This window comes from Ningiella algicola (genome assembly GCF_028401415.2).
Lineage (GTDB): Bacteria > Pseudomonadota > Gammaproteobacteria > Enterobacterales > Alteromonadaceae > Glaciecola.
Window position 1 is genome coordinate 4,420,001 of sequence record NZ_CP171821.2, and the last position, 57,671, is coordinate 4,477,671.

General features: G+C 44.8%; 52 protein-coding genes, 1 tRNA gene, 2 rRNA genes and 1 other annotated feature (1 of these 56 cut by a window edge). Of the genes, 26 read left to right on the forward strand and 29 right to left on the reverse strand.

What is annotated here, in order from left to right:
* The first annotated feature begins 3 nt into the window (after positions 1-3).
* The 4 genes from PN836_RS19290 (at position 4) to PN836_RS19305 (ending at position 5,016) form a co-directional block, all read left to right on the forward strand.
* Positions 4-80: transfer RNA gene (locus PN836_RS19290), tRNA-Ile, on the forward strand.
* A 495-nt stretch (positions 81-575) separates the two neighbouring features.
* Positions 576-3,669, forward strand: a 23S ribosomal RNA gene (locus PN836_RS19295).
* A 165-nt stretch (positions 3,670-3,834) separates the two neighbouring features.
* Positions 3,835-3,964 (forward strand): 5S ribosomal RNA (rrf, locus tag PN836_RS19300).
* Between the two features lie 359 nt (positions 3,965-4,323).
* A complete protein-coding gene (locus tag PN836_RS19305) occupies positions 4,324-5,016 on the forward strand; it encodes an alpha/beta fold hydrolase (protein WP_395341515.1) in 693 nt (230 codons plus the stop codon).
* 33 nt (positions 5,017-5,049) lie between these two features.
* On the opposite strand, the gene yfcC is transcribed toward PN836_RS19305, so the two are convergent.
* Entirely contained in the window at positions 5,050-6,552 is a 1,503-nt protein-coding gene (gene yfcC, locus PN836_RS19310; protein WP_395341517.1) for a putative basic amino acid antiporter YfcC, read from the reverse strand.
* 42 nt (positions 6,553-6,594) lie between these two features.
* Positions 6,595-9,546: a TonB-dependent receptor domain-containing protein gene (locus PN836_RS19315; RefSeq protein ID WP_395341519.1), complete on the reverse strand. Its 2,952-nt coding sequence runs from the start codon at positions 9,544-9,546 to the stop codon at positions 6,595-6,597.
* Positions 9,547-10,108: 562 nt separating this feature from the next.
* On the opposite strand from PN836_RS19315, the gene PN836_RS19320 reads away from it, so the two are divergent.
* The 8 genes from PN836_RS19320 (at position 10,109) to adk (ending at position 19,076) form a co-directional block, all read left to right on the forward strand.
* Positions 10,109-11,908, forward strand: a complete 1,800-nt coding sequence (locus tag PN836_RS19320) for a cyanophycinase (RefSeq protein ID WP_395341521.1) — start codon at positions 10,109-10,111, stop codon at positions 11,906-11,908.
* Positions 11,909-12,038: 130 nt separating this feature from the next.
* A complete protein-coding gene (locus tag PN836_RS19325; RefSeq protein WP_395341523.1) occupies positions 12,039-12,167 on the forward strand; it encodes a hypothetical protein in 129 nt (42 codons plus the stop codon).
* Between the two features lie 68 nt (positions 12,168-12,235).
* Positions 12,236-12,772 (forward strand): adenine phosphoribosyltransferase, encoded by a 537-nt coding sequence (gene apt, locus PN836_RS19330; protein ID WP_395341525.1) that lies wholly within the window; start codon positions 12,236-12,238, stop codon positions 12,770-12,772.
* 2 nt (positions 12,773-12,774) lie between these two features.
* Positions 12,775-15,039 (forward strand): DNA polymerase III subunit gamma/tau, encoded by a 2,265-nt coding sequence (gene dnaX / locus PN836_RS19335; RefSeq protein ID WP_395341528.1) that lies wholly within the window; start codon positions 12,775-12,777, stop codon positions 15,037-15,039.
* A gap of 66 nt (positions 15,040-15,105) precedes the next feature.
* Positions 15,106-15,432 (forward strand): YbaB/EbfC family nucleoid-associated protein, encoded by a 327-nt coding sequence (locus PN836_RS19340; RefSeq protein ID WP_395341530.1) that lies wholly within the window; start codon positions 15,106-15,108, stop codon positions 15,430-15,432.
* Positions 15,433-15,510: 78 nt separating this feature from the next.
* Entirely contained in the window at positions 15,511-16,110 is a 600-nt protein-coding gene (gene recR / locus PN836_RS19345) for a recombination mediator RecR (RefSeq protein WP_395341532.1), read from the forward strand.
* Positions 16,111-16,279: 169 nt separating this feature from the next.
* Positions 16,280-18,202 (forward strand): molecular chaperone HtpG, encoded by a 1,923-nt coding sequence (gene htpG, locus PN836_RS19350; protein WP_395341534.1) that lies wholly within the window; start codon positions 16,280-16,282, stop codon positions 18,200-18,202.
* A gap of 226 nt (positions 18,203-18,428) precedes the next feature.
* Positions 18,429-19,076: an adenylate kinase gene (gene adk / locus PN836_RS19355; RefSeq protein ID WP_395341536.1), complete on the forward strand. Its 648-nt coding sequence runs from the start codon at positions 18,429-18,431 to the stop codon at positions 19,074-19,076.
* An 80-nt stretch (positions 19,077-19,156) separates the two neighbouring features.
* Here the strand turns inward: adk and PN836_RS19360 are convergent, their stop codons facing one another.
* The 4 genes from PN836_RS19360 to PN836_RS19375 form a co-directional block, all read right to left on the reverse strand.
* Positions 19,157-20,434 (reverse strand): glycoside hydrolase family 88 protein, encoded by a 1,278-nt coding sequence (locus PN836_RS19360; protein WP_395341539.1) that lies wholly within the window; start codon positions 20,432-20,434, stop codon positions 19,157-19,159.
* 131 nt (positions 20,435-20,565) lie between these two features.
* Positions 20,566-22,182 carry a GMC family oxidoreductase gene (locus PN836_RS19365; protein ID WP_395341542.1) on the reverse strand — a complete coding sequence of 539 codons (1,617 nt, stop codon included), beginning with the start codon at positions 22,180-22,182 and terminating at the stop codon, positions 20,566-20,568.
* A gap of 108 nt (positions 22,183-22,290) precedes the next feature.
* Positions 22,291-22,539: a DUF6482 family protein gene (locus PN836_RS19370; protein ID WP_395341544.1), complete on the reverse strand. Its 249-nt coding sequence runs from the start codon at positions 22,537-22,539 to the stop codon at positions 22,291-22,293.
* Positions 22,540-22,680: 141 nt separating this feature from the next.
* Complete coding sequence (locus PN836_RS19375; RefSeq protein ID WP_395341546.1) at positions 22,681-23,178, reverse strand: DUF2244 domain-containing protein; 498 nt, start codon at positions 23,176-23,178, stop codon at positions 22,681-22,683.
* 74 nt (positions 23,179-23,252) lie between these two features.
* Between PN836_RS19375 and PN836_RS19380 the strand changes: the two genes are divergently transcribed.
* From PN836_RS19380 to PN836_RS19410, 7 genes are all read left to right on the forward strand, one after another.
* Complete coding sequence (locus tag PN836_RS19380; RefSeq protein WP_395341548.1) at positions 23,253-24,140, forward strand: sulfite exporter TauE/SafE family protein; 888 nt, start codon at positions 23,253-23,255, stop codon at positions 24,138-24,140.
* An 83-nt stretch (positions 24,141-24,223) separates the two neighbouring features.
* Positions 24,224-24,448 carry a hypothetical protein gene (locus PN836_RS19385; protein WP_395341551.1) on the forward strand — a complete coding sequence of 75 codons (225 nt, stop codon included), beginning with the start codon at positions 24,224-24,226 and terminating at the stop codon, positions 24,446-24,448.
* Between the two features lie 42 nt (positions 24,449-24,490).
* On the forward strand, positions 24,491-25,834 hold the full coding sequence (locus tag PN836_RS19390) for an alpha-amylase family glycosyl hydrolase (RefSeq protein WP_395341554.1): 1,344 nt from the start codon (positions 24,491-24,493) through the stop codon (positions 25,832-25,834).
* 12 nt (positions 25,835-25,846) lie between these two features.
* Positions 25,847-27,052: a glycosyltransferase family 2 protein gene (locus PN836_RS19395; protein ID WP_395341557.1), complete on the forward strand. Its 1,206-nt coding sequence runs from the start codon at positions 25,847-25,849 to the stop codon at positions 27,050-27,052.
* Positions 27,027-27,953 carry a glycosyltransferase family protein gene (locus PN836_RS19400; RefSeq protein ID WP_395341558.1) on the forward strand — a complete coding sequence of 309 codons (927 nt, stop codon included), beginning with the start codon at positions 27,027-27,029 and terminating at the stop codon, positions 27,951-27,953. Before PN836_RS19395 ends, PN836_RS19400 begins: the two co-directional genes overlap by 26 nt.
* 201 nt (positions 27,954-28,154) lie before the next feature.
* Positions 28,155-30,122, forward strand: a complete 1,968-nt coding sequence (locus PN836_RS19405; protein ID WP_395341560.1) for an alpha-L-rhamnosidase C-terminal domain-containing protein — start codon at positions 28,155-28,157, stop codon at positions 30,120-30,122.
* Positions 30,123-30,141: 19 nt separating this feature from the next.
* A complete protein-coding gene (locus PN836_RS19410; RefSeq protein WP_395341561.1) occupies positions 30,142-30,735 on the forward strand; it encodes a hypothetical protein in 594 nt (197 codons plus the stop codon).
* Positions 30,736-30,775: 40 nt separating this feature from the next.
* Here PN836_RS19410 and PN836_RS19415 read toward each other — a convergent pair whose 3' ends face one another.
* The 11 genes from PN836_RS19415 to PN836_RS19465 form a co-directional block, all read right to left on the reverse strand.
* The gene (locus tag PN836_RS19415; protein WP_395341562.1) at positions 30,776-32,464 is read right to left on the reverse strand and encodes a Na(+)/H(+) antiporter subunit D; all 1,689 of its coding nucleotides are present in this window, start codon (positions 32,462-32,464) and stop codon (positions 30,776-30,778) included.
* Positions 32,464-32,763, reverse strand: a complete 300-nt coding sequence (locus PN836_RS19420) for a hypothetical protein (protein WP_395341564.1) — start codon at positions 32,761-32,763, stop codon at positions 32,464-32,466. Before PN836_RS19420 ends, PN836_RS19415 begins: the two co-directional genes overlap by 1 nt.
* Entirely contained in the window at positions 32,760-34,247 is a 1,488-nt protein-coding gene (locus tag PN836_RS19425; RefSeq protein WP_395341565.1) for a monovalent cation/H+ antiporter subunit D family protein, read from the reverse strand. The genes PN836_RS19420 and PN836_RS19425 overlap by 4 nt, the downstream gene beginning before the upstream one ends.
* Before the next feature lie 2 nt (positions 34,248-34,249).
* A complete protein-coding gene (locus PN836_RS19430) occupies positions 34,250-35,761 on the reverse strand; it encodes a monovalent cation/H+ antiporter subunit D family protein (RefSeq protein WP_395341567.1) in 1,512 nt (503 codons plus the stop codon).
* Entirely contained in the window at positions 35,758-36,129 is a 372-nt protein-coding gene (locus PN836_RS19435; RefSeq protein ID WP_395341570.1) for a cation:proton antiporter subunit C, read from the reverse strand. The genes PN836_RS19430 and PN836_RS19435 overlap by 4 nt, the downstream gene beginning before the upstream one ends.
* Positions 36,126-36,548: a Na(+)/H(+) antiporter subunit B gene (locus PN836_RS19440; protein ID WP_395341572.1), complete on the reverse strand. Its 423-nt coding sequence runs from the start codon at positions 36,546-36,548 to the stop codon at positions 36,126-36,128. Before PN836_RS19440 ends, PN836_RS19435 begins: the two co-directional genes overlap by 4 nt.
* Complete coding sequence (locus PN836_RS19445; protein WP_395341574.1) at positions 36,538-37,137, reverse strand: DUF4040 domain-containing protein; 600 nt, start codon at positions 37,135-37,137, stop codon at positions 36,538-36,540. The genes PN836_RS19440 and PN836_RS19445 overlap by 11 nt, the downstream gene beginning before the upstream one ends.
* A complete protein-coding gene (gene mnhG / locus PN836_RS19450; RefSeq protein ID WP_395341576.1) occupies positions 37,134-37,460 on the reverse strand; it encodes a monovalent cation/H(+) antiporter subunit G in 327 nt (108 codons plus the stop codon). The genes PN836_RS19445 and mnhG overlap by 4 nt, the downstream gene beginning before the upstream one ends.
* On the reverse strand, positions 37,453-37,836 hold the full coding sequence (locus PN836_RS19455; RefSeq protein ID WP_395341577.1) for a monovalent cation/H+ antiporter complex subunit F: 384 nt from the start codon (positions 37,834-37,836) through the stop codon (positions 37,453-37,455). The genes mnhG and PN836_RS19455 overlap by 8 nt, the downstream gene beginning before the upstream one ends.
* Complete coding sequence (locus PN836_RS19460; protein WP_395341579.1) at positions 37,833-38,327, reverse strand: Na+/H+ antiporter subunit E; 495 nt, start codon at positions 38,325-38,327, stop codon at positions 37,833-37,835. The genes PN836_RS19455 and PN836_RS19460 overlap by 4 nt, the downstream gene beginning before the upstream one ends.
* Before the next feature lie 279 nt (positions 38,328-38,606).
* Positions 38,607-40,286, reverse strand: a complete 1,680-nt coding sequence (locus tag PN836_RS19465; protein WP_395341580.1) for a S8 family serine peptidase — start codon at positions 40,284-40,286, stop codon at positions 38,607-38,609.
* A gap of 385 nt (positions 40,287-40,671) precedes the next feature.
* On the opposite strand from PN836_RS19465, the gene PN836_RS19470 reads away from it, so the two are divergent.
* The gene (locus tag PN836_RS19470; protein ID WP_395341582.1) at positions 40,672-41,085 is read left to right on the forward strand and encodes a helix-turn-helix domain-containing protein; all 414 of its coding nucleotides are present in this window, start codon (positions 40,672-40,674) and stop codon (positions 41,083-41,085) included.
* Positions 41,086-41,150: 65 nt separating this feature from the next.
* Here the strand turns inward: PN836_RS19470 and PN836_RS19475 are convergent, their stop codons facing one another.
* The 11 genes from PN836_RS19475 to PN836_RS19525 all read right to left on the reverse strand — a co-directional run bounded on the left by PN836_RS19475 (position 41,151) and on the right by PN836_RS19525 (position 52,598).
* Entirely contained in the window at positions 41,151-42,173 is a 1,023-nt protein-coding gene (locus tag PN836_RS19475) for an aldose epimerase family protein (protein WP_395341584.1), read from the reverse strand.
* A gap of 207 nt (positions 42,174-42,380) precedes the next feature.
* Positions 42,381-42,827: an Hsp20 family protein gene (locus PN836_RS19480; RefSeq protein WP_395345754.1), complete on the reverse strand. Its 447-nt coding sequence runs from the start codon at positions 42,825-42,827 to the stop codon at positions 42,381-42,383.
* Positions 42,828-43,317: 490 nt separating this feature from the next.
* Entirely contained in the window at positions 43,318-43,938 is a 621-nt protein-coding gene (gene hisIE / locus PN836_RS19485) for a bifunctional phosphoribosyl-AMP cyclohydrolase/phosphoribosyl-ATP diphosphatase HisIE (protein WP_395341586.1), read from the reverse strand.
* A gap of 169 nt (positions 43,939-44,107) precedes the next feature.
* Positions 44,108-44,881, reverse strand: coding sequence for an imidazole glycerol phosphate synthase subunit HisF (gene hisF / locus PN836_RS19490; protein WP_395341589.1), 774 nt, complete (start codon positions 44,879-44,881; stop codon positions 44,108-44,110).
* Positions 44,863-45,600: a 1-(5-phosphoribosyl)-5-[(5-phosphoribosylamino)methylideneamino]imidazole-4-carboxamide isomerase gene (gene hisA, locus PN836_RS19495; RefSeq protein ID WP_395341592.1), complete on the reverse strand. Its 738-nt coding sequence runs from the start codon at positions 45,598-45,600 to the stop codon at positions 44,863-44,865. The genes hisF and hisA overlap by 19 nt, the downstream gene beginning before the upstream one ends.
* An 11-nt stretch (positions 45,601-45,611) precedes the next feature.
* Positions 45,612-46,229 (reverse strand): imidazole glycerol phosphate synthase subunit HisH, encoded by a 618-nt coding sequence (gene hisH, locus PN836_RS19500; RefSeq protein WP_395345756.1) that lies wholly within the window; start codon positions 46,227-46,229, stop codon positions 45,612-45,614.
* A 53-nt stretch (positions 46,230-46,282) separates the two neighbouring features.
* Positions 46,283-47,353: a bifunctional histidinol-phosphatase/imidazoleglycerol-phosphate dehydratase HisB gene (hisB, locus tag PN836_RS19505; RefSeq protein WP_395341594.1), complete on the reverse strand. Its 1,071-nt coding sequence runs from the start codon at positions 47,351-47,353 to the stop codon at positions 46,283-46,285.
* The gene (gene hisC / locus PN836_RS19510) at positions 47,350-48,474 is read right to left on the reverse strand and encodes a histidinol-phosphate transaminase (protein ID WP_395341596.1); all 1,125 of its coding nucleotides are present in this window, start codon (positions 48,472-48,474) and stop codon (positions 47,350-47,352) included. The genes hisB and hisC overlap by 4 nt, the downstream gene beginning before the upstream one ends.
* Positions 48,464-49,798 (reverse strand): histidinol dehydrogenase, encoded by a 1,335-nt coding sequence (hisD, locus tag PN836_RS19515; protein WP_395345758.1) that lies wholly within the window; start codon positions 49,796-49,798, stop codon positions 48,464-48,466. Before hisD ends, hisC begins: the two co-directional genes overlap by 11 nt.
* Before the next feature lie 45 nt (positions 49,799-49,843).
* On the reverse strand, positions 49,844-50,743 hold the full coding sequence (gene hisG, locus PN836_RS19520; RefSeq protein WP_395341599.1) for an ATP phosphoribosyltransferase: 900 nt from the start codon (positions 50,741-50,743) through the stop codon (positions 49,844-49,846).
* A 62-nt stretch (positions 50,744-50,805) separates the two neighbouring features.
* Positions 50,806-50,925 (reverse strand) — a sequence feature (His leader region).
* A 221-nt stretch (positions 50,926-51,146) separates the two neighbouring features.
* Complete coding sequence (locus PN836_RS19525; protein ID WP_395341602.1) at positions 51,147-52,598, reverse strand: endonuclease/exonuclease/phosphatase family protein; 1,452 nt, start codon at positions 52,596-52,598, stop codon at positions 51,147-51,149.
* 110 nt (positions 52,599-52,708) lie between these two features.
* On the opposite strand from PN836_RS19525, the gene PN836_RS19530 reads away from it, so the two are divergent.
* Positions 52,709-53,023, forward strand: coding sequence for an ArsR/SmtB family transcription factor (locus PN836_RS19530; protein WP_395341604.1), 315 nt, complete (start codon positions 52,709-52,711; stop codon positions 53,021-53,023).
* A gap of 140 nt (positions 53,024-53,163) precedes the next feature.
* On the opposite strand, the gene PN836_RS19535 is transcribed toward PN836_RS19530, so the two are convergent.
* Complete coding sequence (locus PN836_RS19535) at positions 53,164-53,700, reverse strand: GNAT family N-acetyltransferase (RefSeq protein WP_395341607.1); 537 nt, start codon at positions 53,698-53,700, stop codon at positions 53,164-53,166.
* Between the two features lie 288 nt (positions 53,701-53,988).
* Between PN836_RS19535 and PN836_RS19540 the strand changes: the two genes are divergently transcribed.
* The 5 genes from PN836_RS19540 to PN836_RS19560 form a co-directional block, all read left to right on the forward strand.
* Entirely contained in the window at positions 53,989-54,660 is a 672-nt protein-coding gene (locus tag PN836_RS19540) for an acyloxyacyl hydrolase (protein WP_395341610.1), read from the forward strand.
* A gap of 95 nt (positions 54,661-54,755) precedes the next feature.
* Positions 54,756-54,986 (forward strand): hypothetical protein, encoded by a 231-nt coding sequence (locus PN836_RS19545; protein WP_395341612.1) that lies wholly within the window; start codon positions 54,756-54,758, stop codon positions 54,984-54,986.
* 69 nt (positions 54,987-55,055) lie between these two features.
* The gene (locus PN836_RS19550; RefSeq protein WP_395341614.1) at positions 55,056-55,541 is read left to right on the forward strand and encodes a hypothetical protein; all 486 of its coding nucleotides are present in this window, start codon (positions 55,056-55,058) and stop codon (positions 55,539-55,541) included.
* A gap of 31 nt (positions 55,542-55,572) precedes the next feature.
* The gene (locus PN836_RS19555) at positions 55,573-56,895 is read left to right on the forward strand and encodes a sugar porter family MFS transporter (RefSeq protein ID WP_395341617.1); all 1,323 of its coding nucleotides are present in this window, start codon (positions 55,573-55,575) and stop codon (positions 56,893-56,895) included.
* A 121-nt stretch (positions 56,896-57,016) separates the two neighbouring features.
* On the forward strand, positions 57,017-57,671 hold the start of the coding sequence (locus tag PN836_RS19560) for a GGDEF domain-containing protein (RefSeq protein WP_395341620.1). The gene runs 1,106 nt beyond the window's last position; only the first 655 of its 1,761 coding nucleotides appear in the window; the start codon lies at positions 57,017-57,019; its stop codon lies beyond the right edge, outside the window.

Here is a 57,671-nt window from a genome sequence, read left to right on the forward strand (position 1 = left end):
CATAGGCTTGTAGCTCAGCTGGTTAGAGCGCACCCCTGATAAGGGTGAGGTCGGCAGTTCAAGTCTGCCCAAGCCTACCATTATGTTGGCATGTGATGTGGTAAGAAGTGAAAGGGACAATAAAGCCTTAATGAATGGGCTCGGATGAGAATATTCATTAGGGTTTTTTTAAGCCTTAAATTAAGTGGTGACACTTAATGCTCTTTAACAATTTGGAAAAGCTGATAATTAGTAATCAATATTTAACGAAAGAGTAACTGATAGAACAGATTCGAAGCAATTCGAAAGACGTTCTTTCAAGAGAGCTACTCTATCTGACAAATAAAGCGTGTGCTTAGGCACATGTTGATTAGCAAACGTCATGCATATAGCTCAACGCAAGGTGAATTCAAAAGGCACCTTGCTAAAGTAAGCGAACCTACCTGCAAGCAACGGGAGTAGATGTGAAAACATGCGCATCTGAATCCTTTAGCGAGCATGTGATGGGTCAGGAGGGTTTCCCTCCGGTTACGCCCAGCGCAGCGCCCATTTGCGTCAGCAAATGTGTGTGGTAAAAAGTCTATTTAGGGTTGTATGGTTAAGTGACAAAGCGTATACGGTGGATGCCTTGGCAGTTAGAGGCGATGAAGGACGTGTAAGTCTGCGAAAAGCTGTGGTGAGCTGACAAAATGCATTTGAGCCACAGATGTCCGAATGGGGAAACCCAGTCCTTAGGGACTATCTGCATCTGAATACATAGGGTGTAGAGGCAAACGAGGGGAACTGAAACATCTAAGTACCCTTAGGAAAAGAAATCAACCGAGATTCTCCTAGTAGCGGCGAGCGAACGGGGAGCAGCCGAATTGATATGAGTTAGTGGAACATGTTGGGAAGCATGGCGATACAGGGTGATAGCCCCGTACACGAAGGCTCATATTGGTCATATTAAGTAGGTCGGGACACGTGTTATCTTGACTGAAGATGGGGGGACCATCCTCCAAGGCTAAATACTCCTAACTGACCGATAGTGAAGTAGTACCGTGAGGGAAAGGCGAAAAGAACCCCTGTGAGGGGAGTGAAATAGAACCTGAAACCGTATACGTACAAGCAGTGGGAGCCCCTCACTTAAGTGGTCTTATAAAATGAGATTGCCTTAAGTGAGGGCATCGAAGAAAAATCTTTGATGTCTATAACTGAAGTAGCGCAGGACTGGCTAAGAAGGTTGTGAGTTAGTTTTGACCCGTCTCGCAGTGTACGTTTAAGTACATGAGAAACGGAAGCAAAAGTAACTCGCAAGATTCGACGGCAGGACAAGCGGGAGACTACTTAAGGAGGGGTGACTGCGTACCTTTTGTATAATGGGTCAGCGACTTATATTTTGTAGCGAGGTTAACCGATTAGGGGAGCCGTAGCGAAAGCGAGTGTTAACTGCGCGTCTAGTTGCAAGGTATAGACCCGAAACCCGGTGATCTAGCCATGGGCAGGTTGAAGGTTGAGTAACATCAACTGGAGGACCGAACTCACTGATGTTGAAAAATCAGGAGATGACTTGTGGCTGGGGGTGAAAGGCCAATCAAACCGGGAGATAGCTGGTTCTCCCCGAAATCTATTTAGGTAGAGCCTCGGACGAACACCATTGGGGGTAGAGCACTGTTAAGGCTAGGGGGTCATCCCGACTTACCAACCCTTTGCAAACTCCGAATACCGATGAGTGCTATCCGGGAGACACACGGCGGGTGCTAACGTCCGTCGTGGAGAGGGAAACAACCCAGACCGCCAGCTAAGGTCCCCAAATATTGCTAAGTGGGAAACGATGTGGGAAGGCTAAGACAGCTAGGAGGTTGGCTTAGAAGCAGCCACCCTTTAAAGAAAGCGTAATAGCTCACTAGTCGAGTCGGCCTGCGCGGAAGATGTAACGGGGCTAAGCAATATACCGAAGCTGCGGCAAAGTCTTATGACTTTGGGTAGGGGAGCGTTGTGTAAGTGGATGAAGGTGGATTGAGAGGTCTGCTGGACATATCACAAGTGCGAATGCTGACATGAGTAACGATAATGGGGGTGAAAAACCCCCACGCCGGAAGACCAAGGTTTCCTGTCCCATGCTAATCAGGGCAGGGTAAGTCGGCCCCTAAGGCGAGGCCGAAAGGCGTAGTCGATGGGAAACGGGTTAATATTCCCGTACTTGTATAATCAGTGAAGGAGGGACGGAGAAGGTTATGCTAGCTTGGCGTTGGTAGTCCAAGTGAAAGTGCGTAGGGTGTTGGTTTAGGTAAATCCGGACCGACCATTTAAGAGATGAGCCTGAGACACGAGACGAGACTCTACGGAGTTGAAGTAGCAAATACCCGGCTTCCAGGAAAAGCTTCTAAACTTATGATTATACGAACCGTACCCCAAACCGACACAGGTGGTCAGGTAGAGAATACTAAGGCGCTTGAGAGAACTCGGGTGAAGGAACTCGGCAAAATAGTACCGTAACTTCGGGAGAAGGTACGCCCTTGGGTGTGATTGGACTTGCTCCATGAGCGCTTGAGGGTCGCAGTGACCAGGTGGCTGGGACTGTTTATTAAAAACACAGCACTGTGCTAAATCGAAAGATGACGTATACGGTGTGACACCTGCCCGGTGCCGGAAGGTTAATTGATGGGGTTAGCGTAAGCGAAGCTCTTGATCGAAGCCCCGGTAAACGGCGGCCGTAACTATAACGGTCCTAAGGTAGCGAAATTCCTTGTCGGGTAAGTTCCGACCTGCACGAATGGTGTAACCATGGCCACGCTGTCTCCACCCGAGACTCAGTGAAATTGAACTTGCTGTGAAGATGCAGTGTACCCGCACCTAGACGGAAAGACCCCGTGAACCTTTACTACAGCTTGGCACTGAACATTGACCCTACATGTGTAGGATAGGTGGGAGGCTATGAAACATTGTCGCTAGATGATGTGGAGCTGCCCTTGAAATACCACCCTTGTATGTTTGATGTTCTAACGTTGTCCCCTAATCGGGGATGCGGACAGTGTCTGGTGGGTAGTTTGACTGGGGCGGTCTCCTCCCAAAGTGTAACGGAGGAGCACGAAGGTTGGCTAATCCTGGTCGGACATCAGGAGGTTAGTGCAATGGCATAAGCCAGCTTAACTGCGAGACAGACACGTCGAGCAGGTACGAAAGTAGGTCATAGTGATCCGGTGGTTCTGAATGGAAGGGCCATCGCTCAACGGATAAAAGGTACTCCGGGGATAACAGGCTGATACCGCCCAAGAGTTCATATCGACGGCGGTGTTTGGCACCTCGATGTCGGCTCATCACATCCTGGGGCTGAAGTCGGTCCCAAGGGTATGGCTGTTCGCCATTTAAAGTGGTACGCGAGCTGGGTTTAGAACGTCGTGAGACAGTTCGGTCCCTATCTGGTGTGGGCGTTGGATGATTGATGGGAGCTGCTCCTAGTACGAGAGGACCGGAGTGGACGAACCGCTGGTGTTTGGGTTGTGATGCCAATTGCATTGCCCAGTAGCTACGTTCGGAACGGATAACCGCTGAAAGCATCTAAGCGGGAAGCCGGCCCAAAGATGAGTCATCCCTAGCGATTTAATCGCTTTGAAGGGTTGTTGAAGACGACGACGTTGATAGGCAGGGTGTGGAAGCGTTGTAAGGCGTTAAGCTAACCTGTACTAATTGCCCGTAAGGCTTAACCATACAACACCTAAGTAGGCTGAGGCTGAAGCGGGTAGTGTGTGAGGACGATTGTTAATCGTCGATAGAGTAGCCTCTTGCGTTAATGATGATAATTAGCAGTTTTTTCAGATGTTAAAGACACATATTTAGGTGTATCTGCACAAGCGGATATACCGACAGTTTATGTCTGGCGACAATAGCGATACGGTACCACCTGACCTGTAACAGGGCTAGCCATTTCGAACTCAGAAGTGAAACGTATTAGCGGCGATGGTAGTGTGGGGTTTCCTCATGTGAGAGTAGCACATCGCCAGACTCCGAATTAAAGAAAGCCCTGGCGTGATGCTGGGGCTTTTTTTTACATCAGAAGTGAAACGTATTATGCCCTGCCGGTTACCGGGCGCCCAGTAACTGGCATCACGTGAGTGCGCAGGAGATAGTGTGGGGTTTGCGGTGACCGCCCCAGCTACATGTGAGAGTAGCACATCGCCAGACTCCCAATTAAAGAAAGCCCTGGCGTGATGCTGGGGCTTTTTTTATGTTCGTTGAAACTCAGACCTAAGCGGTGTTCATATGCCTCTTTCATAAGGTTTATTAGGACAGCACTAAAGTACTATTCATAAGTAAAAAATTTGTGACTATTGTTTTACAAAATATTTACACGTGAACATGCCAATGTATTTACTCAGTCGATTTGTTTTGCTTTCACTTCTTATCCTTGTCTCTTACTTCTCAATGGCCTGCAAAGACGCTGTAGTATTGGTTCACGGCAATGGTGCTTATCCAAGTAGCTGGAATAATACATACAATTTGCTTCGTGCCAGTGGATATGAAGAAAATGAGATTGTCCGGCCTAGCTGGGGCAGTAAAACATGTGTTGCGTGCAACAATCACAGTGGCTCCGAAGAAAGCCCTGTTCGGCAAGCAATTTCAAATGCTATCGCGTTATCATGTACCGGAAAAATTGACGTAGTCGGGCACTCAATGGGAGTGACGCTTGCCATTCAACAAATCGCCAAACTGAATGCGTCGGCTAGTGTCGATAGCTTTGTTGGAATAGCTGGCGCCGTCAGGGGTTTGAGAAGCTGTGGCTGGTATCCATTTAACGTTCCAAGCAGTACTTGCGGTAGAAATGGCCTCTCAATTAATAGTCCATTTTTGCGAAGCATATCAAATGTTTCAATTGCCTCTCGCGTATACAGTATCAAAAGTAACTTCGACCAAGTTGTCTGCGCTGGCGGGTCGTGTCGCACCAGTGGCGTCCACAGTTCACAAATATTAGGAGAAACATCCAGTTTTACGCTAGCTTTGGGCCATTTTGGACTTCAGACCGATACAGCAGCGATACAGCTTCAGCTTATCCTTTAGGACAGAGAAGCTACGGCTTATCCCGAGCTGAGGTTAACTAAAGCTTATTGCAACCGCTAAGCACATTGTGGCTAAGGCCAAGCCAATCAAAGTGAAAAAGAACTTCCACACAAACTTAAACCAGACACTCCAATCAATTCTCGCCACCCCCAGGCAACCAATCAGCGAGGCTGACGTTGGGATAATGATGTTGCTGAGGCCATCTCCAAGTTGAAATGCCAATACGGCAATCTGTCGACTTAAGCCAACTAGATCCGACAACGGCGCCATTAGCGGCATGGTGATAGCTGCTTGACCAGAGCCTGAAGCCACAAAAAAGTTGAATGAGGCTTGGAATATGAGCATTGCAGAAGCATTTAAGTAAGCGCCTGTATCATCAATTGCACTGCTTGCGTAAAATAAAATAGTGTTGAGCACCGATGCCTGAGTGACGTCATCTCCTCCAAGCACAAGAACAATGCCTTTAGCCATGCCAACGATTAGGGCAGCGGGCAGTAAATCTTTGGCGCCTTGTTGAAAGGCATCGGAAATATCGTTCGCGCGCATGCGTTGACCGACAAGCGCGATTACACCGCATAGCACGCCGATACAAAAAAACTGCGTTGCGATTTCTGGAATATAGTAAGCGTGTTCGACGACTCCCCATATGACCCAAGCAATACCGATAAAAAAGGTAATAAGAATCGCACTGTCTATTCTATTGAAGCTGGAAACAATCTGAGTTTGCTGCTGTTTAAAAAAAGCATTGCTTTTGATTGAAGGTGAAAGCTCAGGTCGGCGTTTCACGCGTTTGGCGTGCCATAAGGTAAATGCCAAACCCACAGCGGTAAACACTAGCCATATTGCCATCCTAAACTCTTGACCCGAAAGCAAAGGCACGTCGGCGATACCTTGGGCAATAGCGACGGAAAACGGATTCATCCAACTAGTTGCGAAGCCAATTTGGGTTGCTACATAAGTCACAAGCACGCCAGTAACGGCATCATACCCAAGCGCAATCATCAGCGGAACTAGAATGATACAAAATGCGATAGCTTCTTCACCCATCCCAAAGATTGCCCCACCCAGTGAAAACAAGATAAAAAGCAATGGAATGATGAGGCCTTGCGCCTTTTGGGTTCTATCAATGAGTGCCAAGATGCCATTATTGATAGCACCTGTCTGCATGATAATGCCAAAAGCACCGCCAACTACTAAAATGAAGGCAACCACGCCTACAGCAGAGCCGTACTTATTGCCTGAGACTAAGCCTTCAAAGGCATAGTTCATAGCGCCCATGGCATCGCCAGTTGCAAATAGGCTGATGCCTTCACTTGCCTCCACAAACTCAAAGCTATCGCTTTTAATCAGGGTGCGCTGCTCGAGCTTACCGTCGATCATTTTTTCGACAAGATGGGTCTCAAATTTTCCTTGCGGTAAAATGTAAGTTAGGGCACTTGCGCACACAATCACAAAAAATAAGATCACGAAAGCATCAGGCATCCGAGAAGATAGTTGAGTGGCTTGCGACTTTAATGAGCGTTGTGCTTGTGACATCGTGATTTATTGCGCCTGTTTTAGAGCAATCGACACCTATCGCTAGAAGCGATAGGTAGCAGAGAGCGTATAACGTCTTCCAAATGGATCGTGATTAAAACTATCATAGCCTCTGGACGTTCCATACGCGACTGGCGCATCTTTATCCAATAGATTTTCAATTCGAAGCCGGATGTCAAGGTTGTCAAAATAATAACCCGCACTAAAATCGAGTGTGGTAAACGACTCAATAGTTCTGCGATCCTCATCGTCTATCTCACCAAGAGCTTGAAGCTCTTCAAGTTCTCGAGAGCGAAGTCGGATCGTATCATCTTCATATTCGCCCGTGATAAATAGCGTAAAACCGGCAAACCAATCGTCGGTAACGACGAAAACTTCTGCATTGGCAACGGTCTTGGGATATTGAAAGCTACCTGCCAACTGCTCTATTTGGTCTGATCCGGGAATATTTCGCTCAAAGCTGATATAACGAGTTCCGTCAAAGGATAACTCTAAATCATATGAGCTGAACTCGAAGCGCTGGAAGAAGGAAATGTCTATTCCGCTTAGCTCTTGTGTTCCCGTATTATCGAGCAGAAGTACATGATCGCGAAACAGCGGAAGTTCTTCGAATCTAGGGTTTTCAAAGAAGATCCATTCATCAAGAATTTCAGATAGATTTGCGCCATCTTCTTCAATGGTTCTGCCATTAGTATCAGTATAGTCGCACAAGAAGGGGTCGTAGCTTATGCCGATTTCGCCCTCTTGCAACACGCCGCAATGGCGTAAGCTAGCATCTGTGATTGCGGCGGCAAGCACGCCAGTCATATTGGTATCGACTAGATCTTCATGTTCAAAGGCCCAATAATCAATCGTGATATCGGTATTTTCAGTAGGACTATATGCGATACCCAAACTATACGACTCCGACTCCTCTGGCTGCAGATTTGGATTACCAAGCTCCAGCACATTGTTGCCGCGTATAATGTTGTCGCCTTCACAATATAAATCGGCCACCTGCTGATTAGCGCCACAATCAAAGCTGGCGCGAGTGGTCCTTAATTGCACACCTGCCTGAGTCAGTGAAGGCGCCCTAAAGGCCGTTGACCATGAGCCTCGCACGATTAGGTTTTCCGCAGGGCGCAAACTAAAGCTCACTTTCGGATTAAAGCTACTGCCAAAATCGTTGTAATCGTCAAATCGACCTGCCATATTTACATCTAAATAATCAGCGAGGGGGATCTGAAACTCTGCAAATGCGCCCCATTGGGTTCTTGAGGCTTCTGAAAAGCTTGAACCGAAGCCGAAAACATCGACTAAATAGTCGTTTTCAGCGCGTGCCCTAGAATTTTCAGAGGGCACATCAGAAATTTCTTCTCGCCGAATTTCTGCGCCAAATGCGGCTGAAACCATGCGGCCATTAAATTCAAATAGCTCACCATTTATCGTTGCATCCCAACCGTATAATTCGCTAGTGCCATCTCTTGTCGGAAACGCTTGAGAAGCCGCCAAAATGGCAAGATTGTCGGGCGAGCGATTATCGAAAGGATTATAAATACCGAGCAAGGTGGAGCCCGCGCAATTAAGTGTGTCGCTGCTACGGTCATAACTTGCAATATCACCATTGGCGCATAGCTCACCTGCCAAACCAGCATGATATTGATAGCGATTATAAATACCGGCCGTTGCCACTTGCTCAGATTCTGAGCGAGAAAGCGTGATACCGCTTCGCCAGTCCCAATCGTCGAATGAGCCACTCAGTTGAGATACCAAGCGCATGGCTTGAGTATCGATTTCAACTGTGCGAGGGTCAGAGAAGCGTGCATCGAACATGAAGCCGAATAGTTCACGACCTGCAGGCGTGTCAAAAGGGTCTATGAAAAGGTCGTCTATTGTTGCAAAATTTGCGGGCAGTGTGTCTAGGATTGACTCATCAACAAAAGGCCCCTCTCGATCGTCAACCCTATTAATGGGGGAGGGACGCGAGACGGATGTGGATGAGCTGCTTGAAAATAAAAAGTCAGTTGAAAAATCAATGTCACCAAAAGCCGTATTGTAGATAAAACCGGCGGATACACTCTCAAGCGGCGTTTCGAGCCAATCATCTTCGTTATTGTAATATGCGCAGATGGTTTCTCCGAATTCAGTTGTCACTAATGGGCTAGAGCACGCAGGATTACCAATTTCGTCACCAGAACGGGTTGAACCAAAGTAAATATTAGGCGTGTTTTTTGGTAGATAAGAGTAGCTGCTTTGAAGAACAGGCGTGGCGGTAATTTCACGATTCGTGGCTTCAATTTCCTGTCGATTAAAGTAATCAGCGAACACTGATAAGTTGCCATCACCCAATTTCATTCCGTAAAAGGCTTGCAGGCTAATCTCATCTTCGTTAGCGGATATGTCCGATTGGCCATACTGCGCGCTTAGTTCAAAACCTTCAAAATCGTCTTTGAGAATATAGTTAATTACGCCAGCTACTGCATCGGCGCCGTAGATAGCGGACGCACCCGTTGCCAATATTTCAATGCGTTCAATGGCAGATAGTGGAATGCTGTTGATGTCCACAAAGTTTTCGGTACCTGATGCAAATGAGCTAGCGGCGATGCGCCTGCCATTGACTAGTGTAAGTGTTGATGAGGGGCCCATTCCGCGCAAGGCTGCCGTTGCCTGCCCTGGTGGAGTACTAGTAGAGGTTGCGCCGCTTTGTGCGGTGGTAAAAGAGCTCGTTCCACCACGGGTTTGGTTGACGGTGCGCATCAATTCCGTCAGCGTATTAAAACCAGAACGTTGAATATCTTCGGCGCTGATGACGGTGAGAGGTTGAGAACCTTCTAAATCGACGCCGCGAATGTTTGAGCCAGTGACACTAATCACTTCGATTTCGCTAGCTTCTTCGGTAGCCTGATTGACTTCGTTGATTTGGCTGTCGTTTTGAGTTTGAGCAAGCACTGACGCATGCGGGTATAAGCTTAGACCTGCGACGGAAAGCGCAAGCGCGATTGAATGCAGTTTCATAAGATGTTCTTCCATTTGAAATATGAGCTGATTGAAAAATGCGCCTGCAAAATTTTTATAAATTTATGAATTGTATTGAGTACAGCGCAGATGTTCCTGAGCGACAGGAATGATTAGCAAATAGAAATTGGCCTACTCGTCAAACCATTCTGACAAATAGTAATTTTGATAGCGATACATGCTTAAGTTGGCTGCTTTTTTGATCATGTTTTTCGATTGACGTTTGCTTTATGCTATCAGTGCGATACTGATAACAAAGCACAACGCAACGTTCCTCTTATTAGCGCCAAATGCCCTTGTTAAACAGTGACTCTGAAAACAAAAGCTTTGCACGCAAAGCAGAAAATCGAGCGAAATTTGTCGATTGACTTCCTATAAGAATACCCATTAGTGTAAAAGAAAGTCAAATTCAGTGCGCAAAACTTTGCCTTTGTTAGCGTATTTGTTCAACTCTTCTGTCGCCGTAATATGGTTAAAAAACATTATGATGTGTGAAATTCTCAGGTATAAACACGCTGTTAAAAATGTGAACGCCCAACGAAAAAAGTATATTAATATCTTAATGTTACCACTGTATTTGTGGTTGGCGGGGCACGCTCAAGCCGCACAACAAAAAGAGTATCAGCTTTTGCTGGCAGGCGGGGCACTAAACACTTGTTCAAGTCTGTCGCAGCATAATTGCACTCATTCTCGTTTAAACAGTGACTCGACGTCGCCGCTTCGCCAGCAAATGCTTTATGAGATTAGCGATAAGCGCATAGAGGCTTTAGAGGTATTAGTTGAAAAGCAATGGATAGACGAGGGCTCAGCCGAGCTTAATCATGTTTCTTCGGTATTAAGAAATGGCTTACAAACTAGCCTGAGCAAAGCGGCCCTGACTCGTTCTGAATTATTTGATTACTTTGACCATATGAATATTCTAGACGCGGTAAAGGCGCTTCCTGATCCTGCATACTTTGCATTGTTGGATCATTTGGAGCATCAGCAATTAGACTCACAAGGCAATCGACTTCGTGAACTGGCCGATGTGAATCAAAACACAAATCACTTTTCGGCAAGAATTTATCAGCGCTTCGCTGAGCAAGTGCGTTTAAAAGCAACGCGTTTAGGTCAAAATCCACACATTTTAGTGGCCACGTCATCGTCAAGAGATGCGTTTGAAGTTGCAGATTTTTATGAGAGTGCATTTGAATCGCTAGGCATCGAAGCGACATGGTTTCCAGTCGATCAAGCCCTTGCCTATGCGCTTTCAAACAAAGATTTACAGCCAGATACCTGTGAGAATTTACCCTCGATACGAGCGCGCTTTCATCTTTATGATCGAGAGCGTATTTACCCTCAACGAACGCAATTTCAAGAAAAGGTATGCAAGCAAAGCGAAATCTTACTTAAGCTTATTGAACGCAGCCAAGGAATGTTTTTCAATGGAGGTGATCAGAGCAAAACCCTAAACAGTTTGTTAAACAATAGGAGTTTGCCCTTAACTTTCTGGAAGCTAGTGCAGCAGCAGGTTCAAAACAATAACATGATTGTTGGCGGCACAAGCGCCGGAACGGCGGTTCAGGCTGGAAACGTTTTTGCTAACAGACCGATTCCAATGATCACCAACGGCACAAGCGCGAGCGCAGTTAAACGAGGTCCGTTTCCAGCGCTAGCACCAAGTCAGCGATGTAGCTCAGATGCGTGTGATAATGGTCTGAACGCTGACGATTTAACCTACATGCCAAGAGGGGGCTCTGGATTATTTCACGTAGGGTTTTTGGATACGCATTTTTCTGAACGTGACCGAGAGGGGCGAATGATTGCGTTGGCGCTGACCAGCAAAAGTGCCCTTGCAGCGGGCGTTGATGAGACGACTGCCTTACTTTATGCCAACGACAATACGACTATTCATTTGGAAGTGTTGGGTAAAAACGGCGTATTTTTGGTAGATGGCGACAATCACGTTCAGCAAATCGTTAACAGTCCGGCACTCTCACAACGTCAGATGGCAGGTTTTGCTCACTTTCTAGTGGACGGAATGCGCGCAACGATACCCATCAACTCATTAGAGCGTGAGGCGAAAAACCAAGCGCCGATTCCCAAACTGGGTATGCTTGAATTAAATGAAAGCGGCGAACAGCAAGGATTTGAGATAGTCAGTGAACGCAAAGTGCTCTCTAAATTAGAACAGGGCGTTTGGCGTGATGTAACTCGGCAATATTGCGGCGGCACAGACGCGATTTCATTTAGTCTGTTTAATGCTTCATTTGTACTTGCACCAGATGATACCACACGGTTTTTTGTTGATAGAGATCGTAAACATTGCGGATACACCTACTTACCATTTGTAATTGATTACAGTTCTTCTACATCCCTTTAATGGAAATGTGCTCGTCCGTCTGTTTTTAATGCGAAGCTTTTCGTGCTTTATCAGACATTAATCGCTATTATTTAAAGCACAAATCAAGTAAAATCCCGCGCTCTTTTTTTGGTGTACTCGAGGGCAAATAATGTCAGAAGATAAAGAATTTAAAGAAGTATTTAATTGGTGGTACTTTTTCGGTATTGTTGGCGCATTAGCAATATTCCCCCTCATGCATATCTTGGCAGGATGGTACGTTTTCTTTTTCAGCAACTAGCGGCTATGTTTGTCAAGTATGCACACAGGCCGTAATTGCCTTTTTATGAATACTCACAAGGATTCACTGTGACACAAGAGATCATTAAATCAGCTGTAACAACCATTTCGGACTATCCAAAGCCTGGAATTTTGTTTAGAGATGTAACCAGCGTGCTAGCTAAGCACGATGCGTTTCAAGCGTGTATTGATATGCTAAAGCAAAATTATAATGGACAGCTCTTTGACAAAATTGTAGGCACAGAAGCCAGGGGTTTTTTATTTGGTGCGCCACTTGCCTTAGCGCTTGGCATTGGGTTTGTTCCTGTGAGAAAACCCAAAAAGTTGCCGCGAGAGACGATATCCGAATCGTATGAGCTTGAGTATGGCACTGATGAGCTCGAAATTCATAAAGATGCCATCAGCGCAGGTGACAATGTATTAATGATTGATGATTTGCTAGCAACAGGCGGCACGATGGTGGCAACGGCTAATCTTATTCGTCGCTTAGGCGGTAATGCGGATCACGCCGGTTTTGTCATTTCATTGCCCGACATTGGCGGTCACAAACGACTCGAGGCTGCTGGTATCAAGCCTTATTGTATATGCGAGTTTGAAGGCGACTGAGCATGAGCTATCAAGTATTAGCGCGTAAATGGCGTCCACAAACCTTTGCTGAATTAGTTGGACAGCAGCATGTGGTTGACGCTATTACGAATGCACTTGAGAACAATAAGCTTCATCATGCCTACTTGTTTACCGGCACGCGCGGGGTTGGAAAAACGACGATTGCGCGTATCTTTTCAAAATCGCTAAACTGTGAGCAAGGTCAAAGCGCAACGCCCTGTGGTAAGTGCGATACCTGTTTGGATATTAGTGAAGGCAGATTCGTCGATTTACTTGAAATTGACGCCGCCTCGCGAACAAAAGTTGAAGACACCCGAGATTTACTAGATAACGTTCAGTACAAGCCAACGCGAGGGCGTTTTAAGGTTTACTTAATTGACGAAGTGCATATGCTGTCGAAGCACAGTTTTAATGCGCTGCTAAAAACCTTAGAAGAGCCACCTCCGCATGTTAAATTTTTGCTTGCCACGACCGATCCTCAAAAGCTGCCGGTGACCATTTTATCTCGATGTTTGCAGTTCAGTTTAAAGGCGCTCAGTCGAGAGCAAATTCAAGGACAGCTTTCTTATATACTCAGTGAAGAATCTTTGGCACATGAGCCTGAAGCACTTATACACATAGCGCGCGCTGCCGCTGGCAGTATGCGAGATGCGCTGAGTCTTACCGATCAAGCTATTGCCCAAGGAAACAATCAGGTCACGGTGAATACCGTTGTTTCAATGCTGGGCTTGCTCGACAAAAACCAAGTGATTAAATTGGCGAAGTATGTCTTTGAGCGCGATGGTGAAAGCGCGATGAAACAGCTTGAAGAAATTTGCGCAGATGCACCAGACTATGCTCAAGTACTGTCCCAATTATTGGCTTTAATTCATCAAGTGGCATTGACTCAAATAGTGCCAGATGTGTGTAAGCTTGATACGAACTCGGCAAAGCCCGTTTATATGCTAGCAAAAGCGGTAAATCCTGAGCACGTGCAGCTATTGTATCAAATTGCACTTAATGGCAAGCGCGACCTGCCTTATGCGCCGGATGCACTGACTGGTTTGCAAATGACGATTATGCGAATGCTTGTATTTACACCGGCTCAAAATATCGCGCTTGATGTTGAAGCGCTCAAAAAAAACGAAGATGCGCCACAACCTTTGTCCGCCGAATCTGATGAAAATAAACAGAATGACAAGTTCGAACAAGCTAAAGCGTCGGCTAAGCCCATTGACTCCCCTAATAATGAACTGCCTCAACAAGAAGATAAGCGACAAGCGCTAGACGCGAATGAAACTGCCCTTAAGGACACAGGTGACGATGCTGAAGAAGCGGCGGTGCAAACGATGGACGTTTCAAATTTTGAGCAAAATCAAAGTAACCTTGAACCAGAGCAGCCTCCGTTTTTCGATGATGATTCGAGTCCTGCTCCTCATGCAGAGCTTGAACAGCAGCTAGGCACACAGCCAGAGTCAGAGGCAAGTTCTCAGTCTCAGGATGACACTGATTCGGTAGCACATCTACAAGATCTGTTCGCGATGGAAGATGACCTCGCGTCTTACGAAAAGCAAATTATTGATGACAGCCAGCAGCAGCCAGACACGTCTGGTTCAGCACAACCGACCGACTCAGATGGAATAACTGGCGTAAAAAAGTCTGAATCGTCAGTAGACGAATCCTCAGTAGACATTCCCCTAGCTGACGCCCTGAATAATGAAAGTGTTGACGATAGCCAACAAGGCTTATCAGGCGCGCTTGAATCTGATCCTGCCTTTGAACAAAACCTTGAAAACACGGCTGAAACTGACGTGGCGAAAGTTGAATCAAAAGACGGTGTCGGCAGCATAGGTGAAATCAAAGCATATCTGGATAATGGTGAAAAGTTAGTCAAAGCTAGCCAAATTGATAAGTGGAGTCGCTTTGTTGATTCATTAGATGTGCGCGGTCTTGCGCGACAGTTACTCATACATGGGCGATCACAAGGCATAAACAGCAGTGCGATGGTGCTTGAAATTAATCAAGACCATCACCACCTTAATGAGCAAAGCAGTGTTGTTTCAATTACTCAAGCGCTCAAGAAGCAATACGGTAAAGATATTGCTGTTACTGTAAAAATGGCGCCGCCTGAGAAACCGGTTGAAAATACGCCATACGAAATTCAGCAACAAATTGATGCAATGCGCTTAGCATATGCAAATGAGATCATTGAAACGGATTCAGCCGTACAAGAATTGGTTGAGGCTTTTGATGGTAAGGTAATTCCCGGGTCGGTCGAATCACGATAAGCGCATTATATTTAAAGACGAGCCAACGAAACATCGCATGGTAACAAGACAGAATACGAGGTAATTATGTTTAAAGGTGGCATGGGCAATATGATGAAACAAGCCCAGCAAATGCAAGAGAAAATGAAGCAGGCTCAAGACGAGTTAGCACAATTAGAAGTGACGGGTGAGTCTGGCGCTGGCATGGTAAAAGTTGCTATGACTTGCAATCACAATGTACGCCGAGTGGAGGTCGATCCGTCATTGTTAGACGATGACAAAGACATGTTAGAAGACTTGGTTGCCGCTGCGATAAATGATGCGGTTCGCCGCGTACAGGAAGCCTCGCAAGAGAAAATGTCTTCGGTCACAGGTGGCATGAATCTGCCCGCTGGCTTTAAGATGCCATTTTAATGTGCGCTATTTTGTTTTATGCACAACAACGTTATGCACAACAACGTTACGCACGACAACTGGCAACTCTAGCATCACATGTCATTTAGCCCCCTTATAAGCGAGCTTATCGGCGCATTAAAGTGTTTGCCTGGTGTTGGCGCGAAAAGTGCTCAGCGAATGGCCTTTAACTTGCTAGAGAGAAACCGCGATGGGGCGATGAAGCTAAGTGAAGCTTTACATGATGCTATGCAACACGTCAAAAATTGCGAGCAATGCCGCACCTTCACTGAAACATCTATCTGCGGCATATGTTCAAATCCCTCCCGGGCCGACACAGCTCAAATTTGTGTAGTTGAATCGCCTCAAGATATCCTGGCAATAGAACAAACCGCTCAGTACAAAGGCTTATATTTTGTGCTTATGGGACATTTATCTCCCATTGACGGTATCGGGCCCGCTGAAATTGGTTTGGATATCTTCCAAAAAAGACTGGCTGAAGAGTCAGTAGAGGAAGTTATTTTAGCCACTAATCCTACTGTTGAAGGTGAAGCGACAGCGCATTATATTGGCCAAATTTGTCAAAAGCATCACATTCAGGCTACGCGGATAGCTCACGGTGTCCCAGTCGGCGGCGAGTTAGAGTACATTGACGGAAATACACTAATTCATGCGTTTAGCGGGCGCAGAAAGTTCTGAGCTTTCACGTCATTTAACCGTATCGACCAGAAATTAGCTCAGCAGCTTGCAATCATCCCAAAATTATTATCATCAAGTGTATTTTTATGCTTGAAAATATGTATCGCGTCCACACATTGTACTCGTTGATATTAAAACCTATTGAACACATTAGAGGAGAACCTTGGCAATGGCTGAGACTGTCCAACACGAAAAGCATGGATTTCAAACGGAAGTAAAACAACTGCTTCAATTGATGATCCACTCGTTGTACTCAAACAAAGAAATATTTTTACGTGAGCTTGTGTCTAACGCTGCAGATGCGGCGGATAAACTTAGATTTAAAGCACTTTCAGACAATAGCCTATTTGAAGGTGATGGCGATTTGCACGTTAAAGTCAGTGTCGACAAAGACGCAGGCACTTTGAGCATCAAAGATAATGGCATTGGTATGAGCAAAGAAGATGTCATTGCCAATCTAGGTACGATTGCTAAGTCGGGAACCAAAGACTTCTTCGCCAATTTATCGGGTGATCAAGCAAAAGACTCTCAGCTTATCGGGCAATTCGGTGTTGGTTTCTATTCTGCATTTATCGTTGCTGATAAAGTCACAGTCAATACGCGCGCCGCAGGCGCAGCTTCTAGCGAAGGTGTACAATGGGTTAGCGAAGGCGAGGGTGATTTTGCAGTCGGTGATATTGAAAAAGAAGACCGTGGAACTGAAATTATTTTACATCTTAAAGAAGATGAAAAAGAGTTTTTAGACGGCTGGCGCCTGCGTTCGATTATCACTAAATACTCAGACCATATCAGCATTCCTGTGCAGCTTTGGAAAGATGAAGTGCCTGAACGAGATGGCCCTGACGGAGAGAAAATCCCTGCCGAACCTGGTCAGTGGGAATCAATCAATAAAGCAACTGCACTGTGGACGCGAGATAAGTCTGATATTTCTGATGACGAATACAATGAGTTTTATAAGCATGTTTCTCATGACTATTCCGATCCCTTAACGTGGTCACACAACAAAGTAGAAGGCAAAACCGAATATACATCTTTGCTATATATTCCATCAAAAGCGCCTTTCGATTTGTGGAATCGCGAGCAAAAAAACGGTTTGAAACTGTACGTTCAACGCGTATTTATTATGGATGACGCAGAACAGTTTATGCCGACTTATTTGCGTTTTGTGAAAGGCTTACTTGATTCAAACGACTTGCCATTGAATGTGTCTCGCGAAATATTGCAAGATAATAAAATTACGCAGTCGATTCGCCAAGGTTGCACCAAGCGTGTGCTCGGCATGCTAGAGAAAATGGCGAAAAACGACGCTGAAACCTATCAGAAGTTCTACACTGAATTTGGTAATGTGCTTAAAGAAGGACCCGCTGAAGATTTTGCTAACAAAGATAAAATTGCTAGTTTACTTCGATTTGCTACTACGCATGATGAAAGTAACGAGCAGACGGTATCTCTTGCTGATTACATTTCGAGAATGAAAGAAGGTCAAGATAAAATTTACTATGTTACGGCCGATTCATACCAAGCAGCGCGCACTAGTCCTCATTTAGAAATATTCCGCAAAAAAGGAATAGAAGTGTTGATAATGGGTGAGCGTATTGACGAGTGGTTAATGTCGCACTTAACTGAGTTTGAAGAGAAGTCTTTCCAGTCGGTTGCAAGCGCTAACGTTGACTTAAGCGAGCTGGACGATGAGGAAGCTAAACAAGCTCAAGAAAAAGCAGAAAAAGCAGTAGAGGGCGTGCTTGAGCGAGTGAAAACCGCCTTGGGTGACAAAGTAGAAGAGGTGAAGTTTACTAACCGCCTCACCGACTCTCCTGCTTGCATAGTAGCCAGTGAAAATGGCATGACTACGCAAATGGCTAAGCTGATGCAAGCGGCTGGACAGGAGGTACCAGAGCCAACGTATAACTTCGAGCTAAATCCAGAACATCAACTTGTAAAACTAGTAGCTGACGTTCAAGATGAGTCCTTATTCACGCAGTGGGCTGAGGTTTTGTTTGACCAAGCTAAACTTAGTGAGCAAGGTTCTTTAAAAGAGCCCGCGTCGTTTGTAAATAACTTAAACAGCCTGTTGTCTACGTTGGTTAAATAAGCAACTAATATAAGTTAAAAATGTGGTGTGTGATGCAAGTTGCCTTTTACCGCATGACAAAATATCAAAAGCCAAACATCTGATATGTTTGGCTTTTTTTTACTCTATTGAAAGCTGGTGTAGACATGATGCTAAAGTCTGACCAATTTCTCAGTTTTTAGCTTGTGAAGCGCATATCTACCCTGTAGAGTTTTGATATTACTCATAAATTATCGGAGGACGCGCAATGCGTATTATTCTTCTAGGCGCACCGGGTGCAGGAAAAGGCACGCAAGCACAGTTTTTAATGAATAAATTTGGGATCCCTCAAATTTCCACTGGCGACATGTTGCGCAGTGCCATTAAAGCTGGAACTGAAATGGGACTAGCCGCGAAAAAAGTCATGGATGCAGGTCAGTTAGTATCCGATGATATTATTATTGGTTTAGTAAAAGAGCGCATCGCTCAAGATGACTGCACTAAAGGCTTTTTGCTAGACGGTTTTCCACGCACAATTCCTCAAGCAGACGCTATGAAAGAGGCCAATATAGCTATCGATTATTGCATTGAGTTTGATGTACCAGATGACGTTATCGTGGATAGAATGGGTGGCCGCAGAGTGCATCCCGCATCTGGTCGAGTTTATCATGTAGATTACAACCCCCCGAAAATAGAGGGTAAAGATGATGTGAGCGGAGATGACTTAATTATTCGTGATGACGATAAAGAAGACACAGTCCGCAGTCGCCTTGGTGTTTATCATGAACAAACGAAACCGCTTGTTGATTACTATGAAGCGGCGGCAAAAAATGGAGATTGTCAGTATTTTAAATTAGATGGTACTAAGGCGGTTGATACGGTAAGTTCAGAGTTAGAAGTGCTGCTGACAAAATAAGTTTGTTTATCAACAGATCCAAAATGTAAAAACGAAAAAAGCCGCAGTGATGCGGCTTTTTCGCATAGCAAAAAAGCGCTTTACATCATTTTTTTACAACGCGTAAGTGCTTCCAAATAATAGTAATCTGCGTAGTTCAAGGCGCCCGCTAGCTCGTATCCTCCCGGAAAATTGCCTGTAGCCTGTTTCAGCAAGAATTGTCCGTTTTCACCTTTTTGAGCGAGGTAATCTGAGCCAGCCAAACTGCGAAGCATTTTCATTGCAGCATCTTCATAACGTTTTGCCTCGTCTTGTTCCACATAAGTGGCTAGTTCAAATAGTGCGCTGGCAACTAAGGCTGCAGTAGAGGAGTCACGATAATTAATTACTTCAGGATCATCTGGCGCGTCAAAGTCAAAATATGGCACCAAATCGTCCGGCATATTTTCATGACTTAAGTAGTGCTCTGTAATGTTCTTTGCAAAGTCTAAGAAGCTTTGGTCTTGAGTGTAGCGATACATCATTACATAACCATAAAGTCCCCAACCTTGACCGCGCGCCCAGTCTGAGTCATCAGCAATGCCTTGCCATGTTTGTTTATGAATGGCTTCACCGGTGGTGGTACTATAGTCTACAACGTGAAAAGAGCTGTAGTCATCTCTAAAATGATTGTTCATGGTTACTGTTGCGTGAGAGACTGCTGCGTCTGCGAAACTTTGTTCATCGGCTAGCTTGGCTGCCTCAAATAATAACTCTAAATTCATCATGTTATCGACGATAACTGGAAATTCCCATGTGCCAAAATCCCAGGAACGCGTTGCGCCAACGACTGGATTATAGCGTTGCATTAGGCTTCGCGCGGTTTGCACGATGATTGGAATATAGTCCTGATTGTCGGTGAGACGCAAGCCATTTCCGTAGCTGTTAAATATCATAAAACCCGTATCATGGGTTTTTACATTGAACTGCTGACTTTCAAGTGCATGCGTCCATTCTTGAGCTGACGCTAACCATGATGGGTCATTAGTGTGCTCATACAAATACCAAAACGAGCCTGCCACAAATCCACTCGTCCAGTCTCTTGTTTCCACCAGTTTCACTTCTTTTTCAAATGAACGAGGGATTTGTGTGGGATCAGTATAGGTCTTTCTGAAATGGTCTAAGTGCGAAGCGGAGTAATCAAGGGTAGCTGCGCAAAAGGCTTTGTTATCCGATATGGATGCCAGAGAGCTAGACGCTTCAGACGAAGCTTTGTCTACAGCCTGCCCGTAAGGACTTGATTGAGATGCATCTGGACTGTCTGAGCAAGCAGAAATAGACATTGCACAAGCAACAGCAAATGCTAGTGCAGCGGGTTTGAATGGGCGTTTAATTGACATGTTTTTTCCTAAGCAAACGCGATATTGCGAATTGTTAATGAAATTTTAATAAGCTTAACAAGCTAGCCTTTTTCCCGATATTAACTTTAGTTGAAAAATATGGTAATTGATTAATGATATTTCCTTACTTCTTAAGATTCAGGGCTAATCATTGCGTCTAAAATTGCATCCGACGCCTTTTCGGCAATCATGATGGTTGGTGCGTTGGTATTACCGCCAATTAAGCGAGGCATAACAGATGCGTCCACTACAGATAAGTTTTTAATGCCATGCACCGAGCAATTTTCATCCACTACCGTCATCTGGTCGTCACGCGCGCCCATTTTGCAGGTGCCGGCGGGGTGGTAAACGGTCTCGGCGTTTTGTCTTATAAACGCTTCTATTTCATCGTCAGTCTGTACACTGTCTCCGGGGATAAATTCCCAGCTCTTTGCGCTCAGTGGTTTGGTTTGTGCAACTGATCGCGCCCATTTGAAGCCCGCGATCATTGGGGCCATGTCGCGATCGTCACTGAGGTAATTACCGCGAATATCTAAGCTGAGTTTTCTGTCATCACCGCGCTTGAGTTTGATTTCACCACGGCTATAAGGATACAAATTGCAAAAATGAATGGTGAAGCCGTGACCCCAGGGTTTGGTGCGGCCATGGTCTACTAGTAAGGCCGGTAGAAAGTGAACTTGAATATCAGCATGACGCTTGTCGGCACAAGATTTAATAAACGCGCCGCCCTCGGCGATATTGGAGCTCAACATTCCGCTACGACTGCGCCAGTACTTGATGGGCTCGAGCGCATTTTTGAGCATTCCGCGTATAGATAATCCATATGAGTCTCTGCGGTCTTGTTTGTACAGGATAGTCGCATCAAGATGGTCTTGAAGATTTTTACCTACGCCGGCTAAATGATGCTGAACATGTATGCCAAGCTCTTCTAGTTCGTCTTTTGGACCGATGCCTGAACCAAGCAACAGAGCCGGAGAGTGAACCGCTCCGCTGCACAAGCACACTCTCTTATTTGCGAAGATTTGTTCAGTTTTTCCATTGATACGTAACATCACGCCCAAGCAACGCTTATCTTCGACAATAAGTGTGCTCACTTCGGCATTGGTTAGTACGGTAAGATTTGGACGGGATTTGACCTCGTCGCTTAGAAAACCTTTGGCAGTCGAGCAGCGCGAACCGTCTCTATGCGTGACTTGATAAATCCCCACGCCTTCTTGACGTATGCCGTTAAAATCGGGGTTTTCCGCATACCCAAGGGACTTCGCCGATTCTACGAATTCACGCGTTAATGGATTGATATGTTTTAGGTCGCTGACACTTTGCAGGCCTGCACTGCCGTGGAGTTTTGATATCCCCCGCGTGTTATTTTCGCTTTTTCGAAAATAGGGCAGTACATCATCCCAAGACCATCCATTTGCGCCAAGTGCATCCCACTCATTGTAATTTTCCGGAATGCCGCGAATATAGCACATGGCATTAACCGAGCTTGAACCACCCAAAGTTTTGCCACGGGGCCAATATAAAGAGCGGTTGTTGAGGTGTTTCTCTGCTGCGGTATCAAGGTGCCAATTAATGGATTTGAGCTCGCTCATCAGCGCTAAACCAAATGGAATATGGATGGCTGGATGCTTATCTTTAGGTCCCGCTTCAATCAGGCAAACGCTGACGTCGGGGTGTTCTGAGAGTCGGTTTGCTAACACACAACCGGCGCTTCCTGCGCCGACGATTACTATGTCATATCTTGCCATTGTCCTTTTCCAAATAGGAGTGTTCAATCGTGTATTGGCGCTTGTAACGCCAATATAAGACTGTCAACTAATGCACCATCACACTTATATGATATGCCAGCTATTGTCCTATCGCCACTCTAATTCAATCTCCAGTTTGTCGCATGGAGACTGAGAGCCACACATTTCGTCATAGGGCGTATTTTGCCGGAGCAAGACTCTATCGAATGCTCTGCCAGAAAGCTGCTCCTTAATGTCTGACAAGGATTGGAACTGTTTGCCACCACGGTATTCGTCCACTAAATATTCCGTAGCATGCTGATCGCCGATACCGGCCAAATAAGTGCCGCCTTCAATTGATTCTATAAATAAATTCATATTGCGTTACCTTATGCATTGGAAGCGCAACTGAAAATGCAGTGTCGCTGTCTATTGAAACGCTCACTGATAATTTGTAGATCAAAATTTGAGCATTTTCTTAGGCACCAGCTCGATGATAATCTGGTTATTGATAAGCGTTTAGCTCTGCCACCACTTGTTTCGGCATACCATTAAACCGGCATGCTCAAGATCAGCTTTTAACTGCTGGCGGTCTTCGAGATTCAAAAAATTGCCTATCTCAAGCTTATGCTTGGCCTGGCTAAGTGATATGCGCGGTAAGTGCCAACCCTCATCGGCTTCGTAGTAATATACGTACAAATCGTGCCGATTAAATTCATCTCGCTTTTCAACTGTCTTTCTTCCCCACTCAATGACGACTTTCTGAGGATATATCGAAATCACTTGTTTGCTGTGAGTAAACTTGGATACCTTGTACATGAGCAGTGCAAATAGTCCAACTTCCAGGCCCGCGAACGGCAATACCACCCATGCCCCGACAAAACTCCAGGCAATGGCAATAATCATTACCACCGCCACCATAACGCAGATGACGATTTTGGTATGTTGCCATGTTGCTGAACGGTTTGGTGACAAAGTGATCACTGTTTCATCAGATTTGCTATCTGTGACTACCATCGCTTTCAACCTTATGTATAATCCGATGGTTTTTCATTGCCATCGACTGCAAGAACGGAATACTGATAACGCGTATGAGCGAATTTTTCAATGCACACAAGTACAAATGCATGCTATTGCTGGCGTGGCTTGTATTGCTAAGTGTCCAGCCCGAGATGCCGGCGTTATTAGTCGAGTACGTAAGTTTTGTGTTTTTAGGTGTATTGGGCGCTATTTTTGCTAATGCGACGGGTGCCGGTGGTGGTGTCGTCTTTGTGCCTGTTTTTAATCAGCTGGCATTGTCAAATGAGACGATTGTCGCGACTAGTTTTGGGATCCAGTGCTGCGGGATGACTGCAGGAGCAATCACTTGGTATAAACATTATAAGTTGCATCATCAAAACGATGCGCAGTGGTCAATGCTGTCAAAAGGACTCGCCTGTGCCTTACCCTTTTCTATTGCTGGCATTCTGATTGCGCAGTTTTTACTAGGCCAGTACACCGATGCGGTGCAAAGCTCGCTTCATTTGTATTTTGGCCTATTTTCCATCGTTTTAGCATTGTGCATCTATGGTTCAGTTCCGTTAATGAAGCGCACGAAATTCAAAGAAAAATTACTTATCATTGATGCTTTCGCTTTGTCTGTAATTGGGCTTGCCGGTGGTGTTGTCACTGCTTGGCTATCGGTTGGAGTGGGCGAGTTGGTGGCGGTATATCTCATTTTGCGCGGTTTTAACATTACCTTTGCTATCGCGCTTGCTGTTATTTTAAGCGCCCTTAGCGTATGGTCAGCCATTGGCTATCACATAGCTGTCTCAGGTGCAGTTTACTGGCAAATTGTGCTGTTTGCAGGCGCGGGTGCTGTCGTTGGCGGTATGATTGCGAAGCATGTGGTGTTGTTTTTTTCACCCGTTAACCTGAAGATATTTTTTGCATCATGGGTAATGATTATGGGACTGGCGGGTTTACCTCTTTTTGCATAATCAACAGGCTCTAGATTCCCGTCACTTTTACTAGTGCAGGCGTGTTACGAACAAATGACTTATGAATTGAGGGACATATAAACATGTTAGTGTCGATTGTGTACGGCTTCGATAGTGCTCAGATTGCCAATCGCTTTTTGAATGACGTGAATTCACACAAAGCGCTGGGTCATGCTAAAGCTAGGTTGTTCGATACCAACAAAGTGCGCATTCAATATAATATGGTCGCAGGCGATTATGACAGCACATTGTCAGTCTTAGATGATTTGGCAGATTCATATGGCGGTAAAGAACACAGTAGCAAATGATGATTAACCCTTCACCAGCGCATTAAAGGCAATACCTGACGCATGAATTCAAAACACTCTTCTTGTTATCCCATTAGCAGTTACGTACAAATCAAGAGCCCCGCTTGGTCAAAAGATGCCACTATCTATCAAGTCAACACGCGTCAATTTAGCCCGTCTGGTGACTTTGGAGGAGTAACTAAAGACTTAGCGCGCATTAAGGCGATTGGCAGCGATATTATTTGGCTCATGCCGGTACACGAAATTGGTGAAAAGAATCGTAAGGGCTCCCTGGGTAGCCCTTACGCGGTAAAAGACTATTACTCAGTTAACCCAGAGTTTGGCTCAGCTGACGACTTAAAGTCCTTGATTAAACATGCGCACTCACTTGGACTAAAAGTCATTCTAGATTGGGTTCCCAACCACACAGCGTGGGACAACCCATTAGTCGAAAGCCATCCCCATTGGTATGCGCGAGACTACAAAGGAGATTTTAGACCGTCACCGTGGTGGGATTGGGACGACATTATCGAGTTAGATTATAGCCAGAGCGAGCTTCGTGCATACATGATTGATGCGCTTTGCTACTGGGTAAAAGAGTTTGATTTAGATGGATTTCGTTGCGATGTTGCAGGCTATGTCCCGAATGATTTTTGGCATCAGGCTCGTCAAGCCTTATCACAAATTAAAGATGTATTTATGCTTGCTGAGTGGGAAGACAGGGATATGCATGCACAAGGCTTTGATATGACTTATGCCTGGTCATGGAATGAAGTCATGTTTGGTATTGCTCAGGGCGAGCTAGAGCTTGATAAACTGCGCAAATACTACTCTTGGAATGAACGCGCGTGGCCACGAGAAGCTTATCGCATGACATTCGTGAGCAATCATGATGAAAATGCCTGGGAGGGCACGCCAGTCGAAAAGTTTGGTGACATGCTTTGTGCTGCCATTGTGCTATCCGTGCTGGGGGAAGGAATGCCGCTCATTCACAATGGTCAAGAAGCGGGTGAAAGTAAGCGACTGGCATTTTTTGAACGTGATCCCATCAATTGGCAAGATCATTTCATGCATGATTTTTACAAGATGCTACTCGCGCTGAGAAAGCAGCACACCGCGTTGCATAACGGTGAACATGGCGCAAGAATGCATCAAGTGCCCAATTCAAATATGCAGCAGATTTTTAGTTTTGTTCGTGAAGATGAATACAGTAAATGGTTTTGCGTACTTAACTTTTCTAGACATTCAGTGAAAACTCAGTTCAAAGAGCATTACTATGCCGACACTTATGACGGATATTTAAGCTCAAGCAAGCACCAATATATCAGCGAAGATCATTCATTTTCCAATTCAGCTGTATTAGAGTTAGAAGCCTATGGCTATAGAGTGTTTGTAAAGCACAAATAGAAGGAACAGTATTTGTCAGACCATGCTAACAACGACCTTCGAGTAAAACTCGTTGCGATTGCCAAGGACGAGGCTGCTTATCTGCCAGAGTGGATATTCCACCACCTTTCGTGTGGCTTTGACAGTATCGATGTTTACATTAATCGCACGACTGATAACAGTGAAGAAGTCCTCTCGCTCATCAATAAACAATACCCGCAAGTCAAGTTCTATCATGCAGACTGGGTCGACCAGTGTGGCGGCACCGTGTTTAATCGTATGCAGTTTGTGGTTTATGCAAAAGCCTTTTATGAAGCCTCAATAAGTGGCGACTACACCCACATTGCCTTTTTGGACATTGATGAATTTTGGATGCATCAAGCTCAGATTAGCATTCATGATTTTGTATCCGGTTTTTTGAAAGATGATGTTATTTACTTAGAGTGGCTGATCGATCTTCCTGATCCAGCGCCCTTTTCGCCAATTGGCGAGTATATTCAAGGTAATCTGTCTGTGCTTGGAAAATGTATTTTTCCGCTTAGCGCAAAAGTACATCGCTTTAGGCTTCATACAAGTACCTTTGAAAACAAGCAGCGTACGGTTTTAGCAGATAATTCAGAATTTAGAAACGATGAGAATGTTGTGCAAAGTCTTCATCCAAGTCTCAACTCACTAAAGCAAAGCTTTATTTTTCATCGAGCTAATCGCAGTACATTTGAGTACGTATCCTTGACCAGAAGAGGTCGACCAAGCTCAAGCTTTGCGTACAAAGAAAACCGGAAAGGTTTGACGCAACAGTCCGAAAAATATCATCAAATTCGCGTGTTCAAAGATTCACGTCGTCAGAAAGAGTTCAACGAGTTTATAAAAAAGTGCCAATTAGATGCCGCTTTACAAAATGCAAGAGAGTTTGTTAGAAACCGTTACTCGCAGGCAATTGAAGGCTTAGAGGGGGCGCTTAAACAGAATTACAAGGTAATGAAATCAATTTTTGCACATGTAAGCGACCCTCGCGTATTGAATGCGTTTGCACTGCATCGCAAACGTATAAGTGAAATTAATCCAGATGATGCTGATATACACAGAGACTTAGCAAAAGATGCCATCCACCATGACGTAGCAGATGCTGTTAGACTGATTGAGCGGGCGCATGAACTTCGACCACATGGCCCTAAAATTATAGAGTTAAAGGCGCGATATCAAGCAATGTTAAATGCCAGGCAGTCAAAAAATGGCTAAGTATTGCATTGCTTCTCCACATAAAGATGATACCTGGTACGACTATAGGCTTTATTTGAGTTTAAAGCAGGAGCTTTCTGGACTAGGTCATATACATCAGGCCGGTGCGAAAAACCGGATTTATTTTTTAGGGGCGCCATTGAAATTTCACTATCCGAAAGTTGGGGAGTTCGACCCAAGCGCAAATAACATTGCACTGATTTATTGTCATTTTCAAAAGATTGAAAACATTTCTCAGTTTGACCACGTCTTTGTTCCCAGTGAATCAGTTAAAAAAAAGTTCGAACGCAAGGCCTTTTTGGATACCTTGACACTGAAAAAAGAAAAAGCCTTCAAAACCAAACGCCCTATCGGCATCGTGCGTCCGTTTTCTTCTCTTGAACCTAACGATGACAAACTCTATAAATTGGAATGCGATATTGCGTTTATGGGCGTGCCGCGTCTGCGACCCATCGTAGAGTCAGCCGTTAAAATTGTGCAAAAGCACGATTTGAGTTTCAAAATTATTGGCGCTGATTGGCTAGCATATCCCGGTAACCCTGACGCCATTAACTATTGCGCGACCGACCGCATTCCATACAGGCATATGCCAGCGTTTGCCAATAGCGCAAAAATTCATCTTGTCGATCATCATGCTTCGATGAAGGAATATGGTGCGGTAAGCCATAAATACATTGACCTAATCAAGGGTGGAGCCTTTGTGATCAGTGACGACAATCCTGATGCTAGAGAATACTATAGGGGCGAGGTATTTGGTAATGATGATGAGTTAGAGGCGCTCATTTTACGATATTTATCTGATCATCAAGCCCGCAGTGCGAAAGTACTTGAACAACAAGCGATTTGTAAAAATCAGACGAGCGCGGATGCGGCTTATCAGCTAGCAAAAACCTTCATATAAAAGGCTTTTTATATTAAACGTTCAATGCGGTTTCTTAAAAAACTTGTCAATATCGGTGCCTTTAAGTCGTGCCCGCCGCCCAATACTTTAACCGTTGACTTTATCAGAGCGCCTCATGCGATCGAAATTCAATCTACTAGGCCATTATTTGCCTGGAACTTGCCAAGGCAAATAACATTTCAAACTGCCTACCAAATAATAGTGGCATCAAACAAAACAAGCCTCAACAAAGACCATGGTGATGTATGGAATTCCGGCAAGATAGTATCTGCTGAATCGCAGAATGTCATCCTCAATGATTTGGCCTTGAAAGCTGGTAGTGATTACTACTGGAAAGTCCGTGTTTGGGGACAATCGACCTATCCATCTCGCTTTTCTGAAATGCAAAGTTTTTCATTAGCGGATGACGCTAGCGAGGGTATAACAGCAAACCAGACTAAGTGTGAAAAGGTCTATCCTGAGCTGAACGTGCTTGGTAAAGGCCATTATATTTTAGATTACGGTCGTGATGCCTTTGCATCTTTAGATTTCACCTACACGGCAGAGACGGCTCACACCTTAATGTTTCACTTGGGTGAGCGGCTAAAAGATGGTGCTGTAGACAGGCAACCACAAGGCAGTATTCGATATCAAAAAATTCCATTTTCAGTAAAACAAGGGAAGCATTCATATTCATTGCCTATCGACCAACCTGAATCACTAGCATCGCAGGCTGTTAAACTTGAAAATCTGCCAGCGCTTATGCCGTTTAGATACGTTGAAATTGAACATGCACGGTCTGAAATTCGTCAAAAAGATGCCATTCAAAATGCCTACTTTTATTATTGGGACGATAATCAAAGCGACTTTACCAGCGACAACGCTGTCTTGAATAGAGTTTGGAAACTGTGTAAATATTCAATTAAAGCCACTAGTTTTTCTGGTCTCTACATTGATGGCGATCGGGAGCGATTACCCTATGAAGCTGACGCATACATTAATCAGCTTAGCCATTATTCGTGCGATAGAGAATATGCTATTGCTCGCAGAACAATTGAGTATTTGCTGAATAATCCGACATGGCCAACTGAATGGCAATTACATATGGTCCCTATGGTATATCAAGATTTTATGTATACCGGTGATGCATCACTCATTGATAAATACTTTTACCAACTTCGACATAAAACGCTTTTTACTTTGCGTGATGCTCGCGGTTTGATTTCTGCTAAGCGTGCAACGCCAGACATTATGCGAAAACTCGGCTTTAGCGACGAGACCATTCGCTTAAGTGATATTGTGGATTGGCCGCCCGCTAGAAAACGTAATGGAAAATCAATTTTCGGCGAAAGAGATGGGTTTGTTGCGAAGCCGTTTAAAGCCCATGTAAATGCAATGCACTACCAAAATCTGACCTTAATGGCTGAGTTTGCGAAGCTCCTAGGGAAAGTGCGCGAGCAACAGAAGTTTGAATACTTAGCGATGATTACAAAAAACACCTTTAATGAGGTCTTCTTAGACCGTGAGAGAGGGATTTACACAGATGGAATAGGCACCAAGCACGCCTCAATTCATGCAAACATGTTTCCACTCGCCTTCAATTTAGTCCCTAAAAATATGCTGCCAAGCGTAGTGGCGCACATCAAAAATAAAGGTATGGCGTGCAGTGTCTATGGCGCGCAGTATTTGCTAGATGCGCTCTATAACGCCAATGCTTCAGAACATGCATTGCAACTTCTCTCGAGTAAGGCTGAACGCAGTTGGTATAATATGATAAGAGAAGGAGCCACGATAACGATGGAGGCTTGGGCCATGAAGTTTAAACCCAATGCAGATTGGAATCATGCTTGGGGCGCGGCTCCTGCTAACATTATTACGCGCAGATTGTGGGGTATTACACCGCTCAAGCCAGGTTTTAAAGTGGCTGCTATTAAGCCCCAGCTTGAGGGCTTAAAAACGAGCCGCATCACAGTACCGACGATAAGAGGCCTTATAGAAGCGTCTTATTCAAAGCATAGTGAGCAATCATCTGAATTTTGTATTACCATTCCAAGTAATATGGTGGCGGAGTTTTCAATTACGCCTACAGACGGATTTTCACTGCGTTATGAGGGAAAGTTTTTTCCTTCATTTATTGATTATTTACAGTTACCCCCAGGTCGACACAACATTGAAGTTGGTCGATTTTAATTGAATAGAGAGGCATGTCTTGTTTAGAAACTTCCAATTAACCCTTACGCCAGAGTGTGGGGAGTTTGTAAAAAAAGAATATAAGAAAGCCAAATTAATTGTGGAATATGGCTCAGGTGGCTCTACCTTTTTAGCAGCCGCTTTATCTGGTAAAAAAGTGCTTAGCGTTGAATCGGATATAAAGTGGTTGATGGAACTGATGAGCGCCTATAAAGAGCAAGACTTAAAGGGCGACATTGTGCCTCTGTGGGCAGATATTGGAGAGACCAAAGAGTTTGGTTATCCTGCTGATGAATCCAAATATAAGGATTGGCCCAACTATGCCAAACTGCCATTTTTGTTTTGTCGCGAACACAAGCTCTCGCCAGATTTAGCGTTAATAGATGGTCGCTTTCGAGTCGCATGCTTTCTAGCCTGCTGCGCGTACACTAAGACGAATATGAAGATCTTGTTTGATGATTATGCCGTTCGAAAACGATATCATGTAGTGGAGCGCATCTGTAAGCCTAGTGCCATTATTGGCGATCGCATGGCAGTGTTTGATATTAAACCTAAAATGGTTAACAGCGACTTTTTAGCTGATCACTATCACTATTTTTATCGACCGCAATAAACCCTTTTCAGGCCGACTACTTACTTTGAACTAAGATGTATTAAGTTCTCGTCATAAGCTCTGCAACAAAGGCGATAACGGCAAGTAAAACGAAGCCAATTACCATTCGATAAGTTAAGGTTGCTGCACTTGCGTCTGTTTCGCGCTCCTTGCTAGGCAAAAAGTCGCGAATCGATATAAATCGGGATTTTATGAAACTAATGCTCCAATTCGAACTTGCGAACAATGCCTGCCCAAAACTTGGCAATGCCTTGCGATAAAGAAACTCAACGTCCAAATTTACTGAACGTAATTCAGGTGGATATAAGCCTTGTTTGTTTAGCCAAACAAAAGCGAGTGCTGAGAAAAACAATAGCTGAAGCTGGGTGAGTGTATGAGTAATGTCATATGGCTGGTAAGTGCTCTCCCATGGAAGTAAATGGTAAACAATTGCAGGATAGCTGCCAATGGCAATGCACAGCACTGACGAAATGCCCATTGCAAACAGCATATTGGTTGGTGCCTCTTTGGGACGCTGCCCTGAGTCGTGCGCGAAGAAGGCGAAGAAAGGAATTTTGATCCCCGCATGATGAAACACTCCGGCAGAAGCAAATAAGAGCATTAACCACAAATACTCATGTCCGGCCTCTATCATTGCCGCCATTACCATACTTTTGCTGACAAAGCCGCTAAACAGCGGGAATGCTGAGATAGATGCAGCGCCTACAATACAAAATATCGTCGTTTTAGGCATAGTTTTGTGTAAGCCACCTAAGTCGGAGCCATTGACGTGCCCGATGCGATGCAGTACCGCTCCCATTGTCATAAATAGTAAGCCTTTGAATATCACATCATTAAAGGCATGGGCAACAGCGCCGTTGAGTGCAAGGGCAGAACCAATGCCGATTCCGCACACCATGAATCCAAGCTGATTGATAAGGCTGTAGGCTAAAACTTTGCGTAAATCGTTCTCAATCACCGCGTAAAAAATTGGGAAGCAGGTCATTGCCGCGCCAATGTAAACGAGTAAATCTTCTCCTGGGAAGGTTCTCGCTAAAGCATAAATAGCTACCTTCGTAGTGAAGGCTGATAAGAAAACTGTACCCACGGGGGTTGCTTCTGGATATGCGTCGGTCAGCCACGTATGCAAAAAGGGGAACGCGGCTTTGATACCAAATGCAAACAAAAAGATATAAGAAGCGGTGGTTTTAAGCTCTATTTTGTCGATGGCAATAGAGCCCGAATCATTGAAGTACATTATTGCCGCAATGAGCAGTGCAACACCGGACAATATTTGAATGATCAGATAGCGGATGCCTGCATCACGGGCGCGTTGAGTACGCCGCGCAAACACCAAAAAGGCGGAAGTTAAGGCGAGTAGTTCCCAAAATACGAATAAGGTAATGTAATCACCGGCAAACACGGCTCCGATCGCGCTTCCAGCATAGGCAAGACCTGCCACCAGTTGCAATTTGTCTTTTAGATGCATGGCGTAGATTAAGCAAATGAAGCATGCAACATGAAATAGATAGGCAAACATTAAGCTGAGCTTATCGACATTTACCAATGAAAGATTCAATAGATGCAATGGCACTTCATGTGAGGGCGTATTTAAGCCACTTAAGTACAGCAGTACGCCGTTGACCAGCGGGACGAGAATAAGGACATATCTGAGTCGATGAGGCAGCACCAGCGCAAGCGCAGCTGCAACAAAGAAAGGAATAAATGCGGGGATAGCGTAGCTAAACATTAAATGCCATCCTTTTTGTTCTGCCTGTTTTCTGATTCACTTTTTTCGTAGTAGTTTTCTTCTCGCATGAGAAGAATGCGCATTAGCTTGGCTAACACCACCAAGACCACACAAGCAACAAAGCCGTAAATGGCATAAAATGCCGGGATTTCTTCAAAATATAAATAAATATGGCGATGCACCACAAAATCTAATGCGACGAGCAATACACACACTGCGTAAAATACATATAATATCCGCTTCACGTTATTTGGCTTATCAAAAAAGCTGGGTTTTTCATCTTTCGGGGCTTGCGTCATTTTGAAATGGCCTCGCTCAAGGTATAAAACACACTTGGATCGAAGAATAAATAAAGCGTCATAACGGTAGGTATCGCCATGCCGATTAAACAGGCAATAGGGGCTTCTTTTATGCTGGTATCGTTCTCGGCTAACTCGTCCTCGCTTGGTGAGGTAAAAAAAGCTTTTACTGGAATACTCAGTAGGTAGTAGATATTTAGCATGGAGCTAATTGTCAAAACGCTTAGCACCAACCAGTAAGTTGCCGATATGCCCTCGTAATTTAGTGCACCTGAGAGTAAATACCATTTGCTCCACATTCCACCAAAGAACGGCAGACCAATAATACTTAGTGTGCCGATGGTAAACACAGCAAATGTGAAGGGCATGCGCTTGCCCATTCCCGACAATTCACTCACGTTTTTTTTATGCATGGTCACTAAAATAGCGCCGGCAGCAAAGAATAAGGCGATTTTTGCAAAGGCATGCATCGCAATGTGCATACTAGCGCCGATAATAGCCATCTGATTAGCCAACAACGCGCCTAGTACGATATAGCTTAACTGACTCACTGTTGAATAGGCCAAACGTTCCTTTAAATTATCTTTTGTCAGGGCAATTAAGGAGGCAAACAGTATGGTGAGAGTGGGCAGCCAAATTAGCCAATCGTTGGCATGAGTGTCAGTAATAAAATCGGTGCCAAAAATAAAGACGATGACTTTAACTATTGAAAAAACGCCCGCTTTTACAACCGCCACAGCATGAAGCAAAGCGCTTACTGGTGTGGGCGCTACCATGGCCGAAGGAAGCCAACGATGAAGCGGCATGACGCCTGCTTTACTTATGCCCAAAATAAACAGAATCAACAACGGAATGACAGCAGTGGACGAAAGATTGTTTGCCAATATTCCACCTTGGACGAAATCAAGCGTGCCTGCCGAAAACCAAGTAATAATCATGGCGGGGAGAAAGAAAAGAATCGATGAGCCCATGAGAATCAAAATATATTTTCGACCGCCTCGCTTTGCTTCGCTTGTACCGGCATGTGTGACCAGCGGATAAGTTGAAATGGTCAAAAATTCGTAGAAAATAAACAGGGTAAATAAGTTATCTGAATATGCAACGGCCATAACGCCAGCAATTGCTACTGCAAACAGTGTAAAAAAACGTGTTTGATAGCCTTCTTTGTGGGCGCGCATATAGCCAATGGCATAGATAGAGGTGGCAATCCATAGGCCGCTGGCAATTAATGCAAACAAAATTCCAAGTGTGTTAAACGAAAAAGAAATGGCCAATCCCTCTATGGGTTCGGCAAGTGTAAATACAGCTTCAATCGAGGCTTGTTCCTGATGCAGAAAAAGATACACGTTTACGGCAAACAGCAGACCGGCCGTGATTAAGGTGACCGCTTCTCGAAGGTTGGGTGTTTTACCAAGCTGAGAGATTATTAACGACCCTACAACCGGCACAGCAAGCGTGAGCATTAAGATATACGACAAATCCATCTTTAATTCGCTCCCTGCGTGTAGGCGCCTAAAAGCGCTTTCGCAACTGATTGCGCGGCATCAGTAGGAATGCTGGTATACAAACCAAAATATAAACAAGCAATGGCGCCCACCCAAAGCGCGATACCCATGCTGCGGGGCGCAATCGCAACGCTGACATCGCCGCTTTTCACCTGGGATATATGCAGTTTTCGCTTTGAATTGAAGTACATAGCATCTACAATTTTCCAGACGTATGCGATAGCAAACACAGAACCAATGGCTATTGCAGCTACGACTATCCACTTTTGTTGAGCAACAGCACTTTCAAGTAAGTACCATTTCGTAACAAATCCGACGGTGCCGGGAACGCCAATTAAACTCAAACCAGCCAGAACAATCGCGCCAAAGGTCCATGGCATGCTTGCCCCAAAGCCTCGTATTTCGTGCAGGTAAGTTGTGTGCGCCCGATAAAACACCATACCTGCTCCCATAAATAGTGTTGCTTTAATCAGCGCATGATTGAACAAATGTAAAATGCCTGCGATCATTCCCGTTTCGCTCAACAGTGATAATCCAATTATGATGTAGCCTACTTGCGCAACTGAGGAAAATGCCAAAAGGCGTTTGATTTCGTTTTGCTGCCAAGCCCGATAGGAGCCGTAAATGACAGCGACACAACCTAAACTTAATAGAATTTGCGGGATCAGCATTTCTACCCAATAGGCGATTGGGTAAAGATCGAACAGTACGCGTATCAGGACGTAAATTGACACCTTTGTTGCCGTTGCAGATAGGAATACGCTTACAACCGAAGGTGCATAACCATAGGCGTTCGGTAGCCAGCTATGCAGCGGGAAAACAGCGGCTTTTAATCCGATACCGAGCAGAATAAAAATGAAGGCTGTCACCACAAGCTGCATATCGTCAAAGCTCTCAAAGCGCTCGGCAATATCAGCAATATTCAAGCTGCCCGATGCAGCAAACAAAAAGCCCACGCCTATTAAAAAGAAGGTGGCACCTATGGTACCCAAGACCAAGTAAGAAAAGGCAGCGGTAAGGGCTTTTCTATCTTGCCCCATACTGATAAGCGCATAGCTAGATAGTGAGGAGATTTCTAAAAATACAAATAAGTTAAAAATATCACCGGTAAGCGCAATGCCTAACAAACCTAGCAAACACAGCTGAAATGCCGCATAGAATAGACCATAAATCTGCTTACCAATTTCTTCGGGCACGCTGGCGTATGCATAAATAGACGAGAGTAGGGCAATGCCGCTTACAATAACGGCAATTAACGCATTTAAAGAATCAATCTTATATTCGATGCCCCATGGTGGTCGCCAGCCGCCAAGCTCGTATATAACATGGCTACCGTCAATCACATGCGACAAAATCAAGCACGAGATCGCAAAACAGGTAATGGACACTAATAATGTGATGCTCCAAGTGACTTTGTGCGATTTAAAAATAGCGGTGATAGGTGCAAAAACAAGTGGGATGACCACCAGCAAGATGGTGAGCTGCTCAGTCATGCATCAGAGTCCGAATTACGGTCAAGCGCTTCAATTTCATGCTCTTCTATCGTGTTGTAGGCTTCTTTTATTCGAATAACAAGTGCAAATCCCACGGCGGTGGTTGCTACGCCTACGACAATGGCCGTTAACATTAATACTTGCGGAAGAGGGTTGGAATAAAGAGAGTACTGCTCATCAACAATAGGCACCGTGCCACCGGTTACTTTTCCCAAACTTACATAAAATAGGATAACTGCGGTTTGAAACATCGCCAAACCCGCCAGCTTCTTCATCAAATTAGAGCGACTGATCAGGGTATAGAGTCCTACCATCATGACCATTACGATAAGCCAATAATTAATATGGCCTAGAATATATTCAATCATTCAGGCGCGACCCGTCTTGCAAAGGTAAAGAACAACAAGATCATGACTGAAGCCACGGTAATACCTACCCCAAGCTCAATAACAATGATACCGATATGCTGACCGACGATGGGATCTTCAGCAAGCACGCTATAATTTAAAAAGTTCCCGCCCATTAACATGGATGCGATCCCCACACCGGCATAAAGCAGCACGCCAAAGCTCGCACATAAGCGCAAAGGCGTCTCTGGAATTAGCTTAAGCGCTGCATCTAATCCATAGGTTAAGGCATAGAGTAGAATAGCAGTTGAAAAGATTACGCCAGCTTGAAAACCCCCGCCAGGACTGTAATCGCCGTGAAATTGAACATATAAAGCAAATAAAATAATAATGGGAGAGAGCCATTTACTGACGACTCTCAACACTAAGTCATTGCCCATGTTTGGCCTCCTTATCCTTTGTACCTTTGCTTGTTGCAGGTCCGCGTGTGCGAACTTTAAGTTTTTGACGGTTGCCTAACAAGAGCAGTACCGCGATACCGGCGGTTAGCACAACCGTCACTTCGCCCAAAGTGTCGAAGCCTCTATAGCTTGCCAACACCGCCGTAACCAAATTTGGCACCCCTGTTTCAGCCGCACCTTGTTCAATGTATCGTTGTGCAACTTGTTGGTTGACGGCGCTATTTAAGTCTCCAAGTTCAGCAATATCATGGGTCCCGTAAATCAGTAAGCCCCCCATTAGCAAACAAATTAAGATGGGTGCGCTGCGTACTTTGGCATTGCTAGTTGCTTCATGGCCATCTTTGATTGAGGCCAGTGTCACTAGCATCAGCACGGTTGAGATGCCGGTGCCAACCGCCGCTTCCGTAAACGCAACATCGGGTGCATCAAGCACAACAAATAGACCTGCAACCAATAAGCTATACAGGCCAAAAAGCATAGCCATCGCAAACAAATGTTTGGTTTTTAATACTGCCAGTGCCATTACTAGAAGAAATACGAGCAAAACAATATTGACAAGAAGGCTCATGATCCATCCTGCTTGAGCGATTGCACGTGAATTTTTTGCTTGTGCCTTAAGCCCCAACGCCATGCATTATTAGCAAGCGCATATGAAGAGGCCGGGCTAGTGAAAGCTAAAAACATAAAAATGAGAGAGAGTTTTGCTACGTGTATATATGAATCAGCTTGAAGCGCTAGCCCCGTCAAGATTAAAAAAGTGCAAAGCGTGTCGGTGACACCTACGGCATGCAAACGAGCGTAAGTATCTGGCAGGCGCAAAATGCCAATACCCCCTATTAAACCGAGTAAGCAACCTAGACCAATAAGCGAAAAACTAACAATATCAAGCATTTGTGCTGTCCTTATTATCTTGTTGTTCGCTTTGTGGCGATACCGCTTCGTTTTGCTGTGACGCTTGCGGCGCATGTTTCACTAATCTTGCACCCAGCACGCTTTTGTTCTCGGCAAAAAACTTACCCCTTTCAACTAAACGCAGTGCAGCAATTACGCCAACAAAGTTCAGTAATGAATAGAGAAGGGCGATATCAAGTAAATCATGACGACCCGAGAAAAACGCAAATGTCGCCACTAGCAACACGGCTTTTGTACCAAACATATTCACCGCTAAAATTCTGTCGAACACACTTGGGCCAAGTAAGGCGCGGCAAAGTGCAAGTGCCATAGTCATCATGATCGCAATGGCAGCAGCGAGAAATAAAGGCGTCACGAAGTTTGTTTTCCTAGGTCGGTGATGGCATAACGTTTTGGCATAATATTACGCATGTCACCTTCAGCTAAGTCCTTCGCACCCTGTTCGCTTATGGTATGAACTAAAAGCGTATTGTCATCTAATGCAATAGAAGAAGAGCCCGGCGTAAGCGTAATTGCATTGGCATATAGCACTTTAGCAACGTCGTCTTTATATGGCATATCGATGGTAATAAAGGTAGATTCAATAGGTTTGAAGCCCAAAATTCTAGCGCACACATCAATATTAGACTGGATAACTTTGATGCCAAGTTTGAGTAAGAAAACAATGAAGCTGCCCGTAACAAAAAAGGTATAGCGTTCTTGATCAATTTTATGCATCCGTGAGGTGAGCCACATAGCAAAGATGACAGAAAACAGACCAAATCCGAGCATAAGTGGCTCGAACATGCCTGATAGTAATAGCCACACAATGACTAATATAATCGCGAGTCGTATTTTATTATTCAAACCTGATTCACCTTGCGCTGACTACTTTGTGTAACCGATATTATTAGTTTTGTTCGGGTACTGTCTGCACTAACAATAGATGTGTAACGCAGAATCAACACAAATGTAGCAATTAGTTAACATCAATACAATGCAACAATTTTTTTACCTGTCTACGACTTTCGGATTAGACGCAAAAAAGCATGCACCGATGAAAGTGCATGCCTCAAAATCAAGCAAACCGAGGGACGCTCATTTGCTTGGTATGAATCTACTGAATACTAAAGGCGTTTGCCTAGTCTATTCATAACTATAGCGAAGCGTTACACCGCTGTAGGTGGAGTAAGCACGTATACCGATGTTCCATTCACCGCTTTGTGGATTGCTAATGGTACAAACTTCGTCATTTCCAGCTTCATATGGTCGACAATCATAACGATTGGTTTGCGGTGCTGAACCATATCTTAAGTACAAGTCAGCATCGCCGCTGCCGCCTGATATTCTCACGGTCATTGAAGATACGCCTGCAGGGATATCCCAAGTGTACCTAGCCCAGTTGTTTGTGCTTCCTGAAAGGTTATTAAGTTGTCCGCTAACAGGGGTAACACCACCGCCACCACCGCCGCCTGAATTACCATCACAACCGTTACTTTGAATAAAATCATAGGCATCACGTGCTTTAACAATCCCGTTACCGTATGAATTGTCTCTGCCCGAGCTACCCTTGTCTTTGGCAGTTACATTAAGCGCATTACGAATTTGTTCGTTGTCACACTGTAAAAAGAAACTCCAAACTAAGGCAGCAGCGCCAGCGACGTGTGGCGTTGCCATAGATGTACCGTTTATGGTTCGGTAAGTATTAACCGGCCAAGTTGACGTAACGCTACTTCCGGGTGCTGCAATTTCAACAGCATCATTAAATTGAGAGTAGGATGCGCGATTTTCGTTGGAATCTACGGCTGCGACCGACATAACTGATGAATAGGAAGCTGGGTAGGATTTGCTTGAAGTACCGTTATTGCCAGCTGCCGCAATTAGCATCATGCCATCATCAACAAAGCCCTGCATGGCGTTTCGTTCAGCGCTTGACGATGAACCACCGCCTAGACTCATATTGACCACGTTTGAACCGGCGTCTTGGCATTGATCTATTGCCGTTATAATGTCTGATGCAAAGGTCCAATCGCCATTATCATTGAATATTTTGACGATATGCATATTCACGCCAGGATATACACCCACCACACCCTCATTATTTGCAATCGCGCCTATTGTGCCTGCTACGTGCGTTCCGTGACCGTTTCCATCGTTGAACCAATTACCTACCTGTGAGTTGTTTGCCTGCCCGGTAACACCGTCATTTTGGTCTGGAAGATCTGGATGCCCGAGGTTATAGCCCGTATCAATTACGCAAACTTTGCGACGACCAGGATCATTTTGGTTAAGCGATTGAGCCTGCACCATGGTGATACCATAGGGTGTCGTTTCCGCCATCAAGTTTCGTCGTGGATCACGAGATACATAGTCTACATTTGGGTTTTGCGACAAGAGATACGCCGCTTTTGCATTCATGTTAGCGACAATCATATTGTGCTTATCAAGGGTACGCACTTTTGAAGCACCCGCCCCACGCAATATACTTGAAGCGACATCCTCCTTGAGCTTTCCATTAATTACCGCTTGTTGACCAGTAATTGCTTTGCTGCCGCCGGTTTTACTGGTGTTAGCTGAGCCGACTTTCGTCTCTTTGAATACCACCATATAGCGCTCGTTTTGAGCTGCGCTTCGGATTTGATTCTGTTCGTATTGGTTGTCTGGTAAGAGCGATTTCTTAGCTGTTTGGCTTTCTTGGGCTTGTAATGCCTTGTCTAAGGTGCTTGTCACTTCAATTGGTTCTTGCGTGGCAGCGGCAACGTTAAAAGCCAAAGCTGACAAAGCGAACGCGCCAAATGCACGGCGACGTGTTTGGATATGTACCATGATATATTCCTAAAATGTGATGCGAGGAGAGATTAAAGTGCGCATGTAATTATTAGAATGTTGCGCTAATTCAAGCTAAACCTAGCGCATATTTTTCGCAATGGTTTTACGCTATTCTGCAATGCTTAATGAGTGTCTATATGTCGTAGCTTTTCGCATACAGATGAAATTCTATGCTTTTTTAATCTAATAAATACAGTTGTTTAGATAATACTTTTTTTGTTTCGAATTGTTTACACCTGGTGATTTACGCAGGTGATCTGTGTAAGGAAGGGGCAGATTATTCGGTCTTAAGATGTGGATGTCGTGCACGTGTCGTGCTAATTTCGTCACCGACAAAAGGGATTTTCCTTAAGGTGAAGCTTCTCAAACACAAGGAGTGAAGATGATTATCAAAAAACTACGAGAAAAGCGAAATTGGTCTCAAGAGCAATTGGCAACAATGTGCGGATTAAGCACTCGCACCATTCAGCGAATTGAGTCAGGAAACAACGCGAGTCTCGAATCATTGAAATCACTTGCTTCGGTATTTGAGGTGGATATTTCAACTTTAACTAAGGAAATTACCGTGATAGATAAAGAATCAGCCCAGTGGAAAGCGCAGCCTTTATGGTTTCGATATCAATTTTTTGGCATCAAGAAAAAGCGCCATGCTCAAATTGGAGAATATGCTTTGATTCTCCTTGGATTATACTTGGCACTGTTAAGTGTAAATCCGCACATAGCATGGATAGCCTTTGTTGGCGCATATATATCAGCAAAGCTGAATCACCGGATGGATATCAATAGTTTGTGGTGATTGCGCTAATTGTTAGCTATTGGTCGATATTAATGACGAACGGCTTTGTATATTACGAAGCCGTTTTACAGATCAAAGAATGTGTAGCTTATTTCTTTTGAATAGGGCTTATTTGGCGCCACCCAATCTGTTTGAAAATGCGAATGATTGACCGAGTCAGGTAATCCCTGAGCCTCAAGTGCTATTGCAGCATATTTAGCCGGTAGATAATTACCCGTATATACCTGCATGCCGATGTGGTTGCTTGATATGCTAAGCCCTAGCTTATTTTTATGTGAAATAAGCCTAGCGCAGTTATGCGGATCATTTTGCTTTGTATTGCTACTTCGCTTGATTAGGTAACAATCATCAAAGTCTTTATAACGAAGCATTTCGCCAATTCTTTTCGAATTTAACCATGAATCACGATGGCTGACCCTGAGCACTCTCCCTGTGGGGATGCTTTGTCGATTTGTTTCCAGAAAGCCATCTGCATTAAGCTCAAGCTTGAGTTGATGAATGTCCCTTTCACCTAAATTAAAGTAAGTATGATTACACATATTGATTGGGCTGAGTCGGTCGCATGTCGCGCTAAACTCGATAGCAAGACGGTTGTCATGAAAAAGGGTATACACAACCGATGCGTCCAAATTACCCGCAAAGCCATTTTCGCCGTGCACAGAGTGAAGGATAAAGCATACGCTGTCGAAACCGGCCGTTTTACGATGATACTTAATGGTCCATTGGCGTTGTGAAAAGCCAGTTTTTCCGCCGTGGAGGATATTTTGACCTTCGTTTGCGTGAAGCTTAACTGTTTTATTTCCGGCTGCGTCATTAACGCTGTATTGAGCACCCCCTATGCGATTCGCAAACCGGCCGCATGTGGCACCTTTAAACGCGGCATCATTTATAATGTCGTAGTCAGCGCGGTCGCTTAGCGTCGCCTCTATCATTTTTCCATCCGCGTTAGGGATACGAATGCCGATGATGCGTGAGCCATAATCTACAAGCTGAACTTGCATATTGTTGCGATTTGTCAGCATCAATCGTTTTAGCGGTCGTTTTGGTTTTTCGCCTGAGTAATTATCTGAGAATGGCTGAGTGCTCATTGAAATATTGGCTAATGCGTTGTTCGGTATACTTTAGCATTGGCTAAGGACTTTGTCTTGATGGCGTAACTGCATGAATAAGCGCGGGTGCGAAAGTCAGGAAAATAAAAAAGGCGTTGTGTAATAAAAGCTGATGCTTTATACAAACGCCTATTTGGGAGACATCTTATATTTGGCTAGCGTCTGATGACGCTAGCCAATTTGCTATTAGCTGTTTTCTATCAGCTTACTGCCAATTTCGATGCGCTTTGGCTTTTGCGCTTCTGGGATTTTTCGCTCAAGATCAATGTGCAATAATCCGTGCTCAAGGTCTGCAGCGAGTACCTTTACATTGTCACCCAGCTGGAATTTGCGCTCAAAGTTGCGCTCGGAAATTCCTTTGTGTAAAAATTTACGCTCTTCTTCAGTTTTGTTGGCGTCGGTTTTTGAACCAACAACTTTGAGCGTATTCTCCTGCACTTCAATACTGACTTCGTCTTTTGCAAAACCCGCCACCGCCATGGTAATACGGTATTTATCATCGGCAATAAGCTCGATGTTATATGGTGGATATGCCGTTTGCTTTTCTTGACGAGTGGCTGCATCAATCATAGATGCTAAGTGGTCTGAACCAATAAATGAACGGTAAAGTGGAGATAGATCAATAGTACGCATAGTCATATTCTTCCTATTAAGCAATATGTTTAAATTAAATAAGGTTCGCATGATGTGAACCTAAACTCACCCCGACCATTCGGCGGTAAGCTTTTTGTTTATCGACCCTTTCGGCGCCGACAATTTATATATCGGGATTGTGCTTAGATTTTCAAGAAAAAACTTGTAAAATGTAGTGAGTTTATTTTTATCTAATTGATCTATAAGTAAAAGTTTTATGTTGTTTTGAGTGGAGTTCCGCAAAGCGAGTCAGGCAGGAGGGGGTTAGCTGTTGAAAACCGCTGCGAGCCCGTCCTTGGGCGCTCGACGAAATCTTCCCTGATTTCGACGTTTTCAACAGCTAACCCCCTCCTGCCTGACGCGCTTTGCGGGCTTTTAAGCGCTACATGTATGATTTAGGCATTTCGTTCGGGGGCTTGTTACGATCTACAGCAAAGAACACTAGGCACTTCTAACTCTGTCTTCTCAAAATTACTTATCCAGGTTCGGGTTACTTATCGTGCCTTTGTTTAAGCACGTCAATAGTATCCGCAAGCGACAGACCGCTAGCTTGCAGCAGCACAATCAAATGATAAAGGAGGTCAGCCGACTCGTTTTTCAGCTCATCTAAATCCTTTACAGTGGCGGCAAGCGCTGTTTCAACGCCTTCCTCTCCCACTTTTTGAGCAATGCGTTTAATTCCTTTTTGATATAAGAATGCGGTGTAACTGGATTCTGGATCGCCGCCTTTACGATCAGACAAAATCTGCTCTAATTCTGCCAAAAAGCTAAAGTCAGGGCTTTGCGCATCGTCCCAGCAAGAAGTCGTTCCCTTATGGCAGGTTGGGCCATTCGCATTAGCGATAGCTAGGATGCTGTCTACATCACAGTCCGCAGAAATGTCTACAAGCTCAAGGGTGTTGCCAGAAGTCTCTCCTTTGGTCCACAAACGCTGTTTGCTGCGGCTGAAAAAAGTCACTTTGCCGCTGCTAAGCGTTGTATTAAGCGCTTCTGCATTCATATAGCCTTGCATTAGGACAGTGCCAGAAGTCGCATCTTGGACAATACATGGCAACAATCCCTCTCCCTTTTCCCATGCAAGATGGTCTATATTATCTAAGCTAAGTTTCATATTAAGTGCTGCGTCCTTGTGGGTGGTTTGAATATCTTGCATATGAATCGAAAAAATAAATGACCCAACACAAGCGGTCAAGGGCGTTGAGTTATGTAAGTTCGGTTCAAGGTATGCCGTTGTGTGTTTTTGTACACATTGAGAAACTTATCTGCACAAAAAAACGCCGCTACACGCGGATGGCTATGCCTTGCTCCCTTAAGTAGGCTTTGAGCGCCTGTATCTCGATCACTGACTTATGAAATACAGAGGCCGCTAAAGCGCCATCGACATCGGCTAATTTAAATACATCATTAAAGTGTTGCATTTCACCTGCGCCGCCAGACGCAATTAAGGGTACACCACAAGCACTTCGAATTTCACTTAACTGCGCAATATCGTAGCCTTTACGCACGCCGTCTTGATTCATGCAATTTAGCACAATCTCGCCTGCACCGCGCGCTTGTACCTCTTTAACCCAGTCGATGGTTTGCCATTTTGTTTTTTGAGTGCGGCTTTCATCACCGGTAAATTGATACACTTCGTATTGCTTAGTTTCGTCGTTAAAATAGCTATCGATACCAATGACGACGCATTGCTGACCGTAGGTGTTATATAAATCGGTAATCAAATCGGGATTGCTAAGGGCAGGGCTGTTTACGGATATTTTGTCAGCGCCCATTTCTAAAATCACGCCAGCTTGTTCAACTGTTTTGATACCGCCCGCCACACAAAAAGGGATGTCGATGACTTGGGCTATTTTGCTCACCCAGCTTTTGTCCACAACGCGTTGGTCGCTAGATGCCGTAATATCGTAAAAGACTAATTCGTCCGCGCCAGCCTCGGCGTACTTTTGCGCAAGCGGTACGATGTCACCAATTATTTCATGGTTGCGAAACTGAACGCCTTTTACCACAAGGCCATCTCGCACATCTAAACAGGGAATTATTCGCCGTGCCAGCATTCGATAGCCTCCTCTAAAGTGAACTTACCTTCGAGTAATGCTCGCCCTAAAATCACGCCTTGCACTTTTGTAGGGATTAAATTTTTGATATCTCCCAAGCTGCCGATGCCCCCCGAGGCTTGCCATTGAATCTGTGGATATTGCGCTACAAGCTCTGCGTACAGTGATTCATTTGCTCCTTTAAGCGTGCCGTCGCGGCTGATATCGGTGCAAAGCACGTGCTTAAGGCCTACCTTAGAATAAAAGGCAATAAGCTCGTCGATGCTCACGCCCGAATCTTTTTGCCATCCATGTGTGGCGACAAATTTGTTGCCGCTTTCATCGATATTTACGTCAAGCGCCAATACAATATGATCGCTACCGTAAGTGTTGAACCAACTTGCCACTTCATCCCGATCTGACACCGCTTTTGAGCCAATGACAACTCGCTCAACACCCGACTCCAATAGACCTTTGACATCAGCTTCACGGCGGATACCGCCACCGCTTTGAAAGCGCATTAGGCCCGTTTTGACCATGGTGCTGATCAGCGGCAGCTGTCTTTTACTCGTGTCTTTAGCGCCGGTCAAATCAACAATATGAAGCATGCTAGCGCCGGCGCTCGCGTAGGTCTTGACCACGTCAATAGGGTCAAGCTTGTATTCAGTAGTTTGCGCATAATCGCCCTGATATAAACGCACGACTTTGCCGTCAATCAGGTCAATAGCGGGAATGATCATAGCGGGCCTGCCTAAATGTTTAAAAAGTTACAAAGTAATTGTGCGCCAGCATCTGCGCTGCGTTCAGGGTGAAATTGCACGCCGTAGAAGTTGTTTTTATGAATAGCTGCGCTAAAGCGCTGACCATAGTCGCAACAAGCAAGGGTATGCTCGTATTCATCCACCGCATAGCTATGCACAAAATAAAAATGTGCGCCATCGTCGATACCCTTAAACAATGGATTATTTGGCTTTGAATATACCTGATTCCAACCCATGTGCGGAATTCTTAATTCATTCACCTGCATGCGTTTTACTTGGCCGGGAACTAAATTTAAGCATGCAGTTTCGTCTGTGTTTCCAAAGTCGTTCTCTTCAGACGATTGCACCATAATTTGCATGCCTAAACACACACCAAGCACAGGTTGGTCAAGGTTTTGGATGCATTGCAAGAGCCCTTTAGACTTTATGCTATTCATGGCCGCAGGCGCGCTGCCAACACCCGGCAGAATCAGTCGGTCTGCTTTGGCAATACTATTGACGTCATCGGTAACGGTGACCTGAGAGCCCAAGCGTTCAAACGCAAAGCGCACCGATGATATGTTTGCACAGCCAGTATTAATAATCGTGATAGGCTTGCGAGCCGACATCTGTTTGCTTGCCAAATCAGCTGAGTTTGAAGATTCGTTTTCCATGTTAGCCTCTACAGCGTCCCTTTTGAACTTGGCATTGCATCGCCTTGTTTGCTAATAGCTTGACGAAGTGCACGTCCAAACACTTTGAATAAGCTTTCTACCTGATGGTGAGCATTGCCTTCAGTGGTTGACAGGTGCAGCGATAAACCCATTGATTGCGCAATAGAATAGAAGAAATGCGGCACCATTTCAGTGGCCATTTCACCCACCGACTCGCGGGTGAACTGAGCGTTAAACTCAAGGTGCGGTCGATTGGAAATATCTAAGATACATTCCGCTCGGCATTCATCCATAGGCAAAGCAAAGCCAAAACGTGCGATACCTCGCTTGTTTCCTAAGGCTTTCTTGAGCGCATCGCCAAGCGCAAGTGCGGTGTCTTCAACACTGTGGTGGTCGTCTATGTGCAAATCACCATTCACTTGCAAGTTGAGATAGAAGCCACCATGGGTTGCGATTTGGTCCAGCATATGGTCAAAAAAGCCGATGCCGGTGCCAATGTCAGACTTATCCTGACTATCTAAATTTACCTCTACGAGAATATCAGTTTCTGAGGTTTGGCGAGTTACGCGGGCGGTGCGTGGCGCTAGCGTGAGCTGTTTTACAATCGCGTCCCAGTTCAACTTTTCAGGATGATATCGAATGCCTTCAATGCCCATGTTTTCAGCTAACTGAATGTCGGTTTCTCTGTCGCCAATCACGTAAGACTTTGCAAAGTCGACTTTACCTTCTTGTAAATACGCTTTCACCAAACCTAAGTGCGGTTTGCGACAGGCACAGTTATCTTCCGGGAAGTGTGGGCAAATTAAAACCTCATCAAAATGAATGCCCTGACTGGTAAATAGGTTCATCATAGCAGTGTGCGGCGCCTCAAAGTCTGCTTGAGGGAAGCTGTTGGTGCCAAGGCCGTCTTGGTTTGACACCATGACAAGACGAAAGCCAGCATTTTGCAAGCTAAGCAATGCAGGGATAACACTAGGCTCAAATGCGAGTTTTTCTAAGCTGTCTAGCTGCTTATCAACGGGAGGCTCTTCTACAAGAGTGCCGTCTCGGTCAATAAATAGAATCGCTTGCTGGCTCATGCCGCTTTCCTTTTGAAAAAATCGTTAATTAAGTGAATTAAAGCGTGGTTTTCCTTTTCGCTACCAACAGTAATTCGTAAGCAGTTATGCAGGCTGATCTGTTTGCTCTGATTGCGAATGATCATATCGTGATCAACCAAATAATCCATGAGTTCGGCGTTTGCTTCATGTCTAAATAAAACAAAATTCGCTTTTGTGTCGCCGACAATTTCCACTTCACCGTGTTGTTGTAAAGCGTCTGTTATGAAAACCATTCCTGCTTGCAAATCCTGCACTCTATTGCGCATATGAGCAATACCACTTTCTGAAAGCGCCGAAGTCGCAATTTGCGCAACTGGAGCAGGTACCGGATAGGGCGCAATAACTTTCATCAGCACTTTTGCAATAATTGGATTGCTTAGCACAAATCCACAGCGAATGCCTGCTAAAGCAAAGGCCTTTGAAAGCGTGCGCAATATTACTAAATTATCAAACTGCGCCAGCAAGTTTGTTTTTGCATGTTCAGCATCAAACTCAATGTAAGCCTCATCCAATACCACAACTGCTTTGTTTTTAAACATGTTAAGCACGGCAATCACATCATCTTCAGATAAGCGCGTGCCGGTAGGATTATTTGGCGAGCACAAAAATACCACTTTTACTTTGTCGACGTATTGTTCTATGGCCTGTAGATCCAGACTAAAATCTGGCTTAAGCTGCGCCTTTTCAACGCCAACATTGAAGGTTTGAGCGCTGATGGCATACATACCGTAAGTTGGCGGACAAATGAGAACGCTGTCTTTTCCGGCATCGCAAAATCCGCGAATAATAAGCTCAATACCCTCATCCGCGCCACGAGTGGTGATGACTTGTCGATTCTCAAGGCCGCAATAGCTCGCATAGGCACTAATTAACTCCTCTGGCTGGCAGTCGGGGTAGCGATTGAACACTTCGCTGTTTACCCTAAACTCATCTGCAACAGGCGCTTCATTCGCATTTAGCCAAACCTGTGAATTTGCATCGCCAGACTTGGTGCTGGCCGAAAACAAGCGTCGAGCTGATTCATAAGGCCTTAAGCGCTTTACATGCTCGGTCGTAAGCGCATCAATCCATGTGTTTGCTGGCGTGTTTCTATTGTCCATCCTTGCCACTCCTTTGCTTATTGCCTTCTAAGGAGCCAAGTGCTTCAAGGCGCAATGCGACGGCGCGCTTATGTGCATCCAGACCTTCAGCTTGTGCCAAGGACATGATCGCAGGCCCAATGTTTTGAATACCCTGCTCGGATAACTCCTGCACGGTGAAGCGTCGCATAAAATCAAGTAAACCAAGGCTAGAATAATTGCGCGCATAGCCATAAGTGGGCAAAACGTGATTGGTGCCGCTGGCGTAGTCGCCAGCAGATTCTGGCGAATATGCGCCCAAGAAAATACTGCCGGCATGTTTCAATTCACCTAAAAGCGCTCGCGCGTTTTCTGTCTGCACAATTAAATGCTCAGCAGCATAGGCATTGCTCACCTTCACTGCTTCATCTAAATCAGTGGTTAAGATAAAACGACTGTTCGCAATTGACTGCTGGGCAATGGTTTTTCGCGAAAGTGTGGCAAGCTGATGCAACACTTGCTGTTGAGTTGCTTTAATCAATGCTTCGCTGTTGCTGACTAAGACGGCTTGCGAGTCTGGCCCATGCTCGGCTTGTGAGAGCAAATCAGAGGCTACAAAGCTTGGGTTTGCATGCTCATCAGCCAATACTAGCACTTCAGAGGGACCTGCAGGCATATCAATAGCTGCACCATCAACGCGTTGGCTGACTTGTTGTTTTGCTTCGGTCACAAAACTATTTCCTGGCCCATAGATTTTATCGACTTTAGGAATCGTTTGCGTACCGAAGGCCATTGCCGCGATAGCTTGCGCACCGCCACATAAATAAATATGCTCAATCCCGCATTTGCTTGCTGCATAAAGAATTTCTGGGGCGACCGTGCCTTGAACCGATGGCGGCGTACACAAAATGGGTAACTCACAGCCTGCTACCTGCGCACACACGCCTAACATTAATACGGTAGAAGGTAATGGTGCACTGCCACCTGGAACGTACAATCCCACCCGCGAAATGGCTACATGCTTTTGTTCGCAAAGCACTCCAGGCTGAGTTTCAAGCGAAATATCTGCCGGGCGCTGTGCTTCATGAAAGCGGTAGATGTTTGAATACGCTAAATCGATTGCTTGTTTGACGTCAGCGCTTACCAGTGTTTGTGCCTGCTCTATGTGCTCAACAGGCAAGCGAAGATTTGCAAGGTCGGCGCCATCAAACTCTTTGGTGTATGCCAATACAGCCTGGTCTTTTTCGCTGAGAACTTTTGTAACAATTTTATTCACGGTGTCGCTTAGCAACACGCTGTCTTTCAGGGCGGGGCGAGCAAGTGACAGCTGTTTATCTTCATCAGACAGACTTGTCCAGTTGATGATTTGGCTAATGCCCAGTGTGTTATCAGCAGACTCATTCATTTTGCGCTATCCCATCATCTTTTCAATCGGCATTACTAGAATAGAGCTGCAGCCGAGGGCTTTGAGCTTTTCCATGGTTTCCCAAAAAAGGGTTTCGGAGCTCACGACATGCACCGCGACTCTGTCATCATGACCCGATAAGGGCAATACGGTTGGGTTTTCTGCGCCGGGGAGCAGACTTTTCACTTGCTCCAGATAGCTGGTAGGTGCGTGAAGCATGATGTACTTACTTTCCTTCGCCTGCAGTACGCCGTCAATTCTGGGTAATAAGCGCGAGACCAACGCATGTTTTTCTGCGCTTAGGCCTTCTGATTTTTGAATCAATACTGCCTTTGACTGAAATACTTCATCTTGCTCAGTGAGGCCATTGGCTTCTAGAGTTGCGCCAGTGGACACCAAATCACAAATTGCATCTGCTACACCAGCACGCGGGGCGACTTCTACCGAGCCTGTCAGCATGACAGCTTTCGCATTGACATTTTGTTGTTCAAAAAAGCGCTCCAGCAGGAATGGGTAGGTCGTCGCCACTTTTTTACCTTCGAGAGACTTCACTGATGAATAGTCCATTTCAGTGGGTACGGCAATGGACAAACGGCAGCCACCATAATCCATGCGACGAAGCGTCTTATATTCGTATTGTTTGCCAGAGGCTTTGCGCTCCAGCATTTTTTCTTCCAGTTCATTTTCGCCAATAAAACCCAAGTCAACCACACCGTCCATCACTAAACCGGGAATGTCGTCGTCGCGCACGCGCAAAAGGTCAATGGGCTGATTGGTAGAATGCGCAATGAGTAAGCGGTCACGAATTTGAAGTTTGATGCCGATGGCCTTGAGAACGGCTATGCTATCGTCACTTAAACGCCCTGATTTTTGAACTGCAATGCGTAGTCTGGAGTTGTCGCTCATGTTTTGTCCTTTTATGCGCTTTCGCGTTTTGCGTATCTTTATCGTTTATATTCAGGGGGAATAAGTAAAAACCCCCGAAAGTTTCCTTCCGAGGGCTTCAAATTTCTTCATTCGCCAGCTTGGAAGGGCCATACCTTCCAAGCACATACCTGAAAGGTTATGTGTTGTGGTGGTGATGAATGAAATTTGTATTTAGCATGTATGAGACTCTGGCTTATTGGTGCTCATTTGTTTATGGCGCAAATAGTATATAAACGCACAGGCTTAATCAATAGTTGGGATGGAATAACTTATTTGCGAAACACTATTTTTTACTACCCGCAACCCTCTTCGTACGCGATTTTATATCGCGGTAAATGCTTTTAGCAGTTTTAAGAGCACCTTGCGTAAAACTTAACAACTGTCAATTTAGTGCCACCGTCACCCAGACCAATCGGTGATCTGACGACACCTCTTTGTCAGTGCCACGGTCGCCAACGCGTGAGTCATTGAGCAGTAATCGCCCCGGCTCGCCTTCTGCGGGCCAATACACACCTGAATCTATGACTTGTAGATCAGCAGAAGGGACGCTGTAGTCAGCACGTGAGCCAAAGGTAGCGGTGCGAATACTTGGATGCGGATGTCCGCGCCTGTTGGGTTCCTGCGCGCCGCCAGATGAAATCGGAAGATGCTCGCCGTTAATGCGCGAAACGGCTTGATTCACACGGGGGTGAAACATCAAGTCTTGGATACCGTTAAATCGCTCATCGGTGGTTCGGCCCCATACAGTATCAGCGTTTTGGTCGCCCATTATCACAAAACTTTTATCACCCAATCCGCCATAGATACCGTTGTCGTCATATAACATATCGCCGCCGGTAATATAGTGAAGCCAAAATAGGTTTTCCGCGCTGTTTCGATATTTATTATTATCGCTGAACGTGTCAAATGCCGGTGGTGTAGGGTGTGAGAGAAGTGCGTGAATGGTCTTAATACCGGATGATGTGGGAATATTAATAGGCGCATCCACGTGATTTTTGGAAGAGAGCCTGATGTTTTGCCATTCATCGGCAGAAAACCAGGTGTCGCCACAACGCATACCTTCAGGTAGCTTTCGTTCACTTGAGCATACATTGATGGTGGGATTTATTGGGCGCTCATCGCCACTGAGTAAGTCTTTGCGTTTAAAACCTTGGAAGGTGCGTGTTTCAGATTTATCAATCTCATATTTCGACATTAATGCGAAGGCATAATGCCCGTGGTAATAGCCAAATCCATAAGCGTTGTTTGGATTAATAGGATCATAGCCGGAATCGCTGTTGGCTAAGTTCATGCCTGAGGGCAGGCCTGTATTTGTCGCATAGCTTTCAAGAAAGGGGTAGATGATAGGCTCAAGCATATCGCCGCCGTCCACGCTATTCATGCTTTGACTGATGGATAAATAGTTTTTCTGAAAGCCCATGAGTGCAGACAGATTCTCGCCCGTTCCATCGTTGTTAAATTCATTGAGTAAGAGCACATCTGGACGCACTATTTGAATAATCGCCGCGACGTTCCGTATTTGAATGATGCGTTCGGCTAGCAAGTGTTCTTGACGATATTTATGCTCGTTAAGTCCGCCTGCCTTCCATGAATCAATGAGCGCCTGTTGCCGAGCGTGGGGCATATTCATAAAGGTCACCCACTGCTCAAAATGTTCACTCGGGTCGCGGTCATGTGCAAAGGACACATTAAATGCAGCAAACTTTACGCTATTCGCGCTTTTGAAAGAGGGCGTAGCTTGCCTTCCTGTGCTTTGTGCCGTGGGTGCCTTGCAAGCTGCAATTATAAGGGAAAGTGCGATTATTAGCGCTAGGTGCGGGGTCAGAGTTTTCATTTAGTTCGCAATAAAAATAAAAGTATCACCGTAAAGTATAGACCTAAGCAGTATTCTCGTTAAATTAATAATTAAGTTGCATATTTGCAAAAATATGCAATAGTTAGCATATGAAAGATAACAAATTTAACGAAACAGTGGAGCTGCTAAAGGCTTTGGGAGAGTTTAATCGTCTCTCAATTGTTTATCGATTGTGTGAATGCCAAACGCCTCAAAACGCTATGTGCTTATGTGATTGTTGCAGCGTTGATGCTTCTGTCGCGTCGAGACATTTAAAAACCTTGGCACAAGCCGGGATTTTAAAATCTGAAAAAAAAGGGCGCGAAAAAACTTACGTGTTAGACAGGGTAAACGTGGCAAGAGAGTTGAGAGCGCTTGCCGATAAAATAGAAGCCAAGACATGCGAGACATGTGTAGAGCTTTAGTGTAAACCGGAGAGACAAGATGACTGAAAAAAAATGTAAGTGTGATTGCAAAAAAGCAGAGTGCTGTGAAAAGAAAACTTGTGAGTGCTGCAAAAAGTCCTGCTGTTGTTAAAGTAACTCGATTTAACATGCTGGTTTGACTACCAATAAGCTTGATTGTTGAATGGTTTTACGCATGTTGGACGGTCGGAAATAGCTCGGATAGCTTGCTCCGTTAATGATTGAGCGAGCCAACCATGTGGCATTGAAAGCGTCAGTGGAGCTTGAATGATACTTTCGGAAAGTGCCTGAAATCCTAGCTTTGAATAGAACCCCGGGTCGCCGTAGGTTACCGTTACTGCAACAGAGCGATTTGCCAATTCCGTCAGTCCATACCGTATAAGCGATTGCCCGACTCCAATACCTTGGTGCTCAGCACTGACTGCTACAGGCGCGAGCATATATACTAAGGTAGGCTCGTCAAACATGAGGCGCGTGAAAAAAATGGAGCCTATCAAAGACTTATTTTCGTATGCGCCCAAGCAAAGTATGTCGGTATTATCGATATTAGATGCGAGCTCTAGTGAAAGTTCACCTACCATTTTCCCTTCTTCGTCCCCCTCAGCTGCGCTGAAAGCATTGGTAAAGAGAGCTTGAACCTCAAACTTTTCGCTCGTATTAAGAAGCCTAAAAATCATTGCTTGTCCTGTGTGAATGTACTGATAAACATGCTTTAGCCGCTGACTAATTGTCACGCTGCCGCTTCAATTACGGCGGAACCCTAAAATCAATACCCGCAATTAAAATTGTGCTGGCGACATGCATATGTGTATCATCGCACTACATGAATTTTGGGTACAAGCAAAATGGCATCACGCCTAACTCAATAGTTGCACAATAAACACCTTAGAAGGTGATGCGGCGTAACAAACGCGCTAGGTAAATCACTCAAGCACTGAACAAGTTAAATTAAAATAAGAAATCCATTGAATACACTCACACGAACACTGAATGAAGTGCAAGGCAGTTACATCGCTGAGCATTATAAAAACGCATCGCGCTTTACTTTGAAACTTAGCTGTTTCTCTATATGTTTGCTGATTGCAAGCGTCTTAACAAGTACAAGCGTTTACTCTCAGGAGCAGAACACTGAGTTTGATAGCCCCTTCAGCCGCTCAGAAATAAGCCTCTCAGTCGCAGAAGGAAAGTCTCGCTGGGATTTTCCGAACCGTGGCCAACTCAATTCAACTGCATTTCGACTGGCATATGTCTACACCACCGACATGCAGTGGCAATTCGGGGAAGACAGCACGCTGCGGCTCGAATTGGAAGCGGGAGCACATCATTGGAAAGATCCTTGGCTAGACGAAGATAAAACCGGTGTTTTCGTTAACCCTATGTGGCGTTATTATTTTACTGCATTCACGCAAAGACTATATTTTGGCGCGGGGATCGGGTTGGCCTATTCGAATGACGATGAGTTGATTGACAGAAAATTAGGTTCGCGGTTTTTATTTGAAGACAGGCTCGAAGCTGGCATTGTGCTGGCTAAGCGGCATCGAGTTTCTGTGAGCGTTAATCATTATTCTAATGCAAACCTTGCAGATATTAATCATGGCGTTAATTTTTACTTTTTCAATTATGCTTACCGATTGTAGTTTCTGGTCTACAATTAGAGCAATGGTTAACTCCGGCGTTTTTGCTTAAGCGTCGAGCGGTGTTAGCGCTCGTAAAAATGAAGTAAGGTACATGCGTGAATAATCCATTTAAAGCACTTAACCAAAAGGTTAAAACTGCAATTAGAAACAAAGCTATTGATCGGGCGAAAACACGCATCGTGCTAATGCAAAAACGACCTGAAGATTTCTCTCCTGATGAATTAGAAGTTATCGTTCAAGAGGAAGAAGGTAAGCTTTACTCTGCAATTAAAGAGAAGGGGCTTTTAGCTGTGCTTGCCGTTTTAGGTTTCAATATCTTTGGTTAGGGGGACCCAATTTGTCCGTGTTCAGTGCGCGGTAAAATTTAAAGCACAGAGCAAAGAGGCGGAGGGAAAATGAATAAATTAATCAACATTGTACTATCCGGTTTGCTTTGGCGTCGCTACAAGTTTTTGCTGGTCAGCCTAATTTTATTGATCTTATTTGTATTTATAGCTGGTCAGATTCACCAAGACTATTTGGCCTACGCGCAAAGTACCGAAAATGTCTCTGTAGGGTGGTCGTTTGCGGTGAAATGGACGTCTTGGATTGTGGCGCTTCTACTGTTTTTCGGTGTGAATCATTTGCACAATAAGCGCAAGCAAAAACAAGCTGATTTAGAGGGGAATAATTCTGCACTCTCTCGAATTATGGCATGGAAGAAACAATCAAAAAGCAACGAACTTCCCTCCAAGCCAAATAATAGGCAAAGGTCAGGGCAAGACGCCAATGATGGAAAGCAACACGATCCTTTTGCTCACCTTAGAACAAAAGACAAGTTAAGGAGCTACGGTGATATTCTTATCGAAAGTCATGAAGACGATACAAAAAAACGCAATTAGCGGTATCGTATTATGAGCGTCACTGCATAACATGCTCACTCAGCGTAAGCTCTTCGTTTGGTCATTAATCGCAGCGCTGTCTGGCTTCTTGTTTGGATTCGATACTGCAGTTATATCTGGCGCAGAAAAGGCCGTTCAGCTTACTTTTCAAAGCACTGATTTGATCCATGGTTTAGCTATTTCGGCTGCATTGTGGGGAACGGTGCTTGGCGCCATATTTGGCACGGCGCCAAATGACCGTTTTGGTCGAAAGACCACACTCATTGGCATTGGTTTTCTGTATTTAATTTCAGCTCTGCTCTCGGCCATTGCATGGGATGTTTCAAGTTTTGCTTTCGCTCGATTTATCGGTGGCCTAGGGGTGGGCGCATCCACTATAGCAGCGCCTGCTTACATCTGTGAGATTTCACCTGCAAAAAGTCGAGGTAAGTTGGTTGTTTTATATCAGTTGAGTTTGGTCGTGGGCATTTTTACGGCGTATTTATCTAATTACGCGATTGGCGGCGTAGGCATTGCTGGCAATTTAGACTGGCGCTACATGCTGGGCATTGAGGCAATTCCCGCGCTGATGTTTCTATTGCTCATGACTCGCCTGCCTGAAAGCCCAAGGTGGCTCCTTCAATTCAAGCAGGACACAAAAGCTGCTTACGCCATTTTTGAACAAATCAGAATTGACTTTAAAAGCGGTATCGGCGATGTGCAATTGCAAATTGATAAAAACAAAGTCGGCCTGAGGGAGATGTGGACGAGTTCGCTGCGAAAGCCAATAATACTGGCGTTTTTGCTTGGCTTGTTTAATCAACTTTCTGGTATTAATGCGATTATCTATTTTGCACCTCGTATTTTGGAGATGGCGGGTTCTACTTATTCGTCTGCGCTTTTAGCAACTGTTGGCATTGGTTTGGTCAATATTATGTTTACCCTCATTGGTATGGCTTTAATAGACCGTTTAGGCAGACGTCAGCTTATTATTATTGGTTCACTGGGGTATATCTTTACGCTTTGCGCAATCGCTTGGAATTTTTACGTGCAAAGTCATGGAACAACAGCACTCTTTATCTTTGCGTTTATTGCTTCACACGCGATTGGACAGGGGGCGGTTATTTGGGTGTATATAGCTGAGATATTTCCAACTAAGTCAAGAAGTGTTGGTCAGTCTGTCGGTTCTTCCACGCATTGGATTGCTGCTGCATCACTCGCTTTGCTAATGCCGTTTATTTTGACAAATGTTGAACCTTCAATCATTTTCTTAACTTTTGCATTGTTCATGATTTTACAACTGATATTCGCATTTGTGATGATGATTGAAACCAAGCATAAATCGTTAGAGCAGATTCAAAGTGAACTTCAGTAAATGAAACCTATGTATTGACCTGTATAACTTAACAATTTCACACTGAAGCCGATATTAAACTATGTTTGGCGAGCGTTTGCTTAGGCCGGTGAATGCTGATGGATATTCTAGTGCATTAATAATGATGAGAAGTACCGCAAAAAAATTAGCTTTCATTAGCTGCATTGCTCTTGTTTTAGCGGCCTTGCTACCATTGCACAATGCATATTCTCAGACGCCCGATTCTGAACGCATAAGTGTGGCTGACTTGCTAGAACGGGCATATTCTCTTCGAAGTTCTAAACCACATCAATCAACAGAAATACTCACTCAGATAAATCGAGATACACTTTCAGGTGCTCAGCAAGACAAGTATGACATTATTCAAGCCTATTTAATTTTTATGAACGGAGATATTAAGGGTTCAATCAATGCTTTCGAGTTGCTTGCTGAAAATGGCAATACACAAGCGGAACGATTTAATGCGTACGCGTCGCTCGTGTCATTGTATTCGGGGACGCAGAATTGGTCTGCTGGATTTAAAACCTTAGATTATTTAAGCGAGAATATCGCGCAAATTGATAGCCTTGAAGCTGAAGAGCAAGCGCATTTAGCCGTCATTAATTTCTACAGTCAAATAGATGAAGCGGATACTCTTTTAGAATACATTCCGCCCTTGCTCAATGTACGATATAGCCTGCGATTCGAGTGTTTAGCAAATATGCAATTGCTCGGGGCTTTAATTGATATCGACGCATCGCAACTTCAACTGCAAGCTTTTAGTGAGGCGAAAGCGC

Coding starts and splice junctions, on each gene's coding strand:
- PN836_RS19325 (WP_395341523.1), top strand. CDS start 12,039: ATGTCAGAAGATAAAGAATTTAAAGAAGTATTTAATTGGTGGTACTTT.
- PN836_RS19425 (WP_395341565.1), bottom strand. CDS start 34,247: ATGGATTTGTCGTATATCTTAATGCTCACGCTTGCTGTGCCGGTTGTA.
- hisF (WP_395341589.1), bottom strand. CDS start 44,881: ATGCTGGCACGGCGAATAATTCCCTGTTTAGATGTGCGAGATGGCCTT.
- dnaX (WP_395341528.1), top strand. CDS start 12,775: ATGAGCTATCAAGTATTAGCGCGTAAATGGCGTCCACAAACCTTTGCT.
- PN836_RS19435 (WP_395341570.1), bottom strand. CDS start 36,129: ATGATTGAATATATTCTAGGCCATATTAATTATTGGCTTATCGTAATG.
- hisC (WP_395341596.1), bottom strand. CDS start 48,474: ATGGACAATAGAAACACGCCAGCAAACACATGGATTGATGCGCTTACG.
- PN836_RS19375 (WP_395341546.1), bottom strand. CDS start 23,178: ATGGTAGTCACAGATAGCAAATCTGATGAAACAGTGATCACTTTGTCA.
- PN836_RS19315 (WP_395341519.1), bottom strand. CDS start 9,546: ATGAAACTGCATTCAATCGCGCTTGCGCTTTCCGTCGCAGGTCTAAGC.
- recR (WP_395341532.1), top strand. CDS start 15,511: ATGTCATTTAGCCCCCTTATAAGCGAGCTTATCGGCGCATTAAAGTGT.
- PN836_RS19305 (WP_395341515.1), top strand. CDS start 4,324: ATGTATTTACTCAGTCGATTTGTTTTGCTTTCACTTCTTATCCTTGTC.
- hisG (WP_395341599.1), bottom strand. CDS start 50,743: ATGAGCGACAACTCCAGACTACGCATTGCAGTTCAAAAATCAGGGCGT.
- PN836_RS19440 (WP_395341572.1), bottom strand. CDS start 36,548: ATGGGCAATGACTTAGTGTTGAGAGTCGTCAGTAAATGGCTCTCTCCC.
- PN836_RS19415 (WP_395341562.1), bottom strand. CDS start 32,464: ATGTTTAGCTACGCTATCCCCGCATTTATTCCTTTCTTTGTTGCAGCT.
- PN836_RS19465 (WP_395341580.1), bottom strand. CDS start 40,286: ATGGTACATATCCAAACACGTCGCCGTGCATTTGGCGCGTTCGCTTTG.
- PN836_RS19385 (WP_395341551.1), top strand. CDS start 24,224: ATGTTAGTGTCGATTGTGTACGGCTTCGATAGTGCTCAGATTGCCAAT.
- PN836_RS19390 (WP_395341554.1), top strand. CDS start 24,491: ATGAATTCAAAACACTCTTCTTGTTATCCCATTAGCAGTTACGTACAA.
- PN836_RS19480 (WP_395345754.1), bottom strand. CDS start 42,827: ATGCGTACTATTGATCTATCTCCACTTTACCGTTCATTTATTGGTTCA.
- htpG (WP_395341534.1), top strand. CDS start 16,280: ATGGCTGAGACTGTCCAACACGAAAAGCATGGATTTCAAACGGAAGTA.
- PN836_RS19555 (WP_395341617.1), top strand. CDS start 55,573: ATGCTCACTCAGCGTAAGCTCTTCGTTTGGTCATTAATCGCAGCGCTG.
- PN836_RS19380 (WP_395341548.1), top strand. CDS start 23,253: ATGAGCGAATTTTTCAATGCACACAAGTACAAATGCATGCTATTGCTG.
- PN836_RS19535 (WP_395341607.1), bottom strand. CDS start 53,700: ATGATTTTTAGGCTTCTTAATACGAGCGAAAAGTTTGAGGTTCAAGCT.
- PN836_RS19320 (WP_395341521.1), top strand. CDS start 10,109: ATGTTACCACTGTATTTGTGGTTGGCGGGGCACGCTCAAGCCGCACAA.
- yfcC (WP_395341517.1), bottom strand. CDS start 6,552: ATGTCACAAGCACAACGCTCATTAAAGTCGCAAGCCACTCAACTATCT.
- PN836_RS19470 (WP_395341582.1), top strand. CDS start 40,672: ATGATTATCAAAAAACTACGAGAAAAGCGAAATTGGTCTCAAGAGCAA.
- adk (WP_395341536.1), top strand. CDS start 18,429: ATGCGTATTATTCTTCTAGGCGCACCGGGTGCAGGAAAAGGCACGCAA.
- PN836_RS19340 (WP_395341530.1), top strand. CDS start 15,106: ATGTTTAAAGGTGGCATGGGCAATATGATGAAACAAGCCCAGCAAATG.
- PN836_RS19360 (WP_395341539.1), bottom strand. CDS start 20,434: ATGTCAATTAAACGCCCATTCAAACCCGCTGCACTAGCATTTGCTGTT.
- hisIE (WP_395341586.1), bottom strand. CDS start 43,938: ATGAAACTTAGCTTAGATAATATAGACCATCTTGCATGGGAAAAGGGA.
- hisH (WP_395345756.1), bottom strand. CDS start 46,229: ATGTCGGCTCGCAAGCCTATCACGATTATTAATACTGGCTGTGCAAAC.
- PN836_RS19530 (WP_395341604.1), top strand. CDS start 52,709: ATGAAAGATAACAAATTTAACGAAACAGTGGAGCTGCTAAAGGCTTTG.
- hisA (WP_395341592.1), bottom strand. CDS start 45,600: ATGATCATTCCCGCTATTGACCTGATTGACGGCAAAGTCGTGCGTTTA.
- PN836_RS19525 (WP_395341602.1), bottom strand. CDS start 52,598: ATGAAAACTCTGACCCCGCACCTAGCGCTAATAATCGCACTTTCCCTT.
- PN836_RS19475 (WP_395341584.1), bottom strand. CDS start 42,173: ATGAGCACTCAGCCATTCTCAGATAATTACTCAGGCGAAAAACCAAAA.
- PN836_RS19400 (WP_395341558.1), top strand. CDS start 27,027: ATGCCAGGCAGTCAAAAAATGGCTAAGTATTGCATTGCTTCTCCACAT.
- mnhG (WP_395341576.1), bottom strand. CDS start 37,460: ATGCTTGATATTGTTAGTTTTTCGCTTATTGGTCTAGGTTGCTTACTC.
- PN836_RS19365 (WP_395341542.1), bottom strand. CDS start 22,182: ATGGCAAGATATGACATAGTAATCGTCGGCGCAGGAAGCGCCGGTTGT.
- PN836_RS19420 (WP_395341564.1), bottom strand. CDS start 32,763: ATGACGCAAGCCCCGAAAGATGAAAAACCCAGCTTTTTTGATAAGCCA.
- PN836_RS19445 (WP_395341574.1), bottom strand. CDS start 37,137: ATGAGCCTTCTTGTCAATATTGTTTTGCTCGTATTTCTTCTAGTAATG.
- PN836_RS19550 (WP_395341614.1), top strand. CDS start 55,056: ATGAATAAATTAATCAACATTGTACTATCCGGTTTGCTTTGGCGTCGC.
- PN836_RS19430 (WP_395341567.1), bottom strand. CDS start 35,761: ATGACTGAGCAGCTCACCATCTTGCTGGTGGTCATCCCACTTGTTTTT.
- hisB (WP_395341594.1), bottom strand. CDS start 47,353: ATGAGCCAGCAAGCGATTCTATTTATTGACCGAGACGGCACTCTTGTA.
- PN836_RS19370 (WP_395341544.1), bottom strand. CDS start 22,539: ATGAATTTATTTATAGAATCAATTGAAGGCGGCACTTATTTGGCCGGT.